Annotated in this window: 53 protein-coding genes and 1 tRNA gene (2 of these 54 running past the window's edge); 17 read left to right on the forward strand and 37 right to left on the reverse strand. The window is 67.7% G+C overall.

Annotation, left to right across the window (positions count from 1 at the left end; genetic code table 11):
• Nucleotides 1–715, forward strand: partial view of a transporter substrate-binding domain-containing protein gene (locus ACTJLF_RS03980; protein WP_440882527.1) — the 3' portion only. It extends 38 nt beyond the left edge of the window; only the last 715 of its 753 coding nucleotides appear in the window; its start codon lies beyond the left edge, outside the window; the stop codon is at nt 713–715.
• A 10-nt stretch (nt 716–725) separates the two neighbouring features.
• Here ACTJLF_RS03980 and ACTJLF_RS03985 read toward each other — a convergent pair whose 3' ends face one another.
• The 24 genes from ACTJLF_RS03985 to alaS all read right to left on the reverse strand — a co-directional run bounded on the left by ACTJLF_RS03985 (nt 726) and on the right by alaS (nt 27,256).
• Nucleotides 726–1,139, reverse strand: a complete 414-nt coding sequence (locus ACTJLF_RS03985) for a hypothetical protein (RefSeq protein WP_132751327.1) — start codon at nt 1,137–1,139, stop codon at nt 726–728.
• A gap of 79 nt (nt 1,140–1,218) precedes the next feature.
• Nucleotides 1,219–3,459, reverse strand: a complete 2,241-nt coding sequence (locus ACTJLF_RS03990; RefSeq protein ID WP_440882528.1) for a M1 family metallopeptidase — start codon at nt 3,457–3,459, stop codon at nt 1,219–1,221.
• A 657-nt stretch (nt 3,460–4,116) separates the two neighbouring features.
• The gene (locus ACTJLF_RS03995) at nt 4,117–5,451 is read right to left on the reverse strand and encodes an MFS transporter (RefSeq protein ID WP_440882529.1); all 1,335 of its coding nucleotides are present in this window, start codon (nt 5,449–5,451) and stop codon (nt 4,117–4,119) included.
• Nucleotides 5,452–5,485: 34 nt separating this feature from the next.
• Nucleotides 5,486–6,592 (reverse strand): porin, encoded by a 1,107-nt coding sequence (locus ACTJLF_RS04000; protein WP_440882530.1) that lies wholly within the window; start codon nt 6,590–6,592, stop codon nt 5,486–5,488.
• Nucleotides 6,593–6,636: 44 nt separating this feature from the next.
• Nucleotides 6,637–7,605, reverse strand: a complete 969-nt coding sequence (locus tag ACTJLF_RS04005) for a PDR/VanB family oxidoreductase (protein WP_440882531.1) — start codon at nt 7,603–7,605, stop codon at nt 6,637–6,639.
• Between the two features lie 19 nt (nt 7,606–7,624).
• Nucleotides 7,625–8,680: a Rieske 2Fe-2S domain-containing protein gene (locus ACTJLF_RS04010; RefSeq protein WP_440882532.1), complete on the reverse strand. Its 1,056-nt coding sequence runs from the start codon at nt 8,678–8,680 to the stop codon at nt 7,625–7,627.
• 18 nt (nt 8,681–8,698) lie between these two features.
• A complete protein-coding gene (locus tag ACTJLF_RS04015) occupies nt 8,699–8,923 on the reverse strand; it encodes a recombinase-like helix-turn-helix domain-containing protein (protein WP_019652127.1) in 225 nt (74 codons plus the stop codon).
• A gap of 34 nt (nt 8,924–8,957) precedes the next feature.
• Nucleotides 8,958–10,121, reverse strand: coding sequence for an FAD-dependent monooxygenase (locus ACTJLF_RS04020; RefSeq protein ID WP_132798216.1), 1,164 nt, complete (start codon nt 10,119–10,121; stop codon nt 8,958–8,960).
• A gap of 28 nt (nt 10,122–10,149) precedes the next feature.
• Nucleotides 10,150–11,145, reverse strand: coding sequence for a Bug family tripartite tricarboxylate transporter substrate binding protein (locus tag ACTJLF_RS04025; RefSeq protein WP_440882533.1), 996 nt, complete (start codon nt 11,143–11,145; stop codon nt 10,150–10,152).
• Between the two features lie 17 nt (nt 11,146–11,162).
• On the reverse strand, nt 11,163–12,134 hold the full coding sequence (locus ACTJLF_RS04030; protein ID WP_132798220.1) for a VOC family protein: 972 nt from the start codon (nt 12,132–12,134) through the stop codon (nt 11,163–11,165).
• A gap of 150 nt (nt 12,135–12,284) precedes the next feature.
• Nucleotides 12,285–13,763, reverse strand: coding sequence for an aldehyde dehydrogenase (locus tag ACTJLF_RS04035; protein ID WP_126182126.1), 1,479 nt, complete (start codon nt 13,761–13,763; stop codon nt 12,285–12,287).
• A gap of 14 nt (nt 13,764–13,777) precedes the next feature.
• On the reverse strand, nt 13,778–14,587 hold the full coding sequence (locus ACTJLF_RS04040; protein ID WP_440882534.1) for an aspartate dehydrogenase: 810 nt from the start codon (nt 14,585–14,587) through the stop codon (nt 13,778–13,780).
• A 14-nt stretch (nt 14,588–14,601) separates the two neighbouring features.
• The gene (locus ACTJLF_RS04045) at nt 14,602–16,302 is read right to left on the reverse strand and encodes a thiamine pyrophosphate-binding protein (protein ID WP_354409350.1); all 1,701 of its coding nucleotides are present in this window, start codon (nt 16,300–16,302) and stop codon (nt 14,602–14,604) included.
• Nucleotides 16,295–17,131 carry an SDR family oxidoreductase gene (locus tag ACTJLF_RS04050; protein ID WP_440882535.1) on the reverse strand — a complete coding sequence of 279 codons (837 nt, stop codon included), beginning with the start codon at nt 17,129–17,131 and terminating at the stop codon, nt 16,295–16,297. The genes ACTJLF_RS04045 and ACTJLF_RS04050 overlap by 8 nt, the downstream gene beginning before the upstream one ends.
• 10 nt (nt 17,132–17,141) lie before the next feature.
• Nucleotides 17,142–17,987, reverse strand: coding sequence for an IclR family transcriptional regulator (locus ACTJLF_RS04055; protein ID WP_019652119.1), 846 nt, complete (start codon nt 17,985–17,987; stop codon nt 17,142–17,144).
• Nucleotides 17,988–18,027: 40 nt separating this feature from the next.
• Nucleotides 18,028–18,885, reverse strand: coding sequence for an alpha/beta fold hydrolase (locus ACTJLF_RS04060; protein WP_440882536.1), 858 nt, complete (start codon nt 18,883–18,885; stop codon nt 18,028–18,030).
• A 113-nt stretch (nt 18,886–18,998) separates the two neighbouring features.
• Nucleotides 18,999–19,547, reverse strand: coding sequence for a cupin domain-containing protein (locus ACTJLF_RS04065; protein WP_019652117.1), 549 nt, complete (start codon nt 19,545–19,547; stop codon nt 18,999–19,001).
• Between the two features lie 45 nt (nt 19,548–19,592).
• Nucleotides 19,593–20,408 (reverse strand): SDR family oxidoreductase, encoded by an 816-nt coding sequence (locus ACTJLF_RS04070; RefSeq protein WP_132751337.1) that lies wholly within the window; start codon nt 20,406–20,408, stop codon nt 19,593–19,595.
• A gap of 31 nt (nt 20,409–20,439) precedes the next feature.
• A complete protein-coding gene (locus tag ACTJLF_RS04075) occupies nt 20,440–21,423 on the reverse strand; it encodes a Bug family tripartite tricarboxylate transporter substrate binding protein (protein WP_440882537.1) in 984 nt (327 codons plus the stop codon).
• Between the two features lie 180 nt (nt 21,424–21,603).
• Nucleotides 21,604–22,863 carry a D-amino acid dehydrogenase gene (locus tag ACTJLF_RS04080; protein WP_440882538.1) on the reverse strand — a complete coding sequence of 420 codons (1,260 nt, stop codon included), beginning with the start codon at nt 22,861–22,863 and terminating at the stop codon, nt 21,604–21,606.
• A 101-nt stretch (nt 22,864–22,964) separates the two neighbouring features.
• Nucleotides 22,965–23,159 (reverse strand): hypothetical protein, encoded by a 195-nt coding sequence (locus ACTJLF_RS04085; protein WP_132751339.1) that lies wholly within the window; start codon nt 23,157–23,159, stop codon nt 22,965–22,967.
• Nucleotides 23,160–23,197: 38 nt separating this feature from the next.
• The gene (locus ACTJLF_RS04090) at nt 23,198–23,494 is read right to left on the reverse strand and encodes a hypothetical protein (protein ID WP_132751340.1); all 297 of its coding nucleotides are present in this window, start codon (nt 23,492–23,494) and stop codon (nt 23,198–23,200) included.
• A gap of 85 nt (nt 23,495–23,579) precedes the next feature.
• Nucleotides 23,580–24,596, reverse strand: coding sequence for a 2-dehydropantoate 2-reductase (locus ACTJLF_RS04095; RefSeq protein WP_019652113.1), 1,017 nt, complete (start codon nt 24,594–24,596; stop codon nt 23,580–23,582).
• Nucleotides 24,597–24,631: 35 nt separating this feature from the next.
• Nucleotides 24,632–27,256, reverse strand: coding sequence for an alanine--tRNA ligase (alaS, locus tag ACTJLF_RS04100; protein WP_440882539.1), 2,625 nt, complete (start codon nt 27,254–27,256; stop codon nt 24,632–24,634).
• A 263-nt stretch (nt 27,257–27,519) separates the two neighbouring features.
• Between alaS and ACTJLF_RS04105 the strand changes: the two genes are divergently transcribed.
• Together ACTJLF_RS04105 and ACTJLF_RS04110 are read left to right on the forward strand one after the other, a co-directional pair.
• A complete protein-coding gene (locus tag ACTJLF_RS04105) occupies nt 27,520–28,344 on the forward strand; it encodes a ferritin-like domain-containing protein (protein WP_019652111.1) in 825 nt (274 codons plus the stop codon).
• A gap of 184 nt (nt 28,345–28,528) precedes the next feature.
• Nucleotides 28,529–28,843 (forward strand): hypothetical protein, encoded by a 315-nt coding sequence (locus tag ACTJLF_RS04110; RefSeq protein ID WP_019652110.1) that lies wholly within the window; start codon nt 28,529–28,531, stop codon nt 28,841–28,843.
• A 492-nt stretch (nt 28,844–29,335) separates the two neighbouring features.
• Here ACTJLF_RS04110 and ACTJLF_RS04115 read toward each other — a convergent pair whose 3' ends face one another.
• The 3 genes from ACTJLF_RS04115 to ACTJLF_RS04125 all read right to left on the reverse strand — a co-directional run bounded on the left by ACTJLF_RS04115 (nt 29,336) and on the right by ACTJLF_RS04125 (nt 31,642).
• Nucleotides 29,336–29,635, reverse strand: a complete 300-nt coding sequence (locus tag ACTJLF_RS04115) for a hypothetical protein (protein WP_440882540.1) — start codon at nt 29,633–29,635, stop codon at nt 29,336–29,338.
• Between the two features lie 281 nt (nt 29,636–29,916).
• Nucleotides 29,917–30,354 (reverse strand): hypothetical protein, encoded by a 438-nt coding sequence (locus ACTJLF_RS04120; protein ID WP_440882541.1) that lies wholly within the window; start codon nt 30,352–30,354, stop codon nt 29,917–29,919.
• A gap of 361 nt (nt 30,355–30,715) precedes the next feature.
• Nucleotides 30,716–31,642, reverse strand: a complete 927-nt coding sequence (locus ACTJLF_RS04125; RefSeq protein WP_440882542.1) for an SDR family oxidoreductase — start codon at nt 31,640–31,642, stop codon at nt 30,716–30,718.
• Between the two features lie 315 nt (nt 31,643–31,957).
• On the opposite strand from ACTJLF_RS04125, the gene ACTJLF_RS04130 reads away from it, so the two are divergent.
• The 4 genes from ACTJLF_RS04130 to ACTJLF_RS04145 all read left to right on the forward strand — a co-directional run bounded on the left by ACTJLF_RS04130 (nt 31,958) and on the right by ACTJLF_RS04145 (nt 33,947).
• Nucleotides 31,958–32,194, forward strand: coding sequence for a helix-turn-helix domain-containing protein (locus ACTJLF_RS04130; protein ID WP_440882584.1), 237 nt, complete (start codon nt 31,958–31,960; stop codon nt 32,192–32,194).
• 13 nt (nt 32,195–32,207) lie between these two features.
• Nucleotides 32,208–32,378, forward strand: coding sequence for a hypothetical protein (locus tag ACTJLF_RS04135; RefSeq protein ID WP_440882543.1), 171 nt, complete (start codon nt 32,208–32,210; stop codon nt 32,376–32,378).
• A gap of 70 nt (nt 32,379–32,448) precedes the next feature.
• A complete protein-coding gene (locus ACTJLF_RS04140) occupies nt 32,449–32,931 on the forward strand; it encodes a hypothetical protein (RefSeq protein ID WP_126182139.1) in 483 nt (160 codons plus the stop codon).
• A 542-nt stretch (nt 32,932–33,473) separates the two neighbouring features.
• The gene (locus ACTJLF_RS04145) at nt 33,474–33,947 is read left to right on the forward strand and encodes a hypothetical protein (RefSeq protein WP_440882544.1); all 474 of its coding nucleotides are present in this window, start codon (nt 33,474–33,476) and stop codon (nt 33,945–33,947) included.
• Nucleotides 33,948–33,953: 6 nt separating this feature from the next.
• Here ACTJLF_RS04145 and ACTJLF_RS04150 read toward each other — a convergent pair whose 3' ends face one another.
• On the reverse strand, nt 33,954–34,259 hold the full coding sequence (locus ACTJLF_RS04150; RefSeq protein ID WP_440882545.1) for a hypothetical protein: 306 nt from the start codon (nt 34,257–34,259) through the stop codon (nt 33,954–33,956).
• A 366-nt stretch (nt 34,260–34,625) separates the two neighbouring features.
• On the opposite strand from ACTJLF_RS04150, the gene ACTJLF_RS04155 reads away from it, so the two are divergent.
• Nucleotides 34,626–34,699: transfer RNA gene (locus tag ACTJLF_RS04155), tRNA-Gly, on the forward strand.
• Between the two features lie 122 nt (nt 34,700–34,821).
• Nucleotides 34,822–35,427: a hypothetical protein gene (locus ACTJLF_RS04160; protein WP_440882546.1), complete on the forward strand. Its 606-nt coding sequence runs from the start codon at nt 34,822–34,824 to the stop codon at nt 35,425–35,427.
• On the opposite strand, the gene ACTJLF_RS04165 is transcribed toward ACTJLF_RS04160, so the two are convergent.
• Nucleotides 35,413–36,204: a Crp/Fnr family transcriptional regulator gene (locus tag ACTJLF_RS04165; protein WP_019652100.1), complete on the reverse strand. Its 792-nt coding sequence runs from the start codon at nt 36,202–36,204 to the stop codon at nt 35,413–35,415. The two genes, ACTJLF_RS04160 and ACTJLF_RS04165, sit on opposite strands and share 15 nt — an antisense overlap.
• A gap of 73 nt (nt 36,205–36,277) precedes the next feature.
• Between ACTJLF_RS04165 and ACTJLF_RS04170 the strand changes: the two genes are divergently transcribed.
• On the forward strand, nt 36,278–38,527 hold the full coding sequence (locus tag ACTJLF_RS04170) for a DUF6351 family protein (protein WP_440882547.1): 2,250 nt from the start codon (nt 36,278–36,280) through the stop codon (nt 38,525–38,527).
• A gap of 16 nt (nt 38,528–38,543) precedes the next feature.
• Here ACTJLF_RS04170 and ACTJLF_RS04175 read toward each other — a convergent pair whose 3' ends face one another.
• Complete coding sequence (locus ACTJLF_RS04175) at nt 38,544–39,443, reverse strand: LysR substrate-binding domain-containing protein (protein ID WP_440882548.1); 900 nt, start codon at nt 39,441–39,443, stop codon at nt 38,544–38,546.
• 107 nt (nt 39,444–39,550) lie between these two features.
• Between ACTJLF_RS04175 and ACTJLF_RS04180 the strand changes: the two genes are divergently transcribed.
• From ACTJLF_RS04180 to ACTJLF_RS04195, 4 genes are all read left to right on the forward strand, one after another.
• Complete coding sequence (locus tag ACTJLF_RS04180) at nt 39,551–40,831, forward strand: SGNH/GDSL hydrolase family protein (RefSeq protein ID WP_440882549.1); 1,281 nt, start codon at nt 39,551–39,553, stop codon at nt 40,829–40,831.
• Nucleotides 40,832–40,933: 102 nt separating this feature from the next.
• A complete protein-coding gene (locus ACTJLF_RS04185) occupies nt 40,934–41,161 on the forward strand; it encodes a hypothetical protein (protein WP_440882550.1) in 228 nt (75 codons plus the stop codon).
• A 21-nt stretch (nt 41,162–41,182) separates the two neighbouring features.
• Nucleotides 41,183–41,704 carry a 2'-5' RNA ligase family protein gene (locus ACTJLF_RS04190; RefSeq protein ID WP_440882551.1) on the forward strand — a complete coding sequence of 174 codons (522 nt, stop codon included), beginning with the start codon at nt 41,183–41,185 and terminating at the stop codon, nt 41,702–41,704.
• 36 nt (nt 41,705–41,740) lie between these two features.
• Nucleotides 41,741–42,772, forward strand: a complete 1,032-nt coding sequence (locus ACTJLF_RS04195) for a phosphotransferase enzyme family protein (RefSeq protein ID WP_440882552.1) — start codon at nt 41,741–41,743, stop codon at nt 42,770–42,772.
• A 36-nt stretch (nt 42,773–42,808) separates the two neighbouring features.
• Here ACTJLF_RS04195 and ACTJLF_RS04200 read toward each other — a convergent pair whose 3' ends face one another.
• The 4 genes from ACTJLF_RS04200 to imuA all read right to left on the reverse strand — a co-directional run bounded on the left by ACTJLF_RS04200 (nt 42,809) and on the right by imuA (nt 49,325).
• The gene (locus ACTJLF_RS04200) at nt 42,809–43,735 is read right to left on the reverse strand and encodes a hypothetical protein (RefSeq protein WP_145758694.1); all 927 of its coding nucleotides are present in this window, start codon (nt 43,733–43,735) and stop codon (nt 42,809–42,811) included.
• A 77-nt stretch (nt 43,736–43,812) separates the two neighbouring features.
• Complete coding sequence (locus ACTJLF_RS04205) at nt 43,813–47,184, reverse strand: error-prone DNA polymerase (protein ID WP_440882553.1); 3,372 nt, start codon at nt 47,182–47,184, stop codon at nt 43,813–43,815.
• Nucleotides 47,177–48,550, reverse strand: a complete 1,374-nt coding sequence (locus ACTJLF_RS04210) for a Y-family DNA polymerase (RefSeq protein ID WP_440882554.1) — start codon at nt 48,548–48,550, stop codon at nt 47,177–47,179. Before ACTJLF_RS04210 ends, ACTJLF_RS04205 begins: the two co-directional genes overlap by 8 nt.
• Nucleotides 48,519–49,325: a translesion DNA synthesis-associated protein ImuA gene (gene imuA / locus ACTJLF_RS04215; protein WP_126182169.1), complete on the reverse strand. Its 807-nt coding sequence runs from the start codon at nt 49,323–49,325 to the stop codon at nt 48,519–48,521. Before imuA ends, ACTJLF_RS04210 begins: the two co-directional genes overlap by 32 nt.
• Nucleotides 49,326–49,509: 184 nt before the next feature.
• On the opposite strand from imuA, the gene ACTJLF_RS04220 reads away from it, so the two are divergent.
• Together ACTJLF_RS04220 and ACTJLF_RS04225 are read left to right on the forward strand one after the other, a co-directional pair.
• The gene (locus ACTJLF_RS04220; RefSeq protein ID WP_126182170.1) at nt 49,510–50,346 is read left to right on the forward strand and encodes a CmcJ/NvfI family oxidoreductase; all 837 of its coding nucleotides are present in this window, start codon (nt 49,510–49,512) and stop codon (nt 50,344–50,346) included.
• Entirely contained in the window at nt 50,343–50,951 is a 609-nt protein-coding gene (locus tag ACTJLF_RS04225) for a 2-hydroxychromene-2-carboxylate isomerase (RefSeq protein WP_440882555.1), read from the forward strand. Before ACTJLF_RS04220 ends, ACTJLF_RS04225 begins: the two co-directional genes overlap by 4 nt.
• Here ACTJLF_RS04225 and ACTJLF_RS04230 read toward each other — a convergent pair.
• Nucleotides 50,940–51,854, reverse strand: a complete 915-nt coding sequence (locus ACTJLF_RS04230; protein ID WP_440882556.1) for a LysR substrate-binding domain-containing protein — start codon at nt 51,852–51,854, stop codon at nt 50,940–50,942. The two genes, ACTJLF_RS04225 and ACTJLF_RS04230, sit on opposite strands and share 12 nt — an antisense overlap.
• A 90-nt stretch (nt 51,855–51,944) precedes the next feature.
• Between ACTJLF_RS04230 and ACTJLF_RS04235 the strand changes: the two genes are divergently transcribed.
• The gene (locus ACTJLF_RS04235) at nt 51,945–52,883 is read left to right on the forward strand and encodes an aldo/keto reductase (protein ID WP_440882557.1); all 939 of its coding nucleotides are present in this window, start codon (nt 51,945–51,947) and stop codon (nt 52,881–52,883) included.
• On the opposite strand, the gene ACTJLF_RS04240 is transcribed toward ACTJLF_RS04235, so the two are convergent.
• Nucleotides 52,870–53,832: a Bug family tripartite tricarboxylate transporter substrate binding protein gene (locus ACTJLF_RS04240; protein ID WP_354423263.1), complete on the reverse strand. Its 963-nt coding sequence runs from the start codon at nt 53,830–53,832 to the stop codon at nt 52,870–52,872. The two genes, ACTJLF_RS04235 and ACTJLF_RS04240, sit on opposite strands and share 14 nt — an antisense overlap.
• A gap of 14 nt (nt 53,833–53,846) precedes the next feature.
• Nucleotides 53,847–54,949: the 3' portion of a porin gene (locus ACTJLF_RS04245; RefSeq protein ID WP_132798274.1), read on the reverse strand. Its footprint extends 31 nt past the window's final position; 1,103 of the gene's 1,134 nt are visible here — the last part of the coding sequence; its start codon lies off the right edge, out of view; the stop codon is at nt 53,847–53,849.

The following is a 54,949-nucleotide window of genomic DNA, read 5'->3' on the forward strand; positions in this document are numbered from 1 at the left end:
CGTTTCCGCCTTCGCGCCCGGCGGCACGCTGCGCGCCTCGATCAACCTGGGCAATCCGATCCTGGCCAACAAGGACGCCGCAAGCGGCGAACCCGTGGGCGTGTCCATCGACCTGGCACGCGAGTTCGCGCGGCGCCTGGGGGTGGGGATCGAGCTGGTGGTGTTCGAGAAGGCCGCCGCATCGGTGGACGCGGTCAAGAACGAGAAGGCCGACATCGGCTTCTTCGCCATCGACCCGGCGCGCAGCGAAGGGCTGCTCTTCACCGCGCCCTACGTGCTGATCGAGGGCAGCTACCTCGTGCCCGAAGGCTCGGCCCTGAAGGACAACGCGCAGGTCGATGCCCAGGGCAACCGCATCTCGGTCGGGTCCGGCAGCGCCTACGACCTGTTCCTCACGCGCGAGATCAAGGCGGCCGAAATCGTCCGCCTCCAGGGCGCGGGGCCCGCACTGGCGGCATTGCGCTCGGGCGAGGTCGAGGTCGCGGCCGGCATCCGCCAGCTGCTCGAAGGCGAGGCGCAGCGCGCACCCGGCGTGCGCGTGCTGCCGGGGCGCTTCATGGTGATCCAGCAGGCCATGGGCACGCCCGCCAGCCGCGGCGCCCAGGCGCAGGCGCTGCTCGCGGCCTTCGTCGAGGAGATGAAGGCCAGCGGCTTCGTGGCCGACGCGCTGAAGCGCCACCGCATCGAGGGCGCGAGCGTGGCGCCGGCCGCCTGAGCCTCGAGGTTCAGAGCTTGTACGCCTCCACCGGCCCTCGCGAATAGAACAGGAAGTAGCCGGTCGAGGTCTGGAAGCCATTCTTCTTCCAGCCGGCCGGCACCTTGAAGATTCCGAGCTGCTCGCTCGCCACGCCGACGAAGGCGGTGTTCTCCCGGTCGGTGGTGATGCGCGTCCAGTGCTCGCGCGTCACCGGCTTCATCGTCATCTTCGGCTCGCTCCACTCGGCCGTGCGGACCTTGTCGCGCATCACGTAGGCGTCGCCCTGCTTCTCGATCTTGATGAGCTCCTTGAGCGCACCGTTCTGCTTCACGGCGTAGGTTCCGACCAGTTCGGCCTCGGGCGCGCCGCCGCTGTTCGCGCCGCAGGCGGCGAGCAGCAATGCCGACGCGCCGGCGGCCAGCCATTTGAGTGCTGTGTTCATGATGATCCCTTGTCGAAGGAGCGCGCACCGCCCTGCATGCCGCATGCAGGACGGCGCGCGCCGTTTCAGCCGATGCCGCTCAGCGCTTCTCGTTCTCGCGCAGCTTCAGGCTGCCCTGGAAGCGCAGCGCGTGCGGGTACTCCTCCTTCTCCGCGCCGGTGGCCACCGCAGCCATCTTCTGCTCGCTCACCTGGGTCTTGGCCAGCAGCGGCGCGGGCAGGTTCAGCACGCCCTTGATCTGGTCGTACTGCGCCTGCGTGATGCGGCCCACGCTCAGCAACCGGAACGCATCGCGCTCGATGTTCAGCAGCAGCGGCTTGTTGCCCGCGAAATTCTGCGCCTTGGCCAGCAGCGCGCTCCACGAGGGGGCGCTGTAGTTGCTCACGTAGTAGTCCTGCCCGGTCGGCCCGGCCAGCACCGCGGTGCAACCGGGTAGCTCGATCTGCGTGCTGTTGCCCGACATCACGAAGGTCCTGCGCTGCTCCATCGAGTCGCCATAGGCCAGCGTCACGGGAATGGTCCAGGTCGATGCCGGGTACAGGTTCTGGTTGGGGAAGGCTTCCTGCGTGATGTTCACGTAGGTGCTGTTGCCCGCGCACTGCGCGTCCACCGTGAGCAGCGGAATGCCGGTCTGGCGGATCAGGCTGTCGCCGATCTCGCTCACCTTCTTGCCGTTGCTGGCCTTCTCCAGCGAACTCCACAGCCGAGACGGCGTGACGTTGCCGAAGGCGTAGTCCTTCAGGTAGATGCGCAGGCCCTTCTGCATCGCTTCCTCGCCGATGTAGTTCTGGATGGTCTCCAGCACGTGGCTGCCCTTGTTGTAGACGAAGATCGACGGGCTGATGAAGCCGAACGAGCCCGCGTCGTTGAGGTTGCGCTGCACCGGCACGGCCGTGTTCTTCAGGTCGGCGACGATCACGTTGTGCTTGTCGAGCACGTAGTCGGAGAAGCTGTAGTACTCGGGGTGGAACTTGATCGTGGTGCGCCTTTCGAACCAGCGCGCGAACGACTCGTTGAGCCACACGTTGTCCCACCAGTCGAGCGTGACCAGGTCACCGAACCACTGGTGCGCCACCTCGTGCGTCACCACCGTCACCGAGTACAGCGTGGGCGTGTCGCCCGGCTTGGTGAGCACCGAGTCGGCAAACTCGAAGATCGAGCCCCAGTTCTCCATGCCGCCGAAGCCGGTGTTGGGCTTGTTGTTGTAGCTGTCGTTGGCCGCGACGGTGTCGAACTTCTTGAACGGTAGCGGAATGCCGGTGTAGTTGTAGTAGTAGTCCATCGACACCTTGGTCCACTCCATCGCGAACTTGGCCCAGTCGGAGCGGCCCGGCGGCGTGAACCAGCGCAGCGGCATCTCGCTGCCGTCGAGCGGGTTCTTGAACTTGTCGGCCAGGATGTCGAACTTGCCGCCGCCGAAGAAGGTCAGGTACATCGGCATGGAGGGCGTCTTCTCGAAGGCCACGCGCTGGTAGCCGTCGGGCAGTTTCGTCGCCTCGATCTGCGCGCCGTTGGACACCGTCTTCCAGTCGCCCGGCACCTCGGCCGATATCTCGAAGGTGTGGCGGAAGGCCGGCTCGTCCCATCCCGGGAACCACTGCCGCGCGTAGTTGGTCTCGCCCTGCGTCACGATGGCGTCGCTGCTCACGCCCTCGGGCGTGGAGAGTCCCACCTTGAAGATGCCGGTGGCGGCCGAGCAGAACGGGTTGCGCGCCACCTCGGCCGGCGGGCAGTACTCGGCGTCGGAGAACTGGATCTTGCCGTCCCACTCCATGTGCAGCAGGTACTTGCCCTTGGCGATCTGGCCGTCGTTCAGGCGCAGCTGCACGAAGTCGCCCAGCGTCTGCGGCGTGGGAATCAGCGCAATCGCCTCCGAAGGATTCGACACCTTGCGCAGCGTGGTGCGGCCCCTCGCGAAGTTCAGATTGTGCGCAGCGACGACGATGGCATCGACAGGCTTGAGCACTTCGATCTCCACGTCGCCGCGGCCCACGAAGGTCTTGAGCGCCGCATCGGGGCGGAACCACAGCTTGTAGTTGCTGGGCCAGACGGTGTCGGGCAGCTCCATCGGCCGCGCCGAGCGATCGACGGCGGCGACCGCATTGTTCGCCGCGTTGGGCACGCCGTCGTCGGGCGCCTTGGCGGTGGGATCGGACACGGGAGCGGAAACGACCTGGTCCGAAGGTGCGCTGAGGCCGACGCCTGCACCGCCCAAGGAAGAGCCACCGCCGTCTCCGCCGCCGCCGCAAGCCGTGAGGACGGCAAGGGTCACTGCGGTGATGGCAAGATGATGGACCACGGGTGTATTGAATCTTTTCATGATCGCCTCTGAGTACTCTTGGTAAGAAGAAACATGCGCCGGCTTCGCAGCCGCCGGCGGATAGCCGGCGATGCGCAAGACGCGCGCGGTGATGAGTGAGATGAACAACGGGGGAATCGGGGAGAAACGGGCAACACGGTGCCCTCCCGGCGAACTCGTTCGTTCGTCAGGACCACACGGTCATGCAGGGTCGCACCGCGCGCGAGGCGGCGGTCCCAGGATGCGAGGCGTGAGAGGTTCCATTCCCGTCGATCGCGGGGTGATGGGATGGGCAGGCGGGGCTTGTAGCGCGAAGGCCTTCGTCAATGCATGCGCATCGTCGGCGCGACACGCACCCGCGAAGCGGGAACGGTGCGAACTGTGTTGGCGATGGCAAGACTTGCTGCGGCTCTTGTCGTTGATTTCACGCGCATTCCCTCGTCCATTGATGTCACGCAGTTGTAGCTGATGGGCGCTGCGTGCTCAATGAATCGCGGAACTTTTCCTTCTCAAAATGTTCGCGCGCGATAGGCCGAATGGCGTCATGGCACGCGACGCATGCCATGCAATACGAAGATGGTTCAGCCGCCGAAACACCTGCTCACGCAGATGACGGAAACCGGGTCGCCGCAGTGTGACCCGACCACGACAGTACGAAGGTACAAGCCTTCGAAAAAGCTACGAAAGCTGTGAACCAGAGACTGTGCGCGCGCTGCGCGCGCGGTCGCGCAGCCACAGCATGAGGCCGCAGCCGAACACGACCACCTGCGTGCCGATGAGCAGCGCGAAACCCGCGAAGAAACCGGATGCAGATGAAGCTGCCGCCGCCGGGCCGGCACCTGCCCCATGCGACATCGCACCGATCACGCCGCCCATGAGCGCAGGCATGAAGCCCGCCACGAGGCTGCCCACGCCGTTGGTCACGCCGAACGCGCTGGCCGTGTGCTCGGGACGCGAGCAGTACTGCACCGTGCTCGGGATGGCCGGGCTCTGCAGCCCCCAGAAGAAATTGGCCGCTACCAGGCAGCAGGCGGCCACGTAGGGGTCATGCGCATTGATGGCCATGAGCACCGACAGCGCCACGCCCACGCTCGCGCCCATGAAGATGAAGGGCACCCGCTCGCGGCCCACCTTGTCGATGAGCACGCCGCCCACGAACACCGCGAGCACCGTGGCGTACTGAGGCAGCGAGGCCAGCCAGCCCATCTCGCGCATCGAGAAGCCGCGCGCCTCGCGCAGGTAGGTCGGCAGCCAGTTGCTGCTGCCCCAGAGGTAGGCCAGCGCTGCCGAGGTCAGCAGCGTGACGACGAAGAGGTGCCGCGTCTGCAGCGCGCCCTTCACGATGCCGCCCACGCGCGACATCGCCTCGCCGAAGGAAGATGGCTTCACGCCGTCGGCATGCCCTGGCGGCATGCGCACGAAGGCCAGCACCAGAGGAATGCCGAGCACGATGTTCATGACGCCGAGCACGTGAAAGGAGCTGTCCCACGCGAACTGCGTGAGCAGCCAGCCGACGAGCGGATAGCCGATGGCCAGCCCCAGGCCCGTGCCCATGTTGACGAAGGCATTGGGCTTGCCGTTCTCGTCGCTGCGGAAGTGCGCCTTGATGTACGCGGAAGCCAGCGAGAAGAGCGGCCCTTCCGAAACGCCCAGCAGCACGCGCGAGGCCAGCAGCAGGCCGTAGCTGTGGAACATCGGCGAGGCCCAGGTCACCACGCCCCACAGGATCAGCCCGTAGACCAGGCTGCGCCGCACGCCGAAGAGCGCGGAGCAGAACGGCGTGAGCACGAAGGCCGACACGCCGTAGCCCAGCATGAAGGCCGTCGCCAGGAAGCCCTGGCTCACGCGGTCGGTGGCGGCGAGGCCCACGTGCTCGAGGAACGCTGCATCGGTGATCAGCACGGCGATGTTGATGCGGTCGACGTAGGAGATGGCGACGATCACGAACAGCGTGATGACGCCGTACCAGCGAAGGCTTGCGCCGCCGTTCTTGTTGCTGCTGCTGTTCTGCATGGCCGGTCCTGACGGGGTGAAGGTGATGGGGCGCCTAGAACATGTGGCGCATGCCGAACTCGGTGCCGCTGGAGGCACGGTTCGGCGCGGTGATCGCGCCCGAGAGGGCCTGCGACGCACCGTTGCTGTTGCTGATGCGCGCGATGGTGGCGTAGAGCGCCGTGCGCTTCGAAAGGTTGTGCACGTAGCCGATGGCCAGCTTCGACGACGTGGGCTTCAGCAGCGCACCCGCCGGCTCCAGCCGGTAGCGCGCATACGAGGCCTTGATCTCGCCCGGCCCGATGGGCAGCTGGAAGCCGACGAGCACGCCCTTGGCATCGGTGCTGCCCTTCGACTCCCTGTACAGCTCGCTCGTGAGCTTGAGGTTCATGAGCGAGGCATCGAAGGTGTAGGAGGCGCCGAGGTTGGTCACGCGCAGGTCGCCGCTCGCGTAGCGGGTACGGCCGGTGGCCAGCGCGATGTTGAGCCCGCCGCCCTGGTAGCCCAAGCGTGCGCCGGTGTGGTCGCCGTCGTGCCTGTTCGACACCTGCGTGCCTGGCAGCACCGAGTTCGAGTCGTTCTCGCCCATGGCGTACATCACCTGGCCGTAGAAGCCGCCGAGGTCGGCCGGCAGCAGGTAGCCGATGCTGTTCGAGGCGCGCGTGCCGGTGGGCGCGACCAGGCCGCCGAGGCCCGAGAAGTAGATCTGGTTGGCTCCGATGCCGCCGCCCGTGCCGAAGGGGTCGAAGATGGCGGTGTTCCAGAAGGCGGGCACGTAGTCGCGGCCCAGCCGCACCTCGCCGAAGGGGCCCGCGAGGCTCACTGTGGAGCGGCGGTTGAAGCTCAGCACGCCGGCCGGGCCATTGCCGCTGGCCTGGTTGTTGGAGTTCGAGGGAAAGCCCTGCGCGCTGTCGTTCTGCAGGCCCATCTCGAGCCAGAAGTTGGCCGAGTAGCCGCCGCCCAGGTCTTCGGTGCCGCGAAAGCCAAGGCGGCTGAACATGTTGCCGCTGTTGGTCAGCTGCGTCTTGCCGGCCGAACCAGGGCCGCTGCCCTTGGTGTAGGTGACGGCCGCATCGACCACGCCGAAGAGCGTGAGGGAAGACTGGGCCAGCGCTCCGCCAGCCCCGCTGGCCGCAGCCAGCGCGATCAGGTACTTTTTCATTGAGTTGTCCCGGGTGGTTTTCTTCTGTCGGCCGGTGGCCCCGTTCAGATGTCGAGCACCAGCCGCGCGCCCTTGCAGCGCGAGACGCAGATCATCATGGTCTTGTTCGACGCACGTTCGATCTTGGTGAGGATGCCGTCGTGGTGGTCGACCTCGCCTTCGAGCACGGCCGTCTCGCAGGCGCCGCACACGCCTTCCTTGCAGCTGTGGTCGGGGTTGAGGCCGGCATCGATCAGGCTGTCGAGGATCGACTTGCCCGCCGGCACCTCCACGCTCCTGCCGCTCCTGGCGCACTCCACCACGCATGCCTGCGAGGCGGCGCCCGCCTCCGCCTGCACGGCGGCGAAGCGCTCGATGTGCGCATTGGCGTAGCCCAGCTGCTCGCAGCTCTTCTCGAAGGCATCGAGCATCGGCGTGGGGCCGCAGCAGTAGTAGTGGCTGGCGGCGCCCTTGCCGGACAGCAGCTCCGCGAGGTTGGGCGGGGCGCCCTTCTCGTCGTCGAAATGCCAGGTGAGCTGCACCGACTTCTCTTTCGCGAGCGCCTCGATGGCGTCGCAGAAGGCGGCCTCCTTGCGGGTGCGCGCGCAGTAGACGATCTCCACCGGCTTGCCGATGGCCACCAGCCGCTGCAGCATGCACCAGATGGGCGTGACGCCGATGCCGCCGGCCACGAGCACCGAGCGCTCGGCGCCCTCCTCCAGCCGGAAGTTGTTGCGCGGTGCCGAGATGGGCAGCGTCATGCCCACGCGCAGCTGCTGGTGCACGTAGCGCGAGCCGCCGCGGCTCTTGCGGTCGTTGAGCACGCCCACCACGTAGCGCTGGCGGTCGCTCGACGGATTGCACAGCGAGTAGCTGCGCACCAGCCCGTTGGGCAGGTGCAGGTCGATGTGGGAGCCGGCCTCGAAGGCGGGGAAGTCCACCGCGGGCGTGGCCGGCCGGAACTCGACGCTCACGATGCCTTCGGCCTCGTAGCGCATGGTGTGCACGAGGGCGTTGAGCGTTGGGGAAGACATGGCGAAGCTCTCTCCCCCGTCAGGCCGTGGCGGCTTCGCCTGCCTCGGCCAGTTGCGCAACGGCCAGGTTGCGCATGTGGCGGCGCAGGCGGACGATGCCCAGGTCGTGCTGGTACAGGTTCTCGTGCTGGTTGGCGTCGGGCTCCATCTCTTCCAGCATCCCGCGGTCCTGCTCCAGCACATGCCAGTGGCGCGCCTCCAGGCGGTTGCGGTACAGGAAGCGCCAGGTGTCGCGCTGCCAGCCCGGCTGCAGCTTGCGCACGCGCCAGAAGAAGGTCGCCGTCATGCCCTTCACGATGGGCGAGAAGGCGCCGATGATGATGAAGTTGCCGCCGGGGCCGCCGGTCTTCGGGTACGGGATTTCGAGGCGCATCCAGTGGATGCCGGTGTCGGCCCACTCGGTCCAGTCGAAGTTGACGTTGCGCTGGCCTTCCTTCTCGAAGACGAAGCCGGTGTCGGTCTGGCGGATGCCGAACTTGGCGCTCGAATCGCCCTCGGCCATCGAATGCGACTGCTTGTGCAGGTAGGTGCCGTGCATCGGGTCCATCACGTTGTCGAGCACGTAGCGGTAGTCGCCCTTCCACTCGGTGTAGCAGAGGAAGCTGCTGTACTCGGCGTCGTCGGTCAGCTGCTCGGGCAGCACCAGCGGCGGCGGCACGTCGACCGGCTCCTTCGAGTTGTAGAGGAACACCGCGCCCGCGCGCTCCTGCACGTGGAAGTGCATCGTGGCCTTCGAGCCCTCGAGCTTGCAGCCGGGGCTGCCGGGCACGCGCGTGACGACGCCGTCGTGGCGCACTTCCACGCCGTGGTAGGGGCACGAGAGCCGGTCGCCCAGCACCACGCCCTGCGACAGCGGCGCGCCGCGGTGCGGGCAGCGGTCTTCCAGCGCATGCAGCACGCCTTCGCCGTCGCGCCACAGCGCGATCTTGCGGCCGAGGCGGCGCAGGGAGATCGGGTTCTCCTTGATGAAGTGCGAGGGGCAGATCGGGTACCAGAGGTCCTTCAGGCCGATCTCGAGCAGATGGTCGACCGGGTCCGCTGCAGCGTTGCCGGCGGGTTGGATGGCGATGGTCATGATGTTCCTTTCCCTCTCTCAGGCCGCCAGCGCGGCCATTTCCTTGCGGTAGAGCTCTTCGGTCCACTGCTGGCCGCCCGGCGTGGCGAGGCCGCTGTCGTTCAGGCGCTGCACCAGGCCCGGCAGGTCGTGGATGCCATCTGCGAAGGCGCGCTCGATCACGTCGCCCAGCAGGTCTTCGTAGGTGGTCGCGGGGCGCCGGCGCGCCTGGTGCGGTTGCAGGTAGCGGTCTTGGGTTTGCATCGTGGGCCTCCGTAGGGCGGAATGAATTGAAGATTCAGGCGGCGGCCGCCATGGCCGGGGTCGCGAGCGGCACGGCCCAGGCGTCGTAGCCGTAGACCCAGTCCGCGTTGCCGCCTTCGCGCAGCCAGTTGTTGCCGCGCGAGCCGAGCTGGACCTGGCTGGCCCGCTCGATGCGCGCGGTCTCGAAGCCCTGCAGCGCGGCAGGCAAGTCGGCCATGGCCACGCCTTCGAGATGGCGCGACAGCACCACAGCGTCCTCGATGGCCATGCCCGCGCCCTGCGCCATGAAGGGCAGCATCGGGTGCGCGGCATCGCCCAGCAGCGCCATGCGGCCCTTGGTCCAGGCGGGCATCGGGTCGCGTTCGTACAGCGCGGTCTTGAGCACCGTGTCGCAGGCATCGAGCAAGGCGCGCGCCTCGGGGTGGTAGGCCACGTACTGCTCGCGCAGTTCCTCGACGCTGCCCGGCGCGGTCCATGACTCGAGGTGCCAGCTGTCCTGCGGCGTGGTCGCGAAGATGAAGACGTCCTTGCCCCGGTTCAGCGGGAAGGTGACGATCTGGCTCTGCGGATTCGGGCCCCACCACTTGGTGAAGGCGCCCAGGTTGGGCACGCCGGCCACGCGCTCGGCCGGCACCACGGCACGGTAGGCCACGATGCCGGTGAAGCGCGGGCTCTCGGCGCCGAACATCGCGGTGCGCACGCACGAGTGGATGCCGTCCGCGCCGATCAGTGCGCCGACGCGTGCATCGGTGCCGTCCGCGAACGAGAGGCTCACGCCCTTTTCATCGGCGGCGATCTTCTCGGCCCGCTTGCCGAGCGCGACGCGCTCGTTCGGGAACATGTCGGCCAGCGCCGCCAGCAGGTCGGCGCGGTGGATGGTGAGCTGCGGCGCGCCGTAGCGCTGCTCGGCGGTGTCGGCCATCTCCAGGCGCGAAGTCTCCTCACCGGTGTCGTAGGTGCGGCTGATGCGGTGCGAGGGGCGCGCCGCCGTGACGCGGGCCGCCTCGCCCACGCCCAGGCCGTCGAGGGCGCGCACGGCATTGGGCGTGAGGTTGATGTCGGCGCCGACGCGGGCGAACTGCTTCGCCTGCTCGAACACGACCACGTCGTGGCCTGCGCGGCGCAGCGCGATGGCCGCGACGAGCCCGCCGATGCCCGCGCCGACGATGCCGATGGTGGATTCGCTGGTGGTCTTCATGAGACTTTGCCTTCGTTCCTGCGCCGGCTCACTCGGCAACGATGTTGCGGGCCTTGATGATCTTGGCCCACACGGCCGTCTCGTCGCGGATGTAGGCGGCGAACTCGGCCGGCTTCATGGCCGCGTCGGTCATGCCCTGCAGCTTCAGGCGCTCGCGCACGTCGGGCTTGGAGAGCATCTCGGCCGCGTCCTTGGCGAGTTGCTCGACCACGGCGGGCGGCGTGCCCTTGGGCGCCATCAGGCCGTACCACGAGGTCACGGTCACGCCCTGGATGCCCTGCTCCGCCAGCGTGGGGATGTCGGGCGCCGCGGCGCTGCGCTTCGCCTCGGTCACGCCGATGGCGACCAGCTTGCCGTTCTTCAGGAAGGGCAGCGTCGCCGGCAGGTTGCTGAACATCAGCGGCACGGTGCCGCCGAGCACGTCGTTGAGCGCGGGCGCCGTGCCCTTGTAGGGCACGTGCAGCATGTCGATGCCGGCCTGCTGCTTGAAGAGCTCGCCCGCCAGGTGCAGACCGCTGCCCACGCCGGGCGAGGCATACGAGAGCGTGCCGGGCTTGGCCTTGGCCTGAGCGACCAGGTCCTTCGCGTTCCTGATGCCCGATTCGGGCGATGCCACCAGCACGTTGGGCGCCTTCGCGAGCATGGTGACCGGCACGAAGTCCTTCGCCATGTCGAAGGGGAAGTTGGGCATCAGCGTCGGGTTGATGGTGACGTTGCCCGCCGGGATCACCAGCAGCGTGTGGCCGTCGCCCTTGGCGCGCTTGACCTTGTCCATGCCGATGTTGCCGGCCGCGCCCACCTGGTTGTCGACCACCGCCGCCTGGCCATAGCGCTTGGCCAGGCCGTCGGAGAGCACGCGGGCCAGCGTATCGACCGGCCCGCCCGGCGGGAACGGCGAGATGATGGAGAAGCGCTCGCTCGAGAGCTGCTTCTGCGCCTCGCTCTGCTGCGCGTGCACGGGCGCGGCGAGCGTGAAGGCCGCGACTGCGGCGAACAGGACGGAAAGAGAGAAACGTCGTTGCATGTCGGTGGTCGGGTGAGTCATTTCTTTTCGGTGATGAAGGCGCCCTTGGGCCCTTCGGCGTTCTTCTGGCGGCGCGTGTTGCCATCGAGGCCGCCGTCCACTGCCCATTCGGCGAAGACCGTGGGGCCAGGCTCGAACTCGCGCGGCTGCCAGTCGGCGGTGAGCTGGTCTTCGTCGGCGTAGTACTCGATGAGGCCGCCCGCGGGATTCTTGAAGTACCAGAAGTACGCCGAAGACACCGGATGGCGGCCCGGGCCGAGCTGGGTTTCCCAGCCGCAGCGCGAGAAGTGCAGCCCGCCGCCGAACACCTCGTGGATGTCGCGCACGGTGAAGGCCACGTGGTTCAGCCCGCGCTTGCCCGAGGGGATCTGCAGCAGGAACAGGTCGTGGTGGCCGCCTTCGGCCGCGCAGCGCATGAAGGCGCCGCGGTTGGGGTAGCTGTCGGAGGCCACGAAGCCGAAGCGATCGGCATAGAAGGCGCCGGTGGCCTTCACGTCGCTCACGAAGAATACGACATGGCCGACCTCGATGGGCGTGGCGCGTTCGTAGATGGGCGCCGGCTGGTTGATGCGCAGCTTCGCGTTCCAGGTGTTCATGGCGCCGCAGTCGACCTGCACCGCGTGCTTGCGGCTGACCTGCAGTCGCACGGCCAGGCCGTTGGGGTCGATGCAGCCGATGCGGCGTGCGCCGTCTACCGTGTCGTCGAAGAAGGAAGGGTCTCGCGCGATGGCGGCGGCGTAGCGGTCGAGATCGGCTTCGCTTTCCACGCCCCACACCACTTCGCGCAGCGTCGGGCCCTCTTCCATCGCGGGCGGCAGGCCCGGCTTGTCCAGCGCCGCGACCACCACCTTGCAGCCGTTCAAGCACTCGAAGACGAGTTCGTCGGCGGCCTCCGACTTCAGGGAAAGGCCCCAGTCCTGGAAGAACCGGCGGCAGGCGGGCAGGTCGTCCGCGCCGTAGGTGATCTGGTCGATGCCAAGTACGCTCATTTCAATCTTTCTTTCATGCCGAGCGGCACACGCGCGGCATCGAACATCTCGTTCCAGGAATACCGCGGAACCGGCTTTGCCGGGCCGCAGGTATCGCCCCCCGCAAGGGGGTTGGCGCAGCGACACGAAGTGCGCGAAGCCCGGGGGTTTTCATGGTGCTGCCCAAGGCAGAGGCTGGTCATTGGTGCCCCAGTACATGCTCTTCTGCTCCATGTACTGGAAGATGCCTTCGCGGCCCTTCTCGCGGCCCAGGCCGCTGTCGCGCCAGCCGCCGAAGGGCGTGGACACCGAGAACTGCTTGTAGGTGTTGACCCAGACCGTGCCGGCCTGCACCGCGCGCCCCAGCTTCCAGGCACGCTTGAAGTCGCGGCTCCACACGCCGGCCGCCAGCGCGTAGACGCTGTCGTTGGCCTGCGCGATCAGTTCTTCCTCGCTGTCAAAGGGCATGGCGACCAGCACCGGGCCGAAGATCTCTTCCTGGCTGATGCGGGCGCCGTTTGTCAGGCCCTCGATGATGGTCGGCTTGTAGAAGTAGCCGCGGTCATAGCCGTCGCCATGCGGGCGTACGCCGCCCGTGCGAATCCTGCCGCCTTCGGAAACGCCGAGCTCCACATAGCGCTCGATGCCCTCGCGGTGCTTCGCGGTGATGAGCGGGCCCATCTGCGTGCGCTCCGAAGCCGGATCGCCCACGCGCAGCGCGTTGGCGCCTTCGGCCAGCCGGGTGAGGAACTCGTCGTAGATGCCGCGCGCCACGAACAGGCGCGAGCCCGCGATGCACGACTCGCCCGACGAGCTGAAGATGCCGTAGAGCACGCCGTTCACCGCGTGGTCGAGATCGGCATCGTCCAGCACCATGGTCGGCGACTTGCCGCCGAGTTCCAGCGACACCGGCATCATCTTGTCGGCCGCGATGTGGGCGATGTGCCTGCCGGTGGTGGTGCCGCCGGTGAACGACACGCGCTTGACCAGCGGATGCTTGGTGATCGCGTCGCCGATCACCGAGCCCCTGCCCGGCAGCACGCTGACGATGCCCTTGGGCACGCCGGCCTTCTCGCAGATGCGCGCCAGCTCCAGCGCCATCAGCGGCGTGACCTCGGCGGGCTTCACCACCACGGCGTTGCCCGCGGCCAGTGCGGGCGCCAGCTTCTGCGCCTCGCTGGCGATGGGCGAGTTCCACGGCGTGATGGCGGCGACCACGCCCATGGGCTCGTGCACGCTCATCGTGACGAAGGCGCCGCGCGACGGCGTGATGGTTTCCTCCAGCGTCTCCAGCGCTGCCGCGAAGAACTGGAAGGTGCCCGCGGCGCTGGCCACGAGGTTGCGGGTCTCGTTGATCGGCTTGCCGTTGTCCAGGCGCTGCTTCTGCGCGAGCGATTCGGCCTCTTCGCGGATCAGCTGCGCCACGCGATGCAGCACGGCCGCGCGCTCGTGGGGCAGGCGCTGCGCCCAGCCACTCGTGCGGAAGGCGCGGTCTGCGCCCGCGATGGCTTCCTCGACGTCGGCCAGGCTCGCGGCCCGCAGGCGCGCGATGGGCTCGCCGGTGGCCGGATAGAGGCTTTCGTAGACGTCGCCGCCACCCAGGCGCCATTCGCCGGCGATGCAGATCGGAAGGAGTTCGGAGGAGATCATGGAAGACGGCGGATTCAGATGGCGAGCGCGGCCACGCGGTTGCGCAGCGCGCGCACGGCGCTGTAGACGGTGAGCGCGGATGTCTTGGGGTTGGCCGCCAGCGGCTTGTTGCGCATGGTCAGCTCGAAGCTGCCGAAGGCGCCCTCGGCCTCGACGGTGTGCACGTTCTCGGCGGTGGCCGGGTCGGCGATGAGGCGCACCATCGTCCTGTCGAGCCCCAGCCCCGCGAGCGAGATAGTGGCCGCGACGTTGGCGTTCTTCGGATAGAGCAAGGCCGCTTCGCGTGCACTGCCTTCGAAGATCACGGTTTCATGCGCCAGCGCGCCCAGGTCGCGGCCCTGCTCGGCCGGCGTGCCCTTCCAGGCCAGCGGCGGCTTGCGGCCGGTGTAGCGCACGCTGTCGAGGCCGCCGATGCGGGCGGCAGCGAGCGCGTCGATGGCGCCGATGGCGCCCGGAATCAGCTGCACCTGCGTGCTGCCGGCAACCGCCGCGGCTTCGAGCTTCTCCGCAAGGCCGGTGGCCGACAGCGCGCCGACCGAGGCGACCACGCAGGGCAGGCCTCGCGCCAGCGCGGGCAGCACGTGCTGCTCGATGGCGGCATGGCCTGCAGTCTCGACCACGAGGTCGATGCCGTCGGCGGGCACCGCGCTGCCCACCTGCGCGTCGGGTGCAGCCTTCTGCGCAGCGGCGATGGCGTCGGCGGGCACGACGACAGCCACCACCTTCAGCGCGGGATCGCCGTGGAGCAGTTCGAGCACCGAGGTGCCGATCGCTCCGCAGCCGACGAGTGCGATCCGCGTTGGCGTTGGCGTTGGCGTGGGCATGGAACGGCCTTCCCTCACTTGCCCACCGTGCCGAGCGCCGGGATCTGCGTGACCGTGTTGGTCGGCGGGCCGGCGAAGGTGGTCTTGAAGCTGCCGATCGAGAGCATGTCGATCTCAAGCAGGAACGGGCCCTCGGCCGCCAGCGCCTCGCCGATGCGGGCGGGCAGCTCGGCCAGGTCCTGCACGCGGGCATGCGGCAGCGCGATCGACTTGCACAGCAGGTCGTAGTCGGGCGTGTGCAGCTCGGCGTAGCACTGGCGGCCGCCGTACTGCGCGTCCTGGATGTTCTTGATGACGCCGTAGCTCTTGTCGTTCATGAGCACGATCACCATCGGTGCCTTCTCCTGCACCATGCAGGCCAGCTCGCCCAGGTTCAGGATGAAGCCGCCGTCGCCGGCAAGGCAGAAGGTCTTGCGGCCCGAGCCCGTCACCGCCGCGCCGATGGCCGCGCCGATGGCCATCGGCATGCCCTGGCCGATGCCGCCGCCCGTGGCGTGCACGCCGGCGCTCGGTTCGAAGACGCGCAGCTCGCGGTTGCCCCAGGTGCTGTTGGAGACGGTCACGTCGCGCACCCAGTTGAAGTTGCGCCCGGCCGCCGACTGGAGCTGGCGCACGAGTTCGGCGTACGGGCCGAGGCCGTCGCGCAGCCCCGCAACCGCCTGGTCGTGCGCGGCGCGCAGGTCGACCAGCAGCTGCGGGTCGGCCTTGTACCTGGCGGCTTCGAGGCGGTCGGCCAGGCCTTCGAGGGCCAGCGCGGAATCGCCGCAGACGAAGGCCTCGGACGCGTAGCAGCGGCCTTCGGCGGCGGCGTCGACGTCGATGCGGTACAGCGGGCGGGGCAGCTTCAGCTCGTACTTGAGCGTCTCGTTGCCGCGCAGGCGCGAACCGACCACGAGCATCGCGTCGCAGGTCTGGTAGAGGGCCTCGACCGGCTTCTGGATGTTGTAGGCGCCGAGCGAACCGGCGTCGTCCTCGGGCACCGTGCCGCGGCCCTGCGTCGTCGTGACGACACCGAAGCCGAGTTTCTGCAGGCGCTGGATGGAGGCGCGGGCATGGCGGGCACCGCCGCCGACCCACAGCATCGGGCGCCTTGCAACGGCGAGGCGCGCGGCCAGCGCGTCGAGTGCGGCGGCCGACGGCACGGAGCGCTCGACGGGCAGCGGCGACAGGTCGGCCGGCATCGTGGTCAGCGCCGACTGGATGTCGATCGGGATCTCGACGCTGACCGGGCCGGTCGGCGCCGTCAGCGCGAGCTGCACCGCGCGCTTGAGCGTGCCGAGCACCGTCTCGACGCTGCGCACGCGCAGCGCGGCCTTCGACACGGCCTTGAGCATGGTGAGCTGGTCGGGCGCCTCGTGGATGTACGACATGCCCTTGTCGAGGTACGGCGTCTCGATCTGCCCGGTGATGTGCAGCAGCGGCGCGCCGGCCGTCAGGGCCTCGACCATGCTGCCCGCGATGTTGCCCGCGGCAGGCCCGGTGCTGGTGATGCACACGCCCAGGCTGGCGGTGGATCGCGCGTAGGCGTCGGCCATGTTGCCCGCGCCGGCTTCTCCGCGCGCCGAGATGAAACGCACCGTGCCGCGCTGCGCGAAGGCATCGAGGATCGGCATGTTGTGGATCGAGATCACGCCGAAGGCCGCCTTGACGCCGCACTGTTCGAGAAAGGCGGCGACGACGGCGCCGACGGTGACGGTGTTGTTGGGGTTATGCATGGCGTGACAGGCCTCCGGAAATGTCGATGTGGCTGCCCGTCGTGTACGACGCGAGGGGCGAAGCGAGGAAAAGGATCGCGCGCGCGGCTTCGGTCGGAAGCCCCAGGCGACCCAGCGGGATGTGCTTGTTCTTCGCGAGCTGGCCGCTCCAGGCGGCCCAGTCGAGCGACTTGTCTTCGCGCGCCTCGAAGCGGCGGCGCCACTGGCCCGACTCCACCAGGCCGATCAGGATGCCGTTGACGCGCACGCCCTGCGGCGCGAATTCGGTCGCCATGGAACGCACGAGGTTCAGCAGGCCGGCGCGCGCGGCCGAGGTGGCGACCATGTGCGGCTCGGGCTGGCGCGCCAGCAGCGAGTTGGCGCAGACGATGGCGGCATCGCCCAGCACCGCACGCTGTGCCGCGAGCTGCGGCAGGAAGGCGCGCGTGGGATTGATGACGGAGAAGAATTTCAGGTTCAGCTCTTCGGTCCAGGCCTCGTCGTCGGTGTTCGCGAAAGTCGAGACCCTGCCCTGCCCCGCGTTGTTGACCAGCATCGAGGCCGGGCCGAGCGCGGCTTCGCTGGCGGCGGCGAAGGCGCGCACCGAGGAGGCATCTAGCACGTCGCAAGGCTGGGCGAAGAGCTTCGCGTCCGGAAACTGACTGCGCAGGCCGGCCACGGCGCCGTCGAGCCGCTCGGCATTGCGGCCGCACAGCGCGACGGCGGCGCCGCAGCCCAGCAGCAGCTCGACGATGGCCAGGCCGATGCCCGACGAACCGCCCGTGACCACGGCCACGCGGCCGGCCAGCGCATCGGCGGCGAAGAAGGAAGGAAGAGCCTGGTCTGTCATGGTTTCAGGGTCATGCGGAGCGCAGCGGCACCACCTTGGCGGTGCGCGCGGGCGAGTAATTGAGCAGGCCGGAGATCTCGTCGGCCGTGCCGCGCACGCGCTGCACCATCTCGTCGATGCGGCTTTCCTCGATGTGGCTGGCGGTGACGGTGGCGCCCAGGGCGGCGACGATGTGGCCGCTGTGGTCGCGCACCGGCGCGGCGATGCTGGAGATGTTCGATTCGAAGAAGCCCTCGCCCAGCACGTAGCCGCGCTGGCGGTCGGCCTGCACCATGTCGAAGAGTTCGTTCACGGTCTTGGGCGTGCTCGGCGAGAAGGTCTCGAGCTTGTCTTCGGGGTAGAGCGCGCGCAGCTGCGGCAACGTGAGGTCTTCGAGCAGGATGCGGCCCAGCACCGTGGCATGGGCCGGCAGCCGCGTGCCCACGGTGACCGAGCTCGCGAAGGGCGTGGGCGGCGCGACCTTGGCGACGTAGACGATGGAGCGGCCGTCGCGCACCACCAGGTTGCAGGGTGTGCGCAGCTCATCGCACAGGCGGTTGAGCAGCGGCGTGCCCAGCTGGGTGAGCTCCAGCGAGGCGAGGTATTCGAAGCCCAGGCGCAGCACGGCCAGGCCCAGGCGGTAGTCGCGACCGCCCTCGGTGCGCTCGAGAAAACCCATGTTCTCCAGCGTGGTGAGCAGGCGGAAGACGGTCGAGCGCGGCAGGTCGAAGCGGCGCGCCAGTTCAGGCGCCGAGAGCGTGCGGCTTTCGCGGCTGAACTCGCACAGCACGCGCAGCCCGCGCTCCAGCGCGGGCACGTTGTAGCGGTCGGCGCCCTCTTCAATCGCTTCGTTGCCGTCGTTGTTGTTGTTGGCCATGCCAGTGGTTCCTTCCTCGGATGTCTCTGTGTGATTGCGGTCAGCCGGCGAGCGATTCGCGCAGCAGCTTGGCGACGGCCTGTGGTTGCTCCACATAGCCGGCGTGGCCCGCATCCTCCACCAATTCGAGCGGCACTCCGCACTGGCGCGCGACTTCTTCGCAGGCCGACGGCGGCGTGACCACGTCGAGCGCGCCGCAGGCCACGCGCACCGGCATGGGCGGCGGCAGGTCGGCCAGAAGGTCGCCGTTGCACAGCAGCTCGACCGCCTGGCGGTAGCCGCGGTCGTTCAGCCGAGCCATGTTCCAGCGCACCCACTGGCGGGCGTGCTCGGAGGCGTTGTCGGAAACCAGCCGGGCCGAACGCTTCGCGGCCATGCCTGCGATGCCGAGTTCGTCGAGCGTGGCGAGGCGTTCGGCGCGGACCCTGGCGCGGGCTTCCGCACGAGACGCCGCGCCGTAGCCGATGGCCGGGCTGACCAGCACCAGCCGATGGACGCGCGCATCGCTGCGCGCGGCCGAGGCGGCGGTGATGGCACCGAGCGAATGGCCGACCAGCACGCACGAATCGATCTCCAGCGCATCGAGCAAGGCGCCCAGGCGCGCCGCGTAGTCGGCGGCGGTCGGCGCACCGGCCTCGAGCGGCGTGGAGCTTCCGTAGCCGGGCGCATCCCAGGCAATCACGCGGGCCTGTGATGCGAGCAGCGCGGCGGTGTCGATCCACGATGCCGCGCCCGAGCCGATGCCGTGCAGGCACACGATGGCCGCGCCCCGCCCGCACTCGCGCACCGACACCACCGCGCCGCCGCCGACCGCGACATCGCGCGCCGGAAAGCGGGCGTCGAGCCGTGCCAGCTCGGAGGCTGGCAGGAGCGCATCAGGATGGGCAGCGTGGTTCATGGGCTGAGGGTCTTTTTTCGGGAATACCGCGGAACCGGCCTTGCCGGGCCGCAGGTACCGCCCCTGCAAGGGGGCGGCGGCCGCACGGAGTGGGCGGGCCTGAGGGGTTCGCCTTATCGCTTGATCTTGGCGAGGGGGTGATCGGCCGGGTACGTCGGCGTCACCGGCTTCTTCGCGCCGAGCATCACGCACATCAGCGCGTCCTCGTCGCCGATGTTGATCTCCTCGCGGTACACGCCGGGCGGCACCGAGATCAGGTCGCGGTCGGTCATGATGGTCTCGAAGCGCTCGCCGTCCTTCTCGATCACCACCTTGAGCTTGCCGCGGATCAGGAAGAACACTTCCTCCACGTCGGTGTGCAGGTGCGGCGGGCCTTCGTGGCCGGCGGGGATCACCATGGTCGAGAAGGTGAAGTGCTCGGCGGGCACGGTGTTGACGTCGGCGGCGACGCCGGTGCCGCCGGTGCCCACGTAGCGCATCTGGGCGCGGCGGTACTTGGGGTCGAAGTCGGCCTGGAACTTCAGCGCGTCCCAGTCGTACTTGCGGGTCTCGTAGCGGGCGATGCGGGTGTTCATCCACTCCGCGAGGCTGCTGCCTTCGGGCTGGGCCAGCGTGCTGGTGGCCGCGGGGTTGATCTTCTGCTGTTCGGACAGGTCGCTCATCGGGTTGACTCCTTGGTCGGAAAAATCGGGTGCGTGGGTTCGCTCTCAGTGCATCGCGAAGCCGCCGTTGACGGCCAGCAGCTGGCCCGTCACGAAGCGCGCGAGCCCCGAGAGAAGGAAGACGGTGGCGCCGCACACGTCGGCGGCCTGCTGCTCGCGCGGAATGGCGCGGCCTTCGAGGTACTTCTGGTGGCGCGCCATCGGCACGTATTCGGTGGCCTCCACCAGCGTGAGGCCGGGCGCCACGGCGTTGACGGTGATGTCGTCGCCGCCCCACTCGCGCGCCAGCGAGCGCGTCATGGAAATGACCGCGCCCTTGCTCGACGCATAGGCCAGCAGGTTGGGCGCGCCCCACAGCGCGGTGTCGGAGGCGAGGTTGACGATCGCGCCGCGGCCGCTTTCGGCCAGCGCGGCGCGGCAGGCGCGGCCCATGAGCCAGCTGCCGCGCACGTTGACGTTCATCACGCGGTCCCACACGTCGATCTCGAGCTGGTGCGCGTCGCGGCCGCCGGAGTTGGTGATGGCGGCGTTGTTGACGAGACCGTCGAGGCCGCCGAGCAGGCGGATGGCCTCGTCGGCGCAGGCAACCACGGAGCCCGGGTTGGCCAGGTCGACCGGCAGCGCATGGGCGTTGCGGCCCGCTTCGCGCAGCGCCTTCGCCTCGGTCTCGGCCAGTTCGCCGAGGATGTCGGCCAGCACCACGCTCGCGCCCGCGGCGGCGATGCATTGCGCGAAGGCGAGGCCCAGGCCGCGCGCGCCGCCGGTCACGAGCACGCGGCGGCCGGCCAGCAGGTTGGCGGGCATCTCGGCGAGCAGCGCCTGCAGGCTCGAGGGGTCGGCTATGGCTTTGAGTTCGGTCATGGAAATGAGGTGCGTGGGTCGGTCGTGCGGATCAGTCGGCCTGGATGCCGAGCTCCTTGATGACCTTGCCGAATCGCGCGTAGTCGGCGGCGTTGGTCTTGCCGAGCACGTCGGCGTCGCCGCCCACGGGCGTGGTGCCGAGCACGGCCATGCGCGAGACGATCTCGGGCATCTTCAGGATCTCGTTGAAGTGGCCGTTGAGCGTCTTCACGATCTCGGGCGGCAGGTTGCGCGGGCCCCAGAGGCCGTTCCAGGCGGTCACCTCGACGTCCTTGTAGCCCTGCTCGGCCAGCGTGGGCACGTTGGGCGCGAGCGGCGAACGCTGGGCCGAGGCCACGGCCAGAGGGCGCAGCTTGCCGCCGGCGAGGTACGGCGCCACCGGCCCCAGCGTGACGAAGGTGACCGGCACGTGGCCGCCCAGCACGTCGTTGATGGCCGGTGCCACGCCCTTGTATGGAACGTGCGCGAGGCTGACTCCGGATGCGCGGGCGAACATTTCACCCAGGATGTGCATCGGCGATCCGCTGCCCGGGCTCGCGTAGCTCAGCGACTTGCCGCCCTTGGCCGCAGCCACGGCGTCCTTCAGCGTGGAGAGGCCGCTGTTGCCGCCGGCCACCAGGAACAGCGGCTGGCTGCCCGTCTGCACGATCGGCGTGAAGCCGTTCAGCACGTCGTAGCCCGAGCCGTTGGTCTTGAGCACCAGCTGCGCAATCGAGAAGGTGCTGGGCGCGAGCAGCAGCGTGTAGCCGTCGGGCGCGGCCTTCGACACATAGGCGCTGCCGATGATGCCGCTGGCGCCGGGGCGGTTGTCCACCAGCACGGTCTGGCCGACGCGCGCCGACAGCTTCTCCGCGAACAGGCGCGCCAGCGCGTCGGTGTCGCCGCCGGCCGGATAGGCGACGACCAGCGTGATCTGCTTGGCCGGGTAGCCGTCGGCTGCCCAGGCGAGTCCGGAGGCGCAAGCGGCGGCCATGGAAATGGCGGCGGCGATGGCATGGCGGCGTGTCGGTTTCATCGTGTCCGTCTGATCGAAGTTTGTTTCACTAAAGAAACAACGATTTATTAATGGAACGCCACGAAGAATATCGAAGAAGACAACTTCATGACTAAGGGAAAACCCGTATTCCTGTATCGCAACGAAAACAGGGCGGCCTATTGGGGCCGCCCTGTTTGGATTGAGAGAGAGAACGAGGCCTCAGCCGCCGTAGCGCGCCACGGTGAGGCCTTCCATGTCGATCGCAGGCGCCCTGCCCTCGATCAGGTCGGCCATCACCCGGCCGGTGCCCGCCGCCATGGTCCAGCCGAGCGTGCCGTGGCCGGTGCTCAGCATCAGGTTGGGAACGCGGGTGGCGCCGATCACCGGCGTGCCGTCGGGCGTCATGGGACGCAGGCCGGTCCAGAAGGAGGCGTCGCGCACGTTGCCGCCTCGCGGGAAGAGATCGGTCACGACGTGTTCGAGCGTGTCGCGCCGCCGCTCGTTGAGCCGCAGGTCGAAGCCCGAGAGCTGCGCCGTACCGCCCACGCGAATGCGGTCGCCCAGGCGCGTGACCGCGACCTTGAAGGTCTCGTCCATCACGGTGGACTCGGGCGCGCCGCCCGCATCGGTGATCGGTACCGTGATCGAGAAGCCCTTGACCGGATACACCGGCAGCCGGATGCCCAGCGGCCTGACCAGCGCCGGCGAGTAGCTGCCGAGTGCGACGACATAGCGCTCGGCGGTGAAGCTGCCCGCGTCGGTGCGCACAGCCGTCACGCCCCTGGCAGCGTCGTGCTCGAGAGCCTGGATGTTCACGCCGAACCGGAACTTCACGCCCTCGACCTCGGCCAGCTTCGCCAGCGCCTGGGTGAACTTGAAGCAGTCGCCGGTCTCGTCGCCCGGCAGCCGCAGGCCGCCGACGAACTTGCCCTTCACCGCCGCGAGCGCCGGCTCATACTGCACGCAGCCTTCGCGGTCGAGCAGTTGGTAGGGCACACCGGAGGCCTGCAGCACTTCGACGTCCTTCGAGGTGCCGTCGAGCTGCTGCTGCGTGCGAAAGAGCTGCAGCGTGCCCTGCATGCGCTCGTCGTAGGCGATGCCGGTGTCCGCGCGCAGCGCCTTCAGGCAATCGCGGCTGTACTCGGCGAGCCGCACCATGCGGCTCTTGTTGACCTCGTAGCGCGCCTGCGTGCAGTTGCGCAGCATCGAGAGGCCCCAGCGCCACATGGCCGGATCGAGCATCGGCTTGATGACCAGCGGGCTGTGCTGCATCAGCATCCACTTGATCGCCTTGACCGGCACGCCGGGCCCGGCCCAGGGTGCCGAATAGCCGGGCGACACCTCGCCCGCATTGGCGAAGCTGGTTTCGAGCGCCGGCGCCGATTGGCGCTCCAGCACCGTCACCTCGTGCCCGGCGTGCGCCAGGTAGTAAGAGATCGAGGTGCCGATGACACCGCTGCCGAGAATCAGGACCTGCATCAGAACAACCCCTTTGAAACTGCAGCGATGTTTCCCGAAGGCGCGTGCAAACAAAGCCGGCTAGTCCGATGAGTTCGGATCGTGGTTGATTGCAAGACGCCCTATCGGATTCGCTGCACAGCGACCCATGCAGCAATCGCGCCAAGCAGCGCGCATGGCGGGATCAATATCCAAAAATTGTGACCACAAACCAGCGAATCCGAAATTCCGGGAAGTGCGCAGACCAGCATTGGAAACAGCCAGCCTCCAAAGACCAGGGAGCCGATCACCAGAGCGATCTTCAGCAATGCTTTCATGGAGTGCGAGGTGCTGGCTGCATTGGTCCTGCTGCAATTCAATGCTGATGGTGGGCGCTTCCATCCGTCGTTGCGCCCCTGTCGCTCTCGCGATCGAGGAGCGCTTTGCGCCTACGCAGAACGAGTCGAAAGACCAACTCGTAACAGACGGCGTTGAGGGCCACGGCAGCGCCCCATCCCGACACGCCAGTCAGCCAGTTGGAAACAAAGACCAAGATGCCTGGACAAAGCAGTACGGCCAGAATGCCAGCGGCCGAATGAGCAAGGGCAAAACTGTAGAAGTCGACCAGGTAGACGGCCAAGCCAGACAGGGCGAGCAGGAAGAGCAGACGCATCAACGACATTCGCACCCCGCAAGAGCAATCGATCAATCGTGCCACACCTGCCGGCCGGTGCGCTGTCTGGCTCCTGACCTTAGCGCTACAGGCCCAGCGCGTCCTGCAATTGCCGTGCCGTCCAGCGCTTCGGCTGCTGAGGCCAGGCCTCGAGCAGCGAAACCATGCGCGAATTGCGCGGCGCGCTCAGGCCATGCTCGCGCGCGAGGCGCACCACCTCGCCGCTGAGCGCGTCGATCTCGGTGCGGCGGCCCAGCGCGAGGTCGTCGGCCATGCTGGAGCGCGCCTTGGCGTCGATGCGCAGCATGCGCGCCGCGACGATGCGGAAGATCCAGTCGGGCAGCCGCAGCAGGCCGGCCAGCCGGTGCGCCGGCACCGCCGCGACCTGCGCGGGCGCAATGCCCGCAACCTTGAGGACGCCCAGCGCCTCGTCGATCAGCGAAGCGAAGCAGCGGCGGTAGCCGCGCTGCATCAGCTCCTCGCGCAGCGGCAGGCCCGAGAGCGCGTTGACGGGGTTGTTGAGGTTGAGCATCAGCTTGCCCCACTGCACGGGCAGCAGGTCGGCATGCAGGTCGAGCGGCACGCCGGCGCGCTCGAACACCGGGACCCAGGGGCGCAGCACGGCGTCGTCTTCCGCAGCCAGACGGCCGCCGGTGCCGCGGTGGAAGGCGCCCGGGCCGATCTCGGCGACGTTGTAGGGAACCATGCCGGCGCGCACGTTGAGCGAAGGACCGGTCTGCGCAGCCGCCGCGCAGTTGGAGATGCCGTTCTGCAGCGAGATCACCGCCGTGCCCGCCGGCAGCGAGAAGGCCAGTTCGCCCGCGGCCTCGGCCGTGGCGCCGCTCTTCACGCACAGCAGCACCAGGGCGGGCTTCGCACCGGCGGGCACCTGCCCGCAAAGGCGCAGCGAATCGGCAGGCAGCGTGCGCTTCGCGCCGTCGATGTCGGTGAGCGTCAGGCCGTGCCTGGCGAGCTTCTCGAGCACGCGCGGACGGCCGACGAAAGTAACGGGCACGCCTGCGGCCGCGAGGCTGCCGCCGATGAAGCACCCGATGGTGCCCGCCCCCATCACAAGCACTTCACCGGGGATCGCTTCTGGCATGGGTGGCGTGCTCGTTCCGGTGATGCTGCCGGCCGTCAGGCGCGCTCGGATACCCAGGCCTGCACCGACTGCAGCGCGGCCGGAAGGCCCGCCGCGTTGGTGCCGCCGGCCATGGCCATGTCGGCCTTGCCGCCGCCCTTGCCGCCGACCTGCTGGGCCACGAAGTTGACCAGCTCGCCGGCCTTGACCTTGCCCGTGCTGTCGGCGGTGACGCCGGCTGCGATCTGCACCTTGTCGCCGTCGACGGCAGCAAGCACGATGGCGGCGGTCTTGAGCTTGTCCTTGAGCTTGTCCATGGTCTCGCGCAGCGTCTTGGCGTCGGCGCCGTCGAGCTTGGCGGCCAGCACCTTGATGCCCTTGACGTCCACCGCCTGCGACACGAGCTCGTCGCCCTGCGACGACGCGAGCTTGCCCTTGAGCGCGCCCACTTCGCGCTCGAGCGCCCTCACCTGCTCCAGCACCTGCGAGAGCCGGCCCTGCAGTTCGGCGGCCGGCGACTTGAGCGTGGCAGCCACGCTCTGCACGGTCGATTCGAGGTCCTGCAGGTAAGAGAGCGCATTCGCGCCGGTGACGGCCTCGATGCGGCGCACGCCGGCGGCCACGCCGCCTTCGCTGACGATCTTGAAGAGACCGATGTCGCCCGTGCGGCCCACGTGGGTGCCGCCGCACAGCTCACGGCTGGTGCCGATGTCGAGCACGCGCACGGTCTCGCCGTACTTCTCGCCGAACAGCATCATCGCGCCGGTCTTCTGGGCCGACTCCATGTCCATCACGCGGGCGTGCGTCTCGGTGTTGGCGAGGATCTCGGCGTTCACGCGCTTCTCGATCTCGAGGATCTGCTCGTGCGTGACGGGCGCGTTGTGCGCGAAGTCGAAGCGCGTCTTGTCCGCGTCGACCAGCGAGCCCTTCTGCTGCACGTGTCCGCCGAGCACTTCGCGCAGGGCCTTGTGCATCAGGTGGGTGACCGAGTGGTTGCGCATGGTGGCGGCGCGGCGGGCGGTGTCGACCGCGGCTTTGACCGTGTCGCCGACCTTCAGCGTGCCCTGGGTCTGGGTGCCATGGTGGCCGAACACGTCGGCCTTGATCTTCTGCGTGTCTTCCACGCCGAACTGCACGCCTTCGGCCACGAGCACGCCCTGGTCGCCGACCTGGCCGCCGCTTTCCGAGTAGAAGGGCGTGGTGTCGAGCACGACGATGCCGCTCTGGCCTTCCTTGAGCTCGTCGACGGCGGAGCCCTCGAAGTACAGCGCGACGACCTTGGCGCTTTCTTCCAGGCGCTCGTAGCCGGTGAAGGTGTTGCCCGCGCCGGCGTAATCGACGTTGCGGTCCATCTTGAACTTGCCGGCGGCACGGCCCGCGGCCTTCTGCTTTTCCATGGCGGCAGCGAAGCCGGCTTCGTCGACGCTCACGCCGCGCTCGCGGCACACGTCGGCCGAGAGGTCGAGCGGGAAGCCGTAGGTGTCGTGCAGCTTGAAGGCCACGTCACCAGGCAGCGTCTTGGCACCGCCGGCCAGCGCCGCGTCGAGGATTTCCATGCCGTTGGCCAGGGTCTCGAAGAAGCGTTCTTCTTCGGCCTTCAGCGTGTCGGTGATGCGCTTCTCGTCAGCCACCAGCTTCGGATAGGCCTCGCCCATGAGCCTGACGAGCTCGGGCACCAGCTTGTGGAAGAAGGGCTTCTTCTGGCCCAGCTTGTAGCCGTGGCGGATCGCGCGGCGGATGATGCGGCGCTGAACGTAGCCGCGGCCTTCGTTCGACGGGATCACGCCGTCGGCCACCAGGAACGAGGTGGCGCGGATGTGGTCGGCGATCACCTTGAGCGAGTTGTTCGACAGGTCCTGCGTGCCGGTCGCCTTCGCGGCGGCCTTGATCAGCGCCTCGAAGATGTCGATCTCATAGTTGCTGTGCACGTGCTGCAGGATCGCGGCCAGGCGCTCCAGGCCCATGCCGGTGTCGACGCAGGGCGCGGGCAGCTTGACCACGCTGCCGTCGGGCTGCATGTCGAACTGCATGAACACGTGGTTCCAGATCTCGATGAAGCGGTCGCCGTCTTCCTCGGGGCTGCCCGGGGGGCCGCCGGGGATGTGCGGGCCGTGGTCGTAGAAGATCTCGGAACACGGGCCGCAGGGGCCGGTGTCGGCCATCATCCAGAAGTTGTCGGACTTGTACTTGCCGCCCTTGTTGTCGCCGATGCGAATCACGCGCTCGGGCGGCAGGCCGATTTCCTTGGTCCAGATGTCGTAGGCCTCGTCGTCCTCGTGGTAGACGGTGGCCAGGAGCTTGTCGGCGGGCAGCTTGTAGACCTGCGTGAGCAGCTCCCAGCCCCACTTGAGCGATTCGCGCTTGAAGTAGTCGCCGAAGCTCCAGTTGCCCAGCATCTCGAAGAAGGTGTGGTGGCGGGCCGTGTAGCCCACGTTCTCGAGGTCGTTGTGCTTGCCGCCGGCGCGCAGGCAGGCCTGGACGGAGGCTGCGCGCTTGTAGGGGCGCTTGTCGGTGCCGAGGAACACGTCCTTGAACTGCACCATGCCCGAATTGGTGAACATCAGCGTCGGGTCGTTGCCCGGCACGAGCGGGCTCGACGGGACCGCCGTGTGGCCCTTGGAAGCGAAGAAATCGATAAAGGTCTTGCGGATGTCCGCGACCGTGAATGTGGGCTGGCTCATCTTTGGATTCGTCTTCTGCCGTCGAGGGCGGCGCGGCGATGGCGACCCTCATGTCGAACCCACTGCGGCGAACCGGCCTAACTGCTTGATTTGCTTGAACAAACGATTATAGGTTTGGCCATGCCGCCCACGCCGGGCAAGGGCTCCCGGACGACACCACGATCCGCGCTCCAAGGCTAATATGTGTCCTGGCGCAAAAAACGAGAACCAACGACGGTCTGCGCCATCCGTACTTGTACGGACAAAAAGATCAAGGAGTTCGCATGGCAAGCCAAGATGCCGAGAGGCACTGGACGATCGAAGACCTGGATTTCTCGCGCATCGCGCTCGACAAGGTACGCCCGGACGAGAACCTCTTCTACCTGGTGACCTCCGCCTCCTTCATCGAGAGCGGCTCCGACCTGTACACGCACAACCTGGTCGACTTCTTCAAGGGCGACCAGGAGGTCACCGACTGGCTCTCCCAGCACTGGGAACTCGAGGAACTGCAGCACGGCAAGGCCCTTCGCGCCTACGTGCGCCACGTGTGGCCGGAATTCGACTGGGACACCGCCTACCGCAACTTCCTGGAGGAGTACGCGACCTACTGCAAGGTCGAGCTGCTCGCCCCCACCCGGGGCCTCGAGATGACCGCCCGCTGCGTGGTCGAGACCGGCACCGCCACCTACTACCGGGCCATGGCCCGCAGCACCGACGAGCCGGTCCTGCAGGACCTTGCGACCCGCATCGCCACCGACGAAGTCAACCACTACAAGCACTTCTACCGCTACTACCGGCGCTACCGAGAAGAAGAGAAGCTGGGCCGCCTGCGCGTGCTGGGCACCATCGGCCGGCGCACGCTCGAACTCAAGAGCGAGGACGCCGACTGCGCGATCCGCCATGTGGTCAGGACGCGTTCGCCGGAGCGCGCCGACGACATCGCCTACGTGCAGCGGCTGAGCGCCGACATGAACGGCACCATCCGCACCCACCTGAGTCCGGGCACCACGCTCAAGATGCTGATGCGGCCGCTGGAACTGCCGGCGAAGGTGCAGACCGTGATCCAGTATCCGATCAGGCAGTTCATGGAGCACGTGTTCCTGCGCTGACTGCCGCGCGGGGGTCGCGCATGGCGACAAACCGGAACGCCGATTCCATTTCGCTCAACAGGCGCTTGGCTAATATTTCCGGCCCCCTTCTATCCAGACAGAGGCAAGGCCTGAGACCTTCGGACAAGCGCGGTCGCATGCGCTCCCGGCAAATCCGCTCGCGGCCTTGTTGCATGCGCGTCCGATGTTCGATCACACAGCCAACCGCGAGCAGCTCTACACCGTCCGTCTGGAGGGCGCCAACCTCACCATTCGCGACCTGATGGAGGTGCGCTTCACGTTCCTGCGGTTGCTCGAAGAGCGCATCGGGCCCTCTTCGCGCCTCCTGAAATGCCACCGGGCATGGCAGAACCTGCTCGAATTCGGCATCGATTCGATGAGCGAAACCCAGATCACCCATGCCCGCATCTGGCGCGAGGCCTGGGAGCATGCGAGCGAGGTCGCGACCCCGCTGCTGAGCCAGCCGCAGACGACCACCTTCCGCTTCGAACTTTTCTGAAAGGAGAAGGGAAAACGAAGGCGCCGCGCAAAAAAAACCCAGCGCGAAGGCTGGGCTGAACCTCTTCAGTGCTGTCACGCACAGAGAACTCGCACTTCAAGCGAGCCCACAAAATCTAGGGCTTCATGTGCCGCAGCCTTGTCGGACGGGACCGACACTTCGGAGCGACTAGTCCGGCTGATGGGCATTCGAGGGCTGGGCAACCCCGCAAAACTGCCAACTAGTTCACGGTCTGAGGAGTGTCCTACGGCGACTGCCTGCTCCCGGCTGACACGGCCTGTCAAGGCCGGCAACGACGATACCGATGCTGTCACGCAACAGGGCCGCATAAAAGAAGAGCTCTCTGTCAGTACTTAGAGCATGCCCCCGAGGGGCACTCGCAACCCGCTCCGGCGGGTATTTTTTTGCCCGTGCGGGTATGCGTGACAGGCGCACGCGACCAACGCCCCGACCATGCCGGGTGCCTGGCTTGCCCGCGCCGGCCCGCAGTGCTCAGATCGCCGAGCTCAGGCCGGGCTTCCGGCTCCCGTCCAGCGAATACAGCTGGGGCCGCTCGTCCGGGGAGCCACCAGCTTCAGCCGAAGGCCCTGCCCCACGCGCCGCGCCCTGAGGCTGGCGATAGAGCTCGTTCTCAAGACGCCGGACGCGTTCGGCGTACATCCGGGCAAGCGCACTGTGGTGCTCCGCCGCAGCCTGGTGCTCGATGCGCGCCATCTGCGCCTCTTCCAGGAGGGCTGCCGCGCGCCGCAGGTACGCGGTGTGATTCGGTCGAAACAGGAAGTCGAACGTCATTTCACGCTCCTTTCCGCAGGGATGCGGTGAATTGCATGTTCCTCCCCGAGGGCAGCGCAGTCTGTCGGCGCCCGCCTACCCTGCACCTACCTTTTCCAGCATCCGATCCCACCCAGATCGCCTAGCACAAGCCGATGACGGGTTTTCCCGTTCCGATGGGGACAATGCTGTGGAAAACTGTGTGTGCATCGCTCGGAAGCGTTGCTGGGCTTGGCCTGCAACACGGTGCCCACCAAAGAGGCAGCGTTCGAAAAATATTTAGAGGGCGAGCGCAGAAGCGCTTATCCGAGCTCTGAGCGCTTGCAGTCGAAGACCTTGCCGGGCTCGATCGTCCGCAACGTCGGCACCTTGCCGACGAACACGACACCCGCACTCGCCAGCCGCCATTCGCCGGCCTTGTGCAGCCTGAAGAGATGCGTGACTTCGGCGCCGTCAGCGGCAATTGCGTTGAACACGTAGGCAGGCTCCCCGCCCGGGGTCTCCTCGATGCCGAGCAGGTCCGCCCTGATCTTGCCCATGGTGTCCGCTTCCTTCGTCCTGTGACGCACCACGTCCATGTTGACCGTGCGCGAGTGGTCGTCGATGGCGATCCGGCGGATCCAGGAGGCCGGGCCTGCGCCGGCAGGAGCAGGAGTGCATGTGATGCTGCCAGCGAAGGCCGAGCCCGTGGAGAGGACGAAGAAAGCTTGAAGGGCGATTTTTGCGGACTTGGGGTTCATGCTCGGTGGGCGTTTGGGGTCGAATGGCCCGCACGGCAGCGCGAGCCTCGAACGACATGCATCTGTGCTCCAGGTTGTCGTCGACGGCAGGCTTTCGATCGGCGGCTTGTCAGATGCGGGTGTAGTTCGATGGTAAGAGCACGCCCGCCAGTGAAACACCGCAGTTTCACTGAAAACCTACGCCAAGAATCAGGCCTCGGCTGGCTCTTCTTCCGCCGCGGGCGCTGCGTCGTCAATCGCGGGACCTGTATCGATCACGCTCACGGACCGCCGCATCAAGCCTGCGCTTCTGGCTTTCAGTATTGCCGCCTGCCTGAACCTGCTTGTGCGCTGACGGCGCAGTCATCACCGCGGCAATTGGTTATTGGGGCTCGCCATCGCAAAGAAAGTCCCGCTGGTGCACACGTATCCATGTCTGCACGTCGGTGGGTTTGAATTCTTCCAAGCCACTTTGAGGCGTGTAAGGCCGGGACAGGATCGAGTCCGCCTCTTCAGGGTGGGCCTCGAAATATCGAAACTTCGAGCCAATGCGCTTCCCCATCCCCGCGCCCATGGTGGCATCGACCTCACGTTCGAACACGTCAATGGCCTGTGCGCGGTAGGCGACGGGTCGGCCAAGACCTGCGGAGATACAGGCCGCAAGCTCATCGCCATCAAGACTCTGCGGCCCCGCGATGCGGTAGTCGCCCGTGGCGCTGCACTCCAACAACTCAACCGCTGCACGGGCGCAGTCATCGACAGATGTCCAGGCAATGCGCTGAGAGGCTGCGATCGGCGGTGAGAAAACTCCGTCTTCGACGATCTCCCGGCGTGCCGACGGTTTGAGCAGGTTGTCCAGGTACATCGTGGGCCGGACCGTGACGCAGGCCAGACCGGCTCGCCGCACGGCATCTTCGACGCGGGCGTTGCCGACGAAACTCGGTTCGGCGCACTGAGTGGGCCTGCTCGCACTGGCCAGCTTGAGCACGATGGAACGCAGGCCAGCATCGACCAGCGCGGTGGCGGCACGGGCCGCCTGGGCGGCCATCGTGTCGGCAGGGCCGGTCGGCACCTGCAGCACGGCATGGCCCACTCCGGCACTGGCGGCGCGCAAGGCCTCTGAATCGTCGAGGTCGGCTTCGACCCATTCGACTGGGCCCGATGGCAACGCGTCGGCTCGGGCGCGGTCACGCACCAGAGCTCGCACTCGGAACCCCCGAGCCAGCGCGGCGCGCACGACGGCACGGCCCTGTACGCTGGCGGCCAGGTGAATGAGAACGATGGGTTTGGAGGGATGCTGGATGGTCATGGAATGGCTCCGTCAACAAGGACCTGAACGAGCCACTCACCGTCGATGGCACTGGACAGGCCCGCAAAGCGCACGGCGGCGCGGGACTGTCGGGGGTCACGCACTGCGTGCGCGGCCAGAGCTTTCCTTTGAAGAGAAGGAAAGGGCTTGGGCCTACCCAGACCAAGCCTGCCATTTCGACGTGTGGAGTGTAGCCGCGGCCCGTCGGGTGACGGTCCGGAGACCTTGGAGGCCGGCCTGAACATGATCACGCTCGCAGCAGGCCGCGATGCTCGCGATGCCACGCGGACTCAGGAAAGCGAAGCGGTAGCGACGATGTCCATCGGCAGTCGCATCGGAGAGCAGAGATGCGAGATTGGCTGGAGCCAGGTTCGGCTGGCAGACGAGGCTGGTGTGAAGCAGAGCGCCATCGGCAACATCGAGTCCGGCCTGAGGCAACGCCCGCGGGAACTCGTGTCCATCGCCAGGGCGCCTGCGTGTCTCGCCGGAATGGCTGGAGACTGGCAAGGGGCCGAAGACCGAGCGAGCGCCGCTCAAGCTCGTCGGAGCTGATGCCGAGCCGTCAGTGCGAGCGCTGGTGGAGTACCTGGCCCAGATCGCCGCTCAGCAGCGGCCGACTCTTCGAAAGAATCTGGCCAACCTGCTGTTGGATCTGGGCGAGCATCCGGAGGGCACGGCGCTCATCGAGCAGACCATTGCGGACATTGAGCGGTTCTTCCCACCTCAACCGAAATAGCAGGGTTCTCGCCCACGAGTGGTCCGTAACCAAAGGTTAGGATATGGGCTCGAACCAAAGGAGTGAGGGAATGAAAAGACTCGGCATCGCCTTGTTGGCAGCCGCATGCTCGATGGCGCACGCCGTGGGCTGGAACTATGAAGCTTCCACCGACAAGATGACGGGAAAGAAGTCGGCGGAGGCTCAAACGGTATCTGACAACAGCCTCAATTTCGACTTCCCGTACAAGGGAACAAACAGAGGCTACATAACTGTTCGTCAGCACCCACAATACGGTCTCGATGTCCTGATCTCAATTGACAAGGGGCAGATGCTTTGCAGCAGCTACGACTGCAAGGTCACCGTCAAGTTCGACGACGCTCCTCCGGTCAGATTTAGCGGAAACGGTCCGTCCGACCACAGCAGCCAGACCATCTTTCTCCAGGGAGCTGCGAAGTTCATTGCCTCGGCCAAAAAGGCGCAGAAGATACTGGTGCAGTTCAATGCCTACCAGAACGGCTCTCCTGTGCTTGAGTTCAGCACCCCGCAACCGCTGGACTGGCCGAGAAAGTAGCGGACACTGATCGCGGCACCAATCCGGGGGCCGGCCGCCAGCGATCTCGACACGACATTCAGCCAAGTCAAGCTGTCCAACAACGAACGACGCGGCTTCTCCGCCAACGCGACAAGCAACTATGCGACGGGCCTCGAACCCTGGAGCATGGGAGGCGCGACCACTCCCATTTCCACACTCAGTGGCGACAGCGGCGATGGCTTCTCCGACTTCCAATCACCGCAGCCGAACACTACCCCCTGTACCGCTGCTACGACGCCAGCAGGACACACCACTTCGCCTCCAACCAAGCCGACTGCGAAGGCCAAGGCACGATGGAGTGGTTGCTGGGTTACGCCCTGCAGTATTGAGCCCCGACGGTGTGAGGAACGGCCCGCGTCCTGCGGGCTTTCTGCTTCCCGGGGCCGCCATCGAACCGGCATGTTTTTGGGTGAGGGATTCATGCAGCGCGAACCGGTCGAGCAACCCGGGTGGCACCGTCCCGCCAGAAGACACAGGCAACGAGCCGCCGCCCCAATCAGCAATCAGACGAGCACTTGAATATGGCGCACGCAGAAGAACTTCTCGCCGAAAACCTCGACCCGGTCCTCGGCAGTCTTTCCTGGGAGACTTCCGAATGGGTGGGCGACATTCAGGTCGGTACGCACCACGTCCGCCTGCTCATCGACCTCGACGAGGAAGCTCATTCCCGCGAACGCCAGATCGAATCAATCGCCTACGCCAAGGCGCTGCTGCCCAAGGTGTTGAAGAACGAAGCACAACTCAGACGACAGGCTGCGGATGAGATAGCAGAAGCAGCGGGATCAGAGGCGAGTGAAGAAGATCGTCGCCGCTATGCAAGTGAGGTGGACTCCGCCGCCGCGGCGATGGAGCCGCAGGTACTTTGCATCAGCTTTCCCGACGGCGGATATCTTGAGTGCCGCGATGCGACTCAGGCCTTCTACGGTGCCTCGACGGTGGTGATCCGGTTCGATGATGAAGGCAACTACGAGGAGGCTGAGGTCGATTTCGAATGAGCGCGTTCAGCCGTTGGGTAGGTGGTAGAAATGGAACCCGTGATCTCGGAGATTCAGGAAGTCAGAGAGCCGCTGAAGGTCAGCCGTCAAATCGAGCGGCCTGATCTCGTTGGCCCGAAGCGTCCTCATGTGGAAGCGATCTATTGGCGCGCTGGCAATGTCGGGACCGGAGGGACCAAGTTCCGAGTAGCTATACACCCAGTCTTCCAGTCGCAGTTCCACAGTAAAGGACTGGAAATACGGGCCGCCAGCAAATGCATCATTGACGTCCCGAGCGACGATCAGATACGGCCCGATCCAGGTCTGCTTCATCCGTCCCGTTCCCGGCTGCTTGTAGCGGTAGGTCCATGCCATCCCTCGAGGCGGACGGGACGAGGCGCAGCCCCTCGCAACCCTCCACGACGAGATGCTCGCCAGGCTTGAGCTGCTTGACAGCGAACGTCGAACAACATGCCCCTATACTCCCGGCTGTCGTCGCTCGCAGGCATGCGGACGGCGGGTGGTTTCGGGTGCAGTTTCTATCAAAAAACTAACGCCGAAATCTACGCCAAGGTGTCAAGTGGACAGGGGTGTGACCGGGTGAGTTTTGGAACACGGTCGAAGTCGAAAAGACTTCTTTCCTCTGTAGAATCAGGCACTTAGGTCGATAACTCGTTAGAAATCAACGGGTTATGAAATGCGGGTGTAGTTCAATGGTAGAACGGCAGCTTCCCAAGCTTCATACGAGGGTTCGATTCCCTTCACCCGCTCCAGTCCATGCTCCCTGAGCATTGCCCACGCAAGGTGGCAACCGCACACGAAGCCTCGCGCTAGTACGCCTTCGTCCAGCCTCCGATCACGTAGCATCCGGCTTCACCTTCTTCGGAGCCAGTTCATGAGGCTGCTGTTCGCTCTGTTCCTCTCCGCGCTCCTGTGCGCATGTGCCAGCGCTCCGGGTACGACGCCTTCAGCCACGGATGCCGCGACCGAGTCGGCGCCGGCCCAGCCGACCGGGGTGCAGTGGCGCTACATCAACTCCAAGTCGTACGAAGCGCTGAACGCCGGACTGGGCAACAGCCATCGATTCGAGAGCAGCCTGGGCTGGATCGACGTCTATGTCTACGACATGAACCGCAGTTGGCAGCCGGGCGTCGGCGATCCGCAGTTCGACGATCACTTCCGAAGCACCATCGCCGAGGTGCGGCGCGCCGCAGCGCAGGGCGTGTATGCAAGCGCGCGGATCGGCCCGACGAGGGACGTCCGCATCGAAGGGCTGACTTTTCGCAGTGTCTCGTTCCGCCTCGTGCATGCGCGCGACGGCAAGGCCTACGACTCGTTCACCTACCTTGCGGTGCGCAACGGCAAGCTGCTGAAGTACCGCATGTCCTTCAACACACCGCCGCCGGCGAACGTCGAGGCGATTGCGCGGGAGTTCATCGAGCGCAACGTGCGCACGGGCCCGGAGACGCCCGTCGGCACGCGCCAGCTACGCAGCACCTGAGCCGTGGCGCCCGCCCTCTTCGGCGAGCGCACAGTTGCACGTTGCCCTGTAGCCGCGCAGGCCTGCGGGGTCCAGCACGGTCAGCCCGCGCTTTTCGAGCCGGATGAGCCCCAGCGCCTGGAAGCGCTGCAGCGCGACGTTCACGCGCTGCCTCGACACGTTCGCGAGCAGTCCGATCTCGATCTGCCCCACTTCGAGGAACCGAGGCGCATGGGGATAGAGCTCAGGATTGAACAGGCTCGCCAGGCAGTTCGCGACGCGCGCGTCGGTGTCGAGCAGGCGTTCGTGCTCCAGCGCTCCGATGAAGAGGCTGAGGCGTGCGTTGAGCAGGTCCTGCAAGTAGTGGTTGAAAGGCACGCTGGTGCCACGCAGCCATTCGAAGGTCCGGCGCGGCATGAGTGCCACGCGGGCGGGCCGCAGCGCGAACACGTCGTAGCGGCGGGCCTCGTGCTTGAAGAGCGAGCCTTCGCCGAACCACACGCCAGCCGAAACGCCGGTCAGCGTCGACACCCGCCCGTCTTCCGAGGCCACCGACATCTTGGCGAAGCCGTCGATCAGCGCCATCCAGTGCTCGACCAGTTCCCCCGCACGCGCGATGCAGCCGCCGCGCGCGAACTGCCGCTCCTGCATGCTGCCGAGCACATGTTCCAGATCGGCGTGCGAAAGAGCCGACGCCCACCTGGAGCGCCGCACCATCTCCTCCATCGCCTGCAGGGCGGCAGGCTCGCCGGCGGGATCGTGGGGATCAGGGATTACCTGTAGCAATTCGCGCGTCATCTGTCGTCGCAACGACCGCGGCCCGGAACGTCCATTCGTATTCTTTCAAGGACATACAACACAGGAGACGTTCATGTTCGCTACACCCCGCCGCCCGCGCAAGCGGGTTTTTCCGTGGCCTCGCCCCTCCCGTGCCGTTGCGGCCGGGCTCGTCGCGATGGCCGGCGCACTGCTGGTCGCCGCATGCGGGGGAGGCTCCGACAGCGGCCCCGGTTTCTCGTTCATTCCCGGCGCCAGCCCGCCGCCTTCGACGCCGACGCCAGCGGCCTTCCAGGTGAAGACGCTCTCGTCGGCGCCCGACATGATCAGCGGTGGCGACACGCTGCTCGAGATCACGGCACCCGTGGGCGTCGCGCTCGACAAGGTGCGCGTGAGCCTCAACGGCAAGGACGTGAGCGCGCAGGTGCCGGTGGCAGACAGCACGGCCCGCGTGCTGCGCGGCCTCGTCACCGGGCTCACGACCGATGCGTCTAGCAGCACCGGCAGCACCAATTCGCTGGTGGTGAGCAATGCCGACAACAGTGCGCAGCGCACCGAGGTCAAGCTGGTCAACTACCCGATCACAGGCCCGATCCTTTCGGGCCCGCACATCTCGCCCTATGAATGCCGCACGGTGCAGAACGGCCTGGGCGCGCCGCTCGATGCCGACTGTTCGGCTGCGACGCAGGTGGTCTGGTACTACCGCAGCACCTCCAATGCTTTCAAACCGCTTTCGGACCCGACGGGCACGCGCCCTGCCGACCTCGCGACCACGACCACCAACGATGGCAACACCGTGCCCTACATCGTGCGCGTGGAGTCCGGCACCATCAACCGCGGCGTGTACCGGCTCGCGGTGCTCGACAACCCCGCCAAGAACGCTCCTGCAACCTGGAAGCCGGGCCCCGGATGGAACAGGAAGCTGGTCGTGTACTTCGACTGCTGTGGCTCCGCCCAGTACAACCAGGGCGTGCACCCCATCGAGTCGATCCTCGGAGACGCGGGCCACATCCAGCTCTCGCGCGGCTTCGCCTTCATGAACTCGACCGAGCTCTGGAACAACCAGCACGCCAACCCGCACCTGCAGGGCGAGACGCTGATGATGCTGAAGGAGCACGTGATCGAGGAGTTCGGCGCCGTGCCCAAGTGGACCGTCGGCTTCGGCGGCTCGGGCGGCGCCATCCAGCAATACCTGATCGCACAGCTCTACCCGGGCCTGCTCGACGGCATCCAGCCGATCGTTTCGTTCCCCGAGACGCTGATGCCCGAGGTGATGGAGTGCCGGTTGCTCAACAACGTCTACAAGCTCGACACAGCCACCTGGACGACGGCCAAGCAGAACGCGGTGAACGGCTTCAACACCAACACCTGCTTGGCCTGGGACCTCTCGTTCGCGAGCATCATCAAGTCCGACAACGCACCGGGCTGCGGCTTCCTGGAGCCGGCCAACGCGTCGAACGTGTTCAACCGCGCGACCAACCCCAACGGCATCCGCTGCGATCTGTTCCAGACCAACGTGAACCTGCTGGGCAAGCGCGCAGGCACGCAGGAGGCCCGGCGCCCCATCGACAACACCGGCGTCCAGTACGGCCTGGCTGCGCTCAACAGCGGCGCGATCTCGGTGAAGGAGTTCCTCGACCTCAACGAGAAGGTCGGCGGCTACGACGGCGACGGCAACACGCAGGCCGCGCGCTCCGAGGCCGACCTCGACGCGCTGAAGGCCACCTACTCGGGCGGCTTCAAGAACAGCCTCAAGGGGCCGGGGCTGGCGAACATCCCGATCGTCACGCAGCGCGGCAACGCCGATTCGGTGGGCGACATCCACGACACGATGCAGGACCTGATCATCCGCGCAAGGCTGCAGCGTGCCAACGGCCGCAGCGACAACCAGATAATCTGGACGCTGGGCTCGAAGTCAGGAGTCGACTACATGTCGGCCTCGCTCGACCTCATCAACAAGTGGCTGGACAACATGGCCGCCGACACGTCCGCGCCATCGACCGACAAGGTGGTGCGCAACAAGCCCGCGGGCGCCAACGACGCCTGCTGGGACGCCGCCGGCAAGCGCATCGACGAGGCTGCCTCGAGCGATCCGGCCGCCGCCTGCAACAAGGTCTACCCGCGCTTCAGCACGCCGCGCATGGTGGCCGGCTCGCCGCTGGTGAACGACGTTCTCAAGTGCCAGCTGAAGCCGGTCAATGCGGCGGACTATTCCGTGACCATCGCGGGCGCCGATCTGGCACGGCTGCAGACCATCTTCCCGAACGGCGTTTGCGACTGGAGCAAGCCGAGCGTCGGCCAGGAGGCGCTGCGCGGCACCTACCTGCGCTTGCCGCTGAACTGATCGGAATTCGGCAAGCTCAGGCTGCCGACGCCCCCGGCAGCTTCGCCACCCTTTCGGCGAGAAAGTCCACCAGCACCCGCACCCGCTGTGGCTGGTGGCGCCGCGCCGCATACAGCAGGTGCATCTCCTGCGCAGGACCGGTATGGCGGCCGAGCACGCGCACCAGCCGGCCCTGCGCGAGCAGGTCGGCCACCATCCAGGTCGGCTGCAGCGAGATGCCGGCGCCGCCCAGCACGGCATCGAGCATCACCACCGCGTTGTTCACCCGGTAGCGGCTGTGCACGGGCACCGCGACCGGGCCTTCGGGGCCGTCGAGCAGCACGCCGTCATCGCCCGGGGCATAGCGCAGGTAGTCGTGCGACAGCAGGTCCTGCGGTTTTCGCGGCTTGCCGCGAGCCGTCACGTACTCGGGCGAAGCGACCAGCACGCGCGGCCATGAGCCCAGCCGGCGCGCGACCAAGTCGGGCGGCAAGGTGCCGCCGACGCGCAGAGAGACGTCGATGCGGCCTTCCAGCGGATCGATGAAGCGGTCGTCGAGCACCAGCTCCAGTTCGATGTCGGGGTACAGGCCCAGGAACTCCAGCGCCATCGCGTTGAGGTGCCGCTGCCCCAGGGTCACCGGCGCACTCACGCGCAGCAGGCCGCGCGGCTGCTGGACGCCTTGGCGCGCGTCGGCCACCGCGTCGCCGTAATCCTCGAGCACGCGCCGGGAACGCTCATGGAAGCGCTGGCCCTCCTCGGTCAGGCTCAGGCCCGCGGCGGTGCGGCGCAGCAGGCGCACACCCAGCGAGCGCTCCAGCCCCGCGACCAGCTTGCTGACGGTCGGCTGCGTGGTGCCGAGCGCGCGGGCCGCGCCCGAGAGGCTGCCCAGTTCGACGCTGTGCACGAAGGCTTCAAGAGCGCGCAGGGTGTCCATGATGTATTCGGATATGGAATGGCGTGGATGCCATTCTGCCTTCTACCCATCTGGATGAGCATGAATGAAAGTGGTGGCCTCGCTTCAACTTTCATCCGGAAAACTCCATGCCCACATCCGCTCTCGCCTCGGCCCTGCGCCATGGCGCCTTCGCACTCGCATTGATCGGCTCGGCCGCAGCACCGGCCGCCGAACCCGCTGCCGCCACCTACTGGAGCCCCAGCTGGATGGCCAGCACCCAGCCCGTCTGGGGCGGCGATTTCGTGCTGCCCACCGGCCTGCCCTTCCAGTTCAACGGCCAGACCGTGCGGCAGGTCGCGCGACTGAGCATCGGCGGATCGCGGCTGCGTGTCGTGATCAGCAACGAAGGCGGCACTGCGCCGCTGTACATCGGCGCCGCGCACGTAGCGCGCCACGGCGAGGGCTCGGCCATCGTCGAGGGCACGGACCGGCCGCTGCGTTTCGGCGGGCACGCCGACGTGACCGTGCCGCCCGGTGCGCGCCTCGTGAGCGACCCGGTGGACATCGCCCCGCCCGCACTCGCCGAGCTTGCCGTGTCGCTCTACCTGCCGCGGCCCAGCCAGCCCTCGGGCTTCCACTTCGACGCGCGCCAGACGGCCTACGTCGCCGACGGCGACCTGACCGGCGCGGCACGGCTGCCCGCGGCAGCCACGCAATGGAGCACCCGCGTCTACTTCAGCGGACTGGTCGTCGAGACGCCTCGGCCGCCGGCCACCGTCGTCGCGCTTGGCGACTCGATCACCGATGGCAACGGCTCCACGCCCGGCGCCAATACCCGCTGGCCCGACGCCCTGGCCGAGCGGCTGGCAGCGCGGAACGTTGGGGTGCTCAACGCCGGCATCTCCGGCGGCCGCCTGCTGAAGGACGGCATGGGCCGCTCGGCCCTGGAGCGCGCGGGCCGCGACGTGTTCGCGCAGCCGGGCGTGCGCGCCATGATCGTCCTGCTGGGCACCAACGACATCGGCTGGCCCGGCGGCCCCTTTGCGCCCGACGAGCCCGCCATGCGCGCCGAGACCGTCATCCAGGGCCTGAGGCAGTTCGCGGAGATGGCCCGCGCCCACAACGTCCGCATCATGGCCGGCACCATCCCGCCGAACGAACGGGCGCTGGAAGGCACGCCGCTCGAAGGCCACCATTCGCCCGCCAAGGACAAGGTGCGCCAGGCCGTGAACCGCTGGATCCGCGAAGGCGGCGCCTTCGATGCCGTGGTCGACTTCGACGCCCTGCTGCGAGACCCGGCCAACCCCTCGCGGCTCAAGGCGTCGATGGACTCCGGCGACCACCTGCATCCGGGCGATGCCGGTTACAGGGCGATGGCGGCGGCAGTCGACCTCGAGGCACTTCTGGGTACGCTGGCGCAGCCTTGAAGACCTTTTTCTCAAGGGTTTGCGGCCGCCCGAAATACTGTACATGCATACAGTATTTCTCTAGAATTCGTCGTCTCCAAGAACAACATCGAGGCGACGCCCATGACCACCGCCAGTCCGCCTGCGCCCACCGCGCAGGTTCTTTTCTTCTCCAGGCTGCACCGGTTGCAGCCATCCCGCACCCGCACAGGCCGGATCTCGACCTGGCCCTTCAAGGTGGCCCGCGACAAGGACCACGACGACGGGCGAAACGGCACCACCGACATCCGCGCTCAGGCGGCGCGCGTCATCCGGACCACGGCAGAAAGCTGGTGGCCGCCGAAATCCTGAAACCACCCCAAGGAGCACACCATGGCCGAGCGCAATCGACTTCTCGTCGGACTCTTCCCCACCACGCAGGTGCAGGCTGAAATCGAAGCGCACCGCAAGGACTGGTTGTGGCCGAAGGGCTGTTCCTTTCCACCAGTGGAGCGCATGCACCTGACGCTGCAGTACCTCGATGATCAGCAAGGCCACGCCGAACAGTGCCTGCGCACGGCGCTCGCCGCAGTGTCGATGCAGCCGCTGCAGCTCACGCTCGACAGCTCCTGCACATGGGCCAACGATGTCTCGGTGGTCCAGCCTTCGGAGCACGAAGGCCTGCGGCGCCTTCAGCACGACATCAGCCGCGCATTGGTGCAAGCCGGCTTCGCTTTGCGGGTCGGCGAACGGGGCTGGACGCCGCACATCACGATCGCACGAAATTCCGGACAGGCGGCAGCCCCCCGCTCGCTGAAACCCATCCGCTGGACAGCCACCGAGTTCCGCCTGGTCCGGTCGCACTTCACCTACCCCTTCCGGCACGAACCATTGGGCGCCTACCCGCTGCACTGAGGCGCGCCCATCATCCGACGGCGCTACAGTCCCCGGATGCTCACACCTCCCGACCTGCCGCAAGAAGCCATCACTCAACTTCTTGCCGGTGCCTACGGACTGCACGACATCCGCGCCGAATTCCTGCCGCTGGGTGCCGAAGCGAACTCCGCGGCCTTCCGCATCGACGCGAACGACGGCGCCGCCTACTTCCTCAAGCTGCACCGCAACGGTCTTGACCAGAGCGTGGTCGCGGTACCGGCCTTCCTGCATCACGAGAAAGGCATCGAAGCGGTGATGGCACCGCTGCCCGCAACAGGCCGCGAGCTGAGCGTGCGAGGCGACGGCTTCGACTGGGTGCTCTACCCCTATTTCGATGGCCGCAACGGCTTCGAACGCCCGCTGAGTGACGGCCAGTGGGTCAAGCTCGGCGCGGCGCTGGGCTCCATCCATCGCACCGAGCTGCCCGAATCACTCTCGGCCGCGCTTCCCCGCGAACGCTACGACCATCGCTGGCGCGAAGGCGTGCGCCGCTACCAGCGCCGGTTCATCAACGACGTGAAGGGCGACGACATCGCCAGGCGTTTCCTCGCCTTCTGGGAAGAGCACGCGGAAGAGATCGACAACATCGTCTACCGCAGCGAGCAGCTCGCCTCCATCCTGCTCGAGCGCCAGCCGGAGCTGGTGCCCTGTCACGCCGACCTCCACGCGGGCAACGTGCTCGTCGGCGATATCGACGGAGAAGGCGACCGCCTGGCCATCGTCGGCTGGAACGCGCTCATCCTCGCGCCGAAGGAGCGCGACCTGATGTTCATCGGCGGTGGTGTCGGCCACGCATGGAACCAGCAGCGGGAAGAGGCGCTGTTCCAAGAAGGCTACGGTGCGAAGAAGGAAGACATCGACGCGGTGGCCCTCGCCTACTACCGCCACGAGCGCATCGTGAAAAGCCTGCTGGAGTTCTGCGACCGGATGTTCGACGGCACCTCCAGCGCGGAAGACCGCGAAGAGGGCCGTCGCCAGATGCAGACCCAGTTCCTGCCCGACGACGTGGTCGCCATCGCGCACCGGAGCTACGACGCCATCACCTGACGGTGCCGCGCCGGGGCACCGCAAGTGCAGCGCCGGTCAGACCAGCATGTCCTGCGCGTCGTCCTCGAAGCCCGGGATCGGCTGGGCCTTGGCCAGCGCCAGCCACACCGCGAACGGAATGCGCTCGAAGGCGCGATGCACCGCGGCGCGCGCCACCACCAGGCGTTCTCCCTCCAGCACCATCACGCCGCATTCGGCGGGTATCTCCTCGGGCTTCGCGATGCAGCGGCCCTTAGCGTCGTTGCCCAGCACGTACCAGCACTCGCCACCCAGGTCGAGGTACGCCGCGCGCTTGTCGGGCTTGCGCAGGTCGCCCAGCAGGTCGGCGCGGCTCACCTTCACCTCGTGCACGATGGGATGGGCATAGGCCTCCACGCTGGTGTTGCGGATCGAGAACACGTCGGGCCGGGCCATGCACCAGCGCGGCTTTCCGCCCTCTTCCAGAGGCGGAAGGCGGGCCCGAAGGCCCAGGCCGCGCCATGCGATGCGGCCGCCGCGCGTCATCTCGCGCGCCACGCGCTCCACCAGCGCCTCGTGCGGCGACAGCGCGGCGCGGTTGATGGTGAGGGTGGTCGCGATGCGTGCGATGCCGGCGTCGGTCACGCGCAGCGTCTCGTGGCCATGCGCCGTGCGAACGCGCTCCAGATAGCCGCCCGCGAGCAGCTCGACCTCGATGGTGTCGCAGCACGGCCAGCCGGCCGAGCGGTAGATCTCGCGCAGGCGACGCGCATGAAGCTTGCCGAAGGGCACGCCCGTCTCTGCATGCTGCATAGGCGGGGGCTCCGTGACCGGACGCGGAAAGCCCGGGTCGGTCACGGGCGGCTCTGCAGGGGGCGGATCACCCTCTGGCGGCGGCATCGGAGGCTGGTGCGGCGGAGGCACGGGAATGGGCACGTCGGGCGCGGGAGGCGGCGGCCCGATGGGGCCTGCGACGGCGAGTGCGAGAACGGCGGATTCGGACATGGAGGAAACAGGTTAGCGAAAAGTCCCGGAAGGCGCGAGGCGCAAAACGATCGGTTGCATTCGGGGCGTTCGCGGGGTCAATGGAAGTCCCGGCTGGTGTTGGTCTGCGCGAGCCGGCCCATGAGCGGCGTCAGGTCCTTGAAGCCGGTGGCGATCAGGTGCTGCACCTTGCCGCCGCTGTCGTCGTCGCGCTGCCAGGTACCCTGCACCGCGAGCAGGTGCGACTTGAGCAGCGGCTCGCGCCAGGCCTCGATGACATGGCTCCAGACGATCACGTTGACATTGCCGGTCTCGTCCTCCAGCGTGACGAAGATGGTGCCGTTGGCCGTCTGCGGGCGCTGCCGCCCCTTGACGATGCCGCAGGCGCGCGCGGTCTGTCCGCTGGAGAGCGAACGCAGCTCGGCTGCGCTCATCAGCTTCATGCGCGCAAGTCTCGGGCGCAGCAGCGCGAGCGGATGACGGCGCAGCGTGAGCCGCAGCGCCGCGTAGTCGCCCACGATCTCCTCGCCCTCGGACGCAGCTGGCAGCAGCAGCGCCTGCTCGTTGATCGGCACACCCCGCAGCAGGGCCGGTGCTCGTCGCTGCGCGGTGGCGTCCCACACCTGCTGGCGCCGATGGCCCGAGAGCGACATCAGCGCATCGGCCGCGGCCAGCGCCGCCATGTCCTTGCCTTCGAGTTCGGCGCGCAGGGCGAGGTCTTCGGTGCTCGTGAAGGGTGCCTGCGCACGGGCTGCGAGAAGACGCTTCGCCCCGCCTTCGCTGAGGCTCGCGATGCGGTTCAGGCCCAGCCGCACCGCGGGCTGGTTCTCGTTGCCCAGGCGTTCGGCATAGCGCTCGTCGGTGCCGGGTGGCATGCGTGGGGCATGGGGGTCGCGGGCCTCGAGGGTGGTGTAGAAATCGCTGCGCGTGACGTCGACCGGGCGCACCTCCACGCCATGGCGGCGGGCATCCTGCACCAGCTGCGAGGGGCTGTAGAAGCCCATCGGCTGCGAATCGAGCAGTGCCGCCAGGAAGCAGGCCGGCTCGTAGTTCTTGAGCCAGCTGCTCACCGTCACCAGCAGCGCGAAGCTGGCGGCATGGCTCTCGGGAAAGCCGTAGTCGCCGAAACCCATGACCTGCTTGAAGATGGCTTCGGCGAATGCCCTGGGGTATTCGTTGTCGACCATGCCTTTCACGAGCTTGTCGTGGAACTTGTCGAGGCCGCCCTTGCGCTTCCAGGCGGCCATGGCGCGGCGCAGCTGGTCGGCCTCGTCGGCGGTGAATTTCGCCGCGATCATCGCGATCTGCATCACCTGCTCCTGGAAGATCGGGATGCCCAGCGTGCGCTCCAGCGCGGGACGCAGCTCGTCCTTCTCGTAGCGTATCTCCAGCCCCTTCCTCTTGCGCTCGCGTTGCTTGAGATAGGGATGCACCATGCCGCCCTGTATGGGCCCCGGCCGCACGATGGCGACCTCGATCACCAGGTCTTCGTAGCTGCGCGGCTTCAGGCGCGGCAGCATCGACATCTGCGCACGGCTCTCGATCTGGAACACGCCGATGGTGTCGGCGTCGCAGATCATGTCGAACACCTTCGGATCGTCGCTGGGAATCTGGTGCATCTCCAGCGCCGAGCCGCGCCAGCGGTTCATGTGCTCCAGCCCGCGGCGGATCGCGCTGAGCATGCCGAGCGCGAGCACGTCGACCTTGAGCATGCCCATGGCTTCGAGGTCGTCCTTCTCCCACTGGATGACGGAGCGGTCCTTCATCGACGCCTTCTCGACCGGCACCAGCCGCGTGAGCCTGGTGTGCGTGAGCACGAAGCCGCCCACGTGCTGGCTCAGGTGGCGCGGAAAGCCCTTGAGCCGCCGCGTCATCTCGATCCAGTGTTCCAGCTTGAGCTCGTCTTCCCGCACGCCCGCCCGCTCCGACGCCCGCTGCAGCTGCTCGCCCAGCACGGTGTCGTCGAACCAGTAGTGGTCTTTCGCGAACTCGTCGATCAGCCGCTCGTCGATGCCGATGGCCTTGCCCACGTCGCGCAGTGCGCTGCGGGAGCGGTAGCAGATGACGACGGCGGCGATGGCGGCACGCTCGCGGCCGTATTTTTTGTAGATGTACTGGATGACCTCCTCGCGCCGCTGGTGCTCGAAGTCGACGTCGATGTCGGGAGGCTCGCGCCGATGGCGGCTGAGGAAGCGCTCGAACAACAGCGTGCCCTTGTCCGGGTTGATGGCGGTGATGCCCAGGCAGAAACAGACCGCCGAGTTGGCCGAGGAGCCGCGCCCCTGGCAAAGAATGCCCCGGGACTTGGCGAAGCTCACGACGTTCTCGACCGTCAGGAAGAACATCTCGTATTCGAGCTCCAGGATCAGGTCGAGCTCCTTGCGGACCTGCCTGCAGACGCTTTCCGGAATGCCCGAGGCATATCTTTCGAGCGGGTACTTGTCGAGCGCCCCCTCCCACGTCTTGCGCACCAGCGTCTGCGCAGGTGTCTCATCATTGCCCACGGTCTCCAGCGGGTACTCGTAGTTCTTCCGGATCACCTCCGGATCGAACCTGCACCGCTCCATCACCACCAGCGTGTTCTCCAGCATCCGCGACAGATAGAGCTCGGCCAGCCGCATGCGCGGGCGCAGGTGCCGCTCGGCGTTCGACTGCAGGGCAAAGCCGCACTCGGCCACCGTCCTGCCTTCGCGAACCGCCGTCAGTATGTCGTGCAGCGGCTTGCACGAGCGCGCATGCATGTGCACGTCGCCGGCAGCCACCAGCGGCACGCCCGCGTCCTCGCCCGCCTGCATCAGCGAGACGAGCCAGAGGTCGTCGTCGAGTTCGTTGAACAGTTCAACCGCCAGCCAGAGGTTCCCGCCGTACAGCGCCTTGGCGGCCAGCAGGTCTTCGTGCAGCGTGGCGGTGTCCATCGCGCCGCCGGGGTTGCGGTCGGGCACGAAAAGAACCTGGCAATGCTGCAGCGAGGCCACGTCGCTTTCTTCCCAGCTCACGCGGTACTCGCCCTTGGGCAGCTCGGTGTTGCGCGCGGCGGTGATGAACTCGCAGAGGTTGCCCCAGCCCTCGGTGTCGTCCGCGATCACCACGAGCCTGAAGCGCTCGAAGCGGAACTCGCTGCCGAACAGCAGGCGGAAGGTCGGGTTGCGCGGGATCTTCGGCTCGTCGGGGTTCTCGCGCTCGTATTCGTCGAGCTTGTGCTCCATGCCGCGCAGGCAGACATGCGCCCGCACAATGCCGGCCACGGAGCATTCGTCGGTGATGGCCAGCGCCTTGTAGCCGAGCTGGTAGGCCCGGTCCACCATGTCCTCGGGCGTCGAAGCGCCGCGCTGGAAGCTGAAGTTGGTCAGGCAGTGCAACTCCGCGTAGTCGGGCAACTCGAGCGAAGGCGCCTTGCGCAGCGGCACCGGCAGCGCATGCACCTTGGCGGGCTGCCGCCTGCTCTCCTGCTTGTCGCTCAGCTCAGGCATAGAAGCCCTGCAGGTACCAGCGGACCTCGCCGGAAGAAAAGCGCGCGGCGGGCCGCTCGCGGAAGATCCACACCAGCCCCGCCTCGGGGCTTTCCGCGACGTAGTAGTCGCGCATCGCGGGCTGGCCGCCCTCTTCCTTGTCGCCCCACCAGCCGGTTTCGACACGCTGCGGGCCGATCAGCCGGCTCAGCGGGCCGCGATAGCACGGGCGCTCGCCGTCCATCTCGAGCAGCAGCGGCTCGGACAGCAGCCATGGCGGGTAGACGGCATCGGGCTGCGAGGCCGCTGCGGCAGCCTCCTTCCGGCTCTTGTCGCCGGCCGGCCTCTCCTTTTCCTTCTCCTTCTGCAATGCAGGCCGCCATGCCTGCTTGCGCTCGGGCCGGTGGTCGGCCCGCGCCGACGGCACCACCACCTGCTGCGGCCCGAGCCGCACGCTGAGCCGCTCGACCATCTCGTGCAGCCTGTCGCCCTTGCGGTTGTCCTCCGGCAGGAAGCTGGTGCTGGCGCCGGCCCAAGGATCGGTTTCGAGCGTGCGCAGCCTGATCCAGCTCGCAGGCGCGGCCAGCGTGGCGAGGGCCAGCTTTTCGGACAGCAGCCGGCGCAGGTGCGCCATGTCCTGCGTGGGTTCTGCCGTGCGCACGGTGAGCTGCTCGTGCGGAGGCAGGTTCACGCCGTTGAGGCGCCGCAGGTCGAGCGTCCATTGCAACTCCAGCGCACGCGCGCCGCGCTGGCGGGCACGCAGCCAGAACTGCAGCGAGGTCAGCAGCCGATTGGCCGACCACATGAGTTCGGGCGCGGTCTCGGCCAGCGCCGGCAGCTCCAGCTTCTGCTCGAACACGTCGGGCAGCGTGAGCCATGAATGGCTTTCGGGGCGCAGGCCCCAGGCGATGTCGAGCGCCTCGCGAAGACCGGTGCCGAAGCGCCGCGTGAGGCCGCCGCGCGGCAGCGCAGCCACATCGCCCCAGCTGCGGCAACCCAGGCGCGCGAGCAGGTCGAGGTGCTCATGGGCGGCGGTCAAGGTGTCCAGCGGCAGGCCGGCGGGCATCTCCTTCGGCCGTTTCTCGTCGCGGGCGAACAGGCGCAGCCGCGCCAGTGCGATCAGGCTGGTGGCGCCCTGTGCGCCCAGCATGCGCGCGTCGGGCACGGGGTTGTCGGCCAGCAGCAGGCGCATCAGCGTCATGCGCCCGCCCCAGAGGCGCTCGCAGGCGGAGACTTCGAGCATCAGGGCTTCGTCGAGCCAGGCGACGTGGGGCGTGTACTTCAGGGCCCACCAGCCCAGGGACTCGGGCGTGGGCATCGCCGCCAGGGCTTCGGGCGTGTCGGTCGTACCGGCTTCAGGCAACCACCGCAAGGCGATCCAGTGCATCCGGGCCTCCTTTCCATGCGTCGATGCGCACCACCGTGGCCGAGGCTGCCGGCTCGCCCGCAGGGGCCACACCCTGCTGCTGCAGGCGCAGCTTGCGCCGCAGCCGGGCGGCGGCCAGCAGCGCGGTCATGCGCTCGTTGCGCGCCGGCAGCATCACCGGCGCGGCCAGCGGCGGGCCTCGGCGCTTGAGGATGTGCAGTTCGATCTGCGACACGTCGGCTTCGCTGCGGTCGGCCTGGATGCGCAGCCGCGCGGGCGATGCCGACAGCGCCACCGACTCGGGCCGGCACACGAAGAGCAGCACCTCGTGCTGCGCGGCCGCCAGCTGCAGCCGACGCAGCTCGCCCACGCGCGCCTGCGGCAGCCAGGCCACGACGGCGGACACGTCGGCGCAGCGCAGCGCCTGTTCGCAGGCCCACAGCCGCGCGGCCGGGGCCTCGCTGCGCACCCACATCAGCGCCTCCACCGGCAGCCCCTGCGCCGCGAGCGAGGCGCCGCAGGGCTCGTAGGGCGCGCCGATCAGCACCACCGGCCCGCCCCGGGTGGCCACCGCCTGTGCCAGCGCCGGCAGCAGCAGCCGCCAGACATGGGCCTCCGGCGCGGGCAGCAGCAGTTCCGTCATCGCACCGACCGGCCAGCCGCCGCCCGGCAGCTCGGCGTCGAGCGCCGCATGGCCGGTGGCGACGACCTGAGCGTCGGCCAGGCCGAGTTCGTCGGCGTGCCAGACGCCACGGCCCGCGGCAGCGGAAAAGGAATCGAGGAAAGGAAGGCCCATGGTGATGACTGTTAACTGTATTTTCATACAGTATTTCGCAGCCTACAACAGGAACGCCGCTTTCCCTGTTTTTCTTCTTTACAGCCGACTTTCACATTCCCGATGCTCATGCGAAGGCGCCAAAAAGTCGTTTGAGCCCAAGGCGCTGCCTCGCTCCAATGGACCCATCCAAAGGAGCCATTGCATGACCACCCAGAGCACCGTCACCGCAGGCCTGAACTACCTCCAGCCTTCCGCCCTGCGCCCCTTCAGCTACACCTTCCAGCCGCCGCCAGACACGCCTTGGGAAAGCGGCAGCTACGAACTGCGCCCCATGCCGATCGCCGACGCGCGCACCGCCGCCACGCCGCCCGACATCGAGCGCGAGGGTTTCGTGCTGCGCGACGCGCCCACGGCAGTACGCGACTTCCTCGACGACGCGGAGGTCACCGCCGTCTACCACCGCGAGGTGGCCGAGCTGGCACTGGCCGTCACCGGCGGCGCACGCGCCTTCGTGTTCGACCACCTGGTGCGCCGGCGCGAGGCCGACCGCACCGCTTTAAGCTTCGGCCGCCGCGCGACCGACGGCCGGGCCGCCGCCAACGGCCGCATCCACAACGACTACACCGAGGAATCCGGCCGCCGCAGGCTCGCACTGGTGCTGACCGATCCCGAAGAAGCCGCGGCCGTGCGGCGCTACTGCATCGTCAATGTCTGGCGCTCGATCAAGGGGCCGGTGCTCGACACGCCGCTGGCCGTGTGCGACGCGCGCTCCGTGATGGCGAAGGACCTGGTCAGCGCCGAGGTGCGCTATCCGCGCCGCACCGGCGAGATCTACCTGGCGACGCATTCGCCCACGCACCGCTGGTCGTACTTCTCCGCGATGGACCGGCACGAGGCGCTGGTCTTCAAGCAGTACGACTCGCAGCTCGGCGGCGTCTCGCGCTACACCCCGCACGCTGCCTTCGACCATCCCGAAACGCCTGCCGACGCGCCGCTGCGCGAGAGCATCGAGGCCCGTTGCCTGGTGGTGTTCGAATGAGCGCCGCCATCGAGTTCTGGTTCGACTTCGGCAGCAACTACAGCTACCTGAGCACCATGCGCATCGAGGCCGAAGCCGCCGCGCACGGCATCGCCGTCCGCTGGCGGCCCTTCCTGCTGGGGCCGATCTTCCGCTCCTTCGGCTGGGAGTCGTCGCCCTTCGTGCTGCAGAAGGAAAAGGGCGACTACACCTGGAAGGACATGGCCCGCCAGTGCCGCAAGTACGGCCTGCCGTGGCAGCGGCCGAGCCACTTTCCGCGCTCTGCCGTGCTGCCGCTTCGCATCGCGCTGGTGGGCGCCTCGCAGCCGTGGATGGGCGAGTTCTGCCGCCGCACCATGTCGATGAACTTCGCCGAGGACCGCGACATCGATTCGCCCCAGGCCATGCACGAGCTGCTGGGCTCCCTTGGCCTGCCGGCGCACCGCGTCATCGAAGAGGCGCTGTCGGACGCCAACAAGCTGCGGCTGCGGCGGCAGACCGAGACGGCGGCCGAGAAAGGCATCTTCGGCGCGCCCACCTTCTTCGTGGACGACGAGATGTTCTGGGGCAACGACCGGCTCGACGAGGCGATCGCGTTCTGCAAGGCGCAGGCCTCAGCCGACTGACGACCTTCGCGCCTCGTCCACCAGCCATTCGGCGACATGGCGAACGTCCTCGCGCGGCGACTCCTCGGCCTGGATCAGCCAGTAGGCGTGGCCCGAAGGCTGCGCCGGCGAGGGCGCCGCGATGCGCACCAGCCTGCTGTCGTCGAGCAGCGGCTGGATCAGCTCCAGCCGCCCCAGCGCCACGCCCTGCCCGGCCAGTGCGGCCTGGATCAGCTGGTCGTACTGGTTGAAGTGCAGCACCGCCTGCGGCTTCGCGTCGGCCCAGCCCACCGACGCGAGCCAGTCCTTCCACTGCAGCCAGGGGTGCTGTGGATCGTCGAAGGCCAGAAGGCACTGGCCGGACAGCACACCGGGCCCATCGAGCGAGCGCAGCCCGAGCGAGGGATGCGCCACCGGTGCCACCGTCTCCCCGAAGAGCCGCACCGCGCCGGCCGGCGCCAGCGCGGGCGTGGTGTATCGGATGGCCAGGTCGATGCCGTCGTTGCGCAGGTCGGCCAGCCGGTTGTTGGAGGACACGCGCACGTCCACGCCCGGATGCAGCTTCTGCACCCTGCCCAGCCGCGGCAGCAGCCACAGCCCGGTCATGCCGATGCTCGCGCTCAGCGTCACGGGGCGCTGCTCGCCTGACCGGCTGATGCCGCCCATCACGTCCTGCAGTTGCTGCACCGCGCCGTCGGCGCTGCGAAAGAGCCGCTCGCCCTCGGGCGTGAACGAGATCGAGCGGTGCCCGCGCACCAGCAGCGCCACGCCGAGCTGCGATTCGAGCGCGTGGATCTGCTTGCTGACCGCCGACTGCGTGAGGCACAGGTCATGCGCCGCGAGCGAGATGCTCATGCGCCGGCCCACCGCGACGAAACCCCGCACCAGGTCCAGAGAGGGCATGCGAAGCAGGGAGAGTGGCATTCCCATGGTGAATATGAGGCAGCGAAAAGGCGGATTGGAGCACAGGGTGGGGCATCGCGCCCGGCGCCGCGCCGCCGGATACTGGGCCGGATGCCACCCCGGAACGACTTTCCAGCCCTCACCCGCGCCGAGTTGCTGCGCCTGGGCGTCGCGCTGTGCGCCGGCGCCGCGCTACCGGCCCTTGCCCAAACCCAGTCCAAGCCCACGATGAACACCCGCCCCATCCCCTCCACCAAGGAAGCGCTGCCCGTCATCGGCTGCGGCACCTGGATCGGCTTCGACCAGCGCCCCGGCAGCGAGGAATACGCGCGCCTGCCAGGCGTGCTCGATGCCCTCTTCGCGGCCGGCGGCACCCTGATCGACAGCTCACCCATGTACGGCCGCTCGGAGGACACCACCGGCGAGCTGCTGGCCGCGTCGAAGCAGCAGGCCAGGGCCTTCCTCGCCACCAAGGTCTGGACCTCGGGCCGCGAGGCCGGCATCGCGCAGATGGAGCAGTCGTTCTCGCGGCTGCGCACCCGGCGCATGGACCTGATGCAGGTGCACAACCTCGTGGACTGGCGCACGCACCTCGCCACGCTGCGCGGCTGGAAGGAACAGGGCCGCGTGCGCTACATCGGCATCACGCACTACACCGCCTCGGCCTACGGCGACGTCGAGGCCGTGCTGAAGGCGGAGAAGCTTGACTTCCTGCAGATCAACTACTCGCTGGACGCGCGCGAGGCCGAGCAGCGCCTGCTGCCGCTGGCCGCCGAGCGCGGCGTGGCGGTGATCGTCAACATGCCCTTCGGCGGCGGCGGACTGCTGCGCCGGCTGCGCGACAGGCCGCTGCCGCCCTGGGCCGCAGAGATCGGCTGCACCAGCTGGGCGCAGGTGCTGCTGAAGTTCGTGCTGAGCCACCCGGCCGTGACCTGCACGATTCCGGGCACCAGCCGCCGCGAGCACATGGCGGACAACGCAGCGGCCGGCACGGGCAGCTTTCCCGATGCGGACTTCTGGCGCCGCGAGGCCGCCGCTATTCGAACTTGACGTTGTGCTCGCGCACGGTGGCGCCGAAGGCGTCGTACTGCGTGCGGAAGAACTCGTTGAACTTCGCGGGGCTCATGCCGTAGCCCTCGAAGCCCTGCTGCACCAGCTGCGAGTGCACCTCGGGGCGCTTGAGCGTGTTCTGCAGTTCCTGCGAGAGCCGGTCGGTAATCGCCTGAGGCAGCCCCGGCGGACCGAAGAAGCCGGCCCACGGCGTGATGGTGAGCTTGCCCAGGCCCAGCTCGCCGCCGGTGGGCACGTCGGGCAACAGGGCGCTGCGCTGCGGCAGCAGCGTCACCAGCGCTCGGATGCGCCCTTCCTTGACGAAGCCCGGCGCCAGCGTGCCGGTGGTGAACATCATCTGGATCTGCCCGCCGAGCAGGTCGGTCATGGCCTGCATGTCGCCCTTGTAGCGCGCGTTGACCACCTTGCGATCGCCCAGCAGCTGCAGCATCGCGAGCTCCGAGGCGCTGTTGCTCGACGCCGAATTGAGCGCCCCCGGCTTCGACGCCACGAGCGCGAGCAGCTCGTTCACGCTCTTCACCGGCAGGCTGGCCGGCACCACCAGGAACATCGAGAACTGCCCGGCCGAGCTGATCGGCGTGAAGGCCTTGAAGGGGTCGTAGGGCGGCGTCGGCCGCAGCGTGGGCGCGGCCACCATCGCGGTGTTGGTGCCCATGAGCAGCGTGTAGCCGTCGGGCCTGGCCGACGAGGTGGCCTGCGCGGCGAGCACGCCGTCGGCACCGGGACGGTTCTCCACGATCACCTGCTGGCCGAGCTGCTTGGCCAGCCCCTCCGCGATGATGCGCGTGAGCACGTCGGCGCCGCCGCCGGCCGCGAAGCCCACGATCAGCTTGAGCGGCTTGTTGGGGAACGCATCGGCGCTCCATGCCGCCGCACCGGGCAGTGCCGCGGCCGCGAGGGCCGCCAGGGTCAGGGTTCTGCGTCGCATGAGATGCCTCCGTTTCAGAACAGATGGCGCACGCCGAATTCCCAGCCGGTCGAGCGATGCCCGGCCGCCGGCGCCACGCCGCCGCTGACCACGTAGCGCCCCTGTCCGCTGTTCATCAGCCGCGCATAGGTGCCGTAGAGCGCGGTGCGCTTCGACAGGTTGTGCACGTAGCCGATGCCGAACTGCCGCGCGTCGTCGCGGTTGCGCGGCATGCCGTTGGCGTTGCGCAGGCTCTCGTCGCTGCGGTCATCGAGGTAGGCGTAGCTGATGCGGATGCGCCCGACCTCGAAGGCCGGGATGTGCGCGCCGATCTCGGCCGTGTTCTTGCGCACCGTGCCGGCCGCCAGCTTCACCGTCACCTTGTTGTAGAGCGCGAAGAACTTGGCGAAGCCCGCGTCCCACGAGCCGCCGATGTTGGCGTGCGTGTAGTTGCCGACGGTGGCGGTGGCGTTGAATTTCGAGCGGGTGACGGCCGCCGCCACATCGAAGGCGCCCGATGCGAAGCCGAAGCGTGCGCCGGCGAAATTGCCGTCGTGGCGGTTCGCCAGGGTCGAGTCGTTCTCGCCGGTGCCCACCATCGCCATGCCGTAGAAGCCGCCGATGTTGGGCGGCAGCCAGTAGCTCACGGTGTTGCTGCCGGTGATGGTGGTGGGCAGCGGCCCCGTGCCCACGGACGCGAAGGTCAGGTTGCCCGCGCGCGCCACGCCGTTGGCGTTGAAGGGGTCGAAGTAGATGCTGTTGTAGTGCGTGGGAATGAAGTCGTGGCCCAGCCGCAGCTCGCCCAGCGTGTCGGACGAAAGGCTCACGAAGGACATGCGGTCGAAGGTGATCGGGCCCGCCGTGCCCGCGCCGCTCGCCTGGTTGTTGGAATTGCTCGGGCGGCCGGTGCCGGTGTCGGGGTTCAGGCTGCCTTCGAGCCAGAAGCCCGCGCGCAGACCGCCGCCGAGGTCCTCGGTGCCGCGAAAGCCGAGCCGGCTGGTGGAGAGCCCGCCGTTCGACAGCGCCTTCACCGAGCCGCCGCCCGGGCCCGCGCCGTTCGTGTACTGGATGCCGAGGTCCATCACGCCGAACACGGTGACGCTGGATTGCGCCTGTGCCACGCCGGTGCCGGCCAGCC

Source organism: Variovorax sp. 22077 (assembly GCF_052044195.1).
Classification (GTDB): Bacteria; Pseudomonadota; Gammaproteobacteria; order Burkholderiales; family Burkholderiaceae_C; genus Variovorax; species Variovorax atrisoli.

Coding starts and splice junctions, on each gene's coding strand:
- ACTJLF_RS04180 (WP_440882549.1), top strand. CDS start 39,551: ATGCCCACATCCGCTCTCGCCTCGGCCCTGCGCCATGGCGCCTTCGCA.
- ACTJLF_RS04120 (WP_440882541.1), bottom strand. CDS start 30,354: ATGAACCCCAAGTCCGCAAAAATCGCCCTTCAAGCTTTCTTCGTCCTC.
- ACTJLF_RS04225 (WP_440882555.1), top strand. CDS start 50,343: ATGAGCGCCGCCATCGAGTTCTGGTTCGACTTCGGCAGCAACTACAGC.
- ACTJLF_RS04205 (WP_440882553.1), bottom strand. CDS start 47,184: ATGCCTGAGCTGAGCGACAAGCAGGAGAGCAGGCGGCAGCCCGCCAAG.
- ACTJLF_RS04150 (WP_440882545.1), bottom strand. CDS start 34,259: ATGAAGCAGACCTGGATCGGGCCGTATCTGATCGTCGCTCGGGACGTC.
- ACTJLF_RS04080 (WP_440882538.1), bottom strand. CDS start 22,863: ATGCAGGTCCTGATTCTCGGCAGCGGTGTCATCGGCACCTCGATCTCT.
- ACTJLF_RS04240 (WP_354423263.1), bottom strand. CDS start 53,832: ATGCGACGCAGAACCCTGACCCTGGCGGCCCTCGCGGCCGCGGCACTG.
- ACTJLF_RS04045 (WP_354409350.1), bottom strand. CDS start 16,302: ATGCATAACCCCAACAACACCGTCACCGTCGGCGCCGTCGTCGCCGCC.
- ACTJLF_RS04220 (WP_126182170.1), top strand. CDS start 49,510: ATGACCACCCAGAGCACCGTCACCGCAGGCCTGAACTACCTCCAGCCT.
- ACTJLF_RS04000 (WP_440882530.1), bottom strand. CDS start 6,592: ATGAAAAAGTACCTGATCGCGCTGGCTGCGGCCAGCGGGGCTGGCGGA.
- ACTJLF_RS04195 (WP_440882552.1), top strand. CDS start 41,741: ATGCTCACACCTCCCGACCTGCCGCAAGAAGCCATCACTCAACTTCTT.
- ACTJLF_RS04030 (WP_132798220.1), bottom strand. CDS start 12,134: ATGAGCGTACTTGGCATCGACCAGATCACCTACGGCGCGGACGACCTG.
- ACTJLF_RS04170 (WP_440882547.1), top strand. CDS start 36,278: ATGTTCGCTACACCCCGCCGCCCGCGCAAGCGGGTTTTTCCGTGGCCT.
- alaS (WP_440882539.1), bottom strand. CDS start 27,256: ATGAGCCAGCCCACATTCACGGTCGCGGACATCCGCAAGACCTTTATC.
- ACTJLF_RS04230 (WP_440882556.1), bottom strand. CDS start 51,854: ATGCCACTCTCCCTGCTTCGCATGCCCTCTCTGGACCTGGTGCGGGGT.
- ACTJLF_RS04040 (WP_440882534.1), bottom strand. CDS start 14,587: ATGCCCACGCCAACGCCAACGCCAACGCGGATCGCACTCGTCGGCTGC.
- ACTJLF_RS04210 (WP_440882554.1), bottom strand. CDS start 48,550: ATGCACTGGATCGCCTTGCGGTGGTTGCCTGAAGCCGGTACGACCGAC.
- ACTJLF_RS04140 (WP_126182139.1), top strand. CDS start 32,449: ATGAAAAGACTCGGCATCGCCTTGTTGGCAGCCGCATGCTCGATGGCG.
- ACTJLF_RS04175 (WP_440882548.1), bottom strand. CDS start 39,443: ATGGACACCCTGCGCGCTCTTGAAGCCTTCGTGCACAGCGTCGAACTG.
- ACTJLF_RS03995 (WP_440882529.1), bottom strand. CDS start 5,451: ATGCAGAACAGCAGCAGCAACAAGAACGGCGGCGCAAGCCTTCGCTGG.
- ACTJLF_RS04050 (WP_440882535.1), bottom strand. CDS start 17,131: ATGACAGACCAGGCTCTTCCTTCCTTCTTCGCCGCCGATGCGCTGGCC.
- ACTJLF_RS04200 (WP_145758694.1), bottom strand. CDS start 43,735: ATGTCCGAATCCGCCGTTCTCGCACTCGCCGTCGCAGGCCCCATCGGG.
- ACTJLF_RS04115 (WP_440882540.1), bottom strand. CDS start 29,635: ATGACGTTCGACTTCCTGTTTCGACCGAATCACACCGCGTACCTGCGG.
- ACTJLF_RS04105 (WP_019652111.1), top strand. CDS start 27,520: ATGGCAAGCCAAGATGCCGAGAGGCACTGGACGATCGAAGACCTGGAT.
- ACTJLF_RS04145 (WP_440882544.1), top strand. CDS start 33,474: ATGGCGCACGCAGAAGAACTTCTCGCCGAAAACCTCGACCCGGTCCTC.
- ACTJLF_RS04055 (WP_019652119.1), bottom strand. CDS start 17,987: ATGGCCAACAACAACAACGACGGCAACGAAGCGATTGAAGAGGGCGCC.
- ACTJLF_RS04090 (WP_132751340.1), bottom strand. CDS start 23,494: ATGCGTCTGCTCTTCCTGCTCGCCCTGTCTGGCTTGGCCGTCTACCTG.
- ACTJLF_RS04070 (WP_132751337.1), bottom strand. CDS start 20,408: ATGACCGAACTCAAAGCCATAGCCGACCCCTCGAGCCTGCAGGCGCTG.
- ACTJLF_RS04085 (WP_132751339.1), bottom strand. CDS start 23,159: ATGAAAGCATTGCTGAAGATCGCTCTGGTGATCGGCTCCCTGGTCTTT.
- ACTJLF_RS04075 (WP_440882537.1), bottom strand. CDS start 21,423: ATGAAACCGACACGCCGCCATGCCATCGCCGCCGCCATTTCCATGGCC.
- ACTJLF_RS03985 (WP_132751327.1), bottom strand. CDS start 1,139: ATGAACACAGCACTCAAATGGCTGGCCGCCGGCGCGTCGGCATTGCTG.
- ACTJLF_RS04125 (WP_440882542.1), bottom strand. CDS start 31,642: ATGACCATCCAGCATCCCTCCAAACCCATCGTTCTCATTCACCTGGCC.
- ACTJLF_RS04190 (WP_440882551.1), top strand. CDS start 41,183: ATGGCCGAGCGCAATCGACTTCTCGTCGGACTCTTCCCCACCACGCAG.
- ACTJLF_RS04015 (WP_019652127.1), bottom strand. CDS start 8,923: ATGCAAACCCAAGACCGCTACCTGCAACCGCACCAGGCGCGCCGGCGC.
- ACTJLF_RS04165 (WP_019652100.1), bottom strand. CDS start 36,204: ATGACGCGCGAATTGCTACAGGTAATCCCTGATCCCCACGATCCCGCC.
- ACTJLF_RS03990 (WP_440882528.1), bottom strand. CDS start 3,459: ATGAAAAGATTCAATACACCCGTGGTCCATCATCTTGCCATCACCGCA.
- ACTJLF_RS04110 (WP_019652110.1), top strand. CDS start 28,529: ATGTTCGATCACACAGCCAACCGCGAGCAGCTCTACACCGTCCGTCTG.
- ACTJLF_RS04020 (WP_132798216.1), bottom strand. CDS start 10,121: ATGAAGACCACCAGCGAATCCACCATCGGCATCGTCGGCGCGGGCATC.
- ACTJLF_RS04095 (WP_019652113.1), bottom strand. CDS start 24,596: ATGCCAGAAGCGATCCCCGGTGAAGTGCTTGTGATGGGGGCGGGCACC.
- ACTJLF_RS04160 (WP_440882546.1), top strand. CDS start 34,822: ATGAGGCTGCTGTTCGCTCTGTTCCTCTCCGCGCTCCTGTGCGCATGT.
- ACTJLF_RS04130 (WP_440882584.1), top strand. CDS start 31,958: ATGTCCATCGGCAGTCGCATCGGAGAGCAGAGATGCGAGATTGGCTGG.
- ACTJLF_RS04060 (WP_440882536.1), bottom strand. CDS start 18,885: ATGAACCACGCTGCCCATCCTGATGCGCTCCTGCCAGCCTCCGAGCTG.
- ACTJLF_RS04005 (WP_440882531.1), bottom strand. CDS start 7,605: ATGTCTTCCCCAACGCTCAACGCCCTCGTGCACACCATGCGCTACGAG.
- ACTJLF_RS04010 (WP_440882532.1), bottom strand. CDS start 8,680: ATGACCATCGCCATCCAACCCGCCGGCAACGCTGCAGCGGACCCGGTC.
- imuA (WP_126182169.1), bottom strand. CDS start 49,325: ATGGGCCTTCCTTTCCTCGATTCCTTTTCCGCTGCCGCGGGCCGTGGC.
- ACTJLF_RS04065 (WP_019652117.1), bottom strand. CDS start 19,547: ATGAGCGACCTGTCCGAACAGCAGAAGATCAACCCCGCGGCCACCAGC.
- ACTJLF_RS04025 (WP_440882533.1), bottom strand. CDS start 11,145: ATGCAACGACGTTTCTCTCTTTCCGTCCTGTTCGCCGCAGTCGCGGCC.
- ACTJLF_RS04035 (WP_126182126.1), bottom strand. CDS start 13,763: ATGATCTCCTCCGAACTCCTTCCGATCTGCATCGCCGGCGAATGGCGC.
- ACTJLF_RS04235 (WP_440882557.1), top strand. CDS start 51,945: ATGCCACCCCGGAACGACTTTCCAGCCCTCACCCGCGCCGAGTTGCTG.
- ACTJLF_RS04185 (WP_440882550.1), top strand. CDS start 40,934: ATGACCACCGCCAGTCCGCCTGCGCCCACCGCGCAGGTTCTTTTCTTC.